This is a genomic window from Bradyrhizobium erythrophlei (assembly GCF_042430365.1).
GTDB lineage: Bacteria > Pseudomonadota > Alphaproteobacteria > Rhizobiales > Xanthobacteraceae > Bradyrhizobium > Bradyrhizobium erythrophlei.
This window is the reverse complement of record NZ_JBHMET010000075.1, coordinates 1-54,811: the sequence shown is the minus strand read 5'-3', so window position 1 is coordinate 54,811 and position 54,811 is coordinate 1. Positions and strand designations below refer to the sequence as shown.

At 64.2% G+C, this 54,811-nt stretch carries 56 protein-coding genes, 1 tRNA gene and 2 pseudogenes (1 of these 59 cut by a window edge); 25 read left to right on the top strand and 34 right to left on the bottom strand.

Annotation, left to right across the window (positions count from 1 at the left end):
- The 6 genes from ACFFWD_RS14210 to ACFFWD_RS14185 form a co-directional block, all read right to left on the bottom strand.
- Positions 1-373, bottom strand: partial view of a hypothetical protein gene (locus ACFFWD_RS14210; protein WP_376966030.1) — the 5' portion only. 245 nt of this gene lie to the left of the window's left edge; 373 of the gene's 618 nt are visible here — the first part of the coding sequence; the start codon lies at positions 371-373; its stop codon lies off the left edge, out of view.
- A 106-nt stretch (positions 374-479) separates the two neighbouring features.
- A complete protein-coding gene (locus ACFFWD_RS14205; protein ID WP_376966028.1) occupies positions 480-1,412 on the bottom strand; it encodes a MerR family transcriptional regulator in 933 nt (310 codons plus the stop codon).
- A gap of 73 nt (positions 1,413-1,485) precedes the next feature.
- Positions 1,486-2,253, bottom strand: a complete 768-nt coding sequence (pgeF, locus tag ACFFWD_RS14200) for a peptidoglycan editing factor PgeF (RefSeq protein ID WP_376966026.1) — start codon at positions 2,251-2,253, stop codon at positions 1,486-1,488.
- The gene (locus ACFFWD_RS14195; RefSeq protein WP_376966054.1) at positions 2,250-3,311 is read right to left on the bottom strand and encodes a class I SAM-dependent methyltransferase; all 1,062 of its coding nucleotides are present in this window, start codon (positions 3,309-3,311) and stop codon (positions 2,250-2,252) included. Before ACFFWD_RS14195 ends, pgeF begins: the two co-directional genes overlap by 4 nt.
- 68 nt (positions 3,312-3,379) lie before the next feature.
- The gene (gene lgt, locus ACFFWD_RS14190) at positions 3,380-4,222 is read right to left on the bottom strand and encodes a prolipoprotein diacylglyceryl transferase (RefSeq protein ID WP_376966024.1); all 843 of its coding nucleotides are present in this window, start codon (positions 4,220-4,222) and stop codon (positions 3,380-3,382) included.
- Between the two features lie 15 nt (positions 4,223-4,237).
- A complete protein-coding gene (locus ACFFWD_RS14185) occupies positions 4,238-4,972 on the bottom strand; it encodes a dienelactone hydrolase family protein (RefSeq protein WP_376966022.1) in 735 nt (244 codons plus the stop codon).
- A gap of 185 nt (positions 4,973-5,157) precedes the next feature.
- Here ACFFWD_RS14185 and ACFFWD_RS14180 point away from each other — a divergent pair, with 185 nt between their 5' ends.
- From ACFFWD_RS14180 to ychF, 4 genes are all read left to right on the top strand, one after another.
- Positions 5,158-5,418, top strand: a complete 261-nt coding sequence (locus ACFFWD_RS14180) for an accessory factor UbiK family protein (protein WP_376966020.1) — start codon at positions 5,158-5,160, stop codon at positions 5,416-5,418.
- Positions 5,419-5,694: 276 nt separating this feature from the next.
- Positions 5,695-6,423: a 50S ribosomal protein L25/general stress protein Ctc gene (locus ACFFWD_RS14175; RefSeq protein ID WP_376966018.1), complete on the top strand. Its 729-nt coding sequence runs from the start codon at positions 5,695-5,697 to the stop codon at positions 6,421-6,423.
- Positions 6,424-6,478: 55 nt separating this feature from the next.
- Positions 6,479-7,093, top strand: coding sequence for an aminoacyl-tRNA hydrolase (gene pth / locus ACFFWD_RS14170; RefSeq protein WP_376966016.1), 615 nt, complete (start codon positions 6,479-6,481; stop codon positions 7,091-7,093).
- A 59-nt stretch (positions 7,094-7,152) separates the two neighbouring features.
- On the top strand, positions 7,153-8,250 hold the full coding sequence (ychF, locus tag ACFFWD_RS14165) for a redox-regulated ATPase YchF (protein ID WP_376966014.1): 1,098 nt from the start codon (positions 7,153-7,155) through the stop codon (positions 8,248-8,250).
- 201 nt (positions 8,251-8,451) lie between these two features.
- Here the strand turns inward: ychF and ACFFWD_RS14160 are convergent, their stop codons facing one another.
- Positions 8,452-8,727: a metal-sensitive transcriptional regulator gene (locus tag ACFFWD_RS14160; protein ID WP_376966052.1), complete on the bottom strand. Its 276-nt coding sequence runs from the start codon at positions 8,725-8,727 to the stop codon at positions 8,452-8,454.
- Positions 8,728-8,792: 65 nt separating this feature from the next.
- Here ACFFWD_RS14160 and ACFFWD_RS14155 point away from each other — a divergent pair, with 65 nt between their 5' ends.
- A complete protein-coding gene (locus ACFFWD_RS14155) occupies positions 8,793-11,186 on the top strand; it encodes a heavy metal translocating P-type ATPase (RefSeq protein WP_376966012.1) in 2,394 nt (797 codons plus the stop codon).
- Between the two features lie 112 nt (positions 11,187-11,298).
- Here ACFFWD_RS14155 and ACFFWD_RS14150 read toward each other — a convergent pair whose 3' ends face one another.
- From ACFFWD_RS14150 to trxB, 3 genes are all read right to left on the bottom strand, one after another.
- A complete protein-coding gene (locus ACFFWD_RS14150; RefSeq protein ID WP_376966010.1) occupies positions 11,299-12,216 on the bottom strand; it encodes a 4-hydroxy-tetrahydrodipicolinate synthase family protein in 918 nt (305 codons plus the stop codon).
- A 520-nt stretch (positions 12,217-12,736) separates the two neighbouring features.
- The gene (locus ACFFWD_RS14145; RefSeq protein ID WP_376966008.1) at positions 12,737-13,660 is read right to left on the bottom strand and encodes a LysR family transcriptional regulator; all 924 of its coding nucleotides are present in this window, start codon (positions 13,658-13,660) and stop codon (positions 12,737-12,739) included.
- A gap of 3 nt (positions 13,661-13,663) precedes the next feature.
- Positions 13,664-14,629, bottom strand: coding sequence for a thioredoxin-disulfide reductase (gene trxB, locus ACFFWD_RS14140; protein WP_376966006.1), 966 nt, complete (start codon positions 14,627-14,629; stop codon positions 13,664-13,666).
- A gap of 280 nt (positions 14,630-14,909) precedes the next feature.
- Between trxB and ACFFWD_RS14135 the strand changes: the two genes are divergently transcribed.
- The gene (locus ACFFWD_RS14135) at positions 14,910-15,389 is read left to right on the top strand and encodes an Lrp/AsnC family transcriptional regulator (protein WP_376966004.1); all 480 of its coding nucleotides are present in this window, start codon (positions 14,910-14,912) and stop codon (positions 15,387-15,389) included.
- Positions 15,390-15,397: 8 nt separating this feature from the next.
- On the opposite strand, the gene ACFFWD_RS14130 is transcribed toward ACFFWD_RS14135, so the two are convergent.
- The 11 genes and pseudogenes from ACFFWD_RS14130 to carA form a co-directional block, all read right to left on the bottom strand.
- Entirely contained in the window at positions 15,398-15,853 is a 456-nt protein-coding gene (locus tag ACFFWD_RS14130) for a DoxX family protein (protein ID WP_376966002.1), read from the bottom strand.
- Positions 15,854-16,134: 281 nt separating this feature from the next.
- Positions 16,135-16,518 carry a DoxX family protein gene (locus tag ACFFWD_RS14125; RefSeq protein ID WP_376966000.1) on the bottom strand — a complete coding sequence of 128 codons (384 nt, stop codon included), beginning with the start codon at positions 16,516-16,518 and terminating at the stop codon, positions 16,135-16,137.
- 330 nt (positions 16,519-16,848) lie between these two features.
- Positions 16,849-17,241 (bottom strand): DoxX family protein, encoded by a 393-nt coding sequence (locus ACFFWD_RS14120; protein WP_376965998.1) that lies wholly within the window; start codon positions 17,239-17,241, stop codon positions 16,849-16,851.
- A 259-nt stretch (positions 17,242-17,500) separates the two neighbouring features.
- Positions 17,501-17,902, bottom strand: a complete 402-nt coding sequence (locus ACFFWD_RS14115; RefSeq protein ID WP_376965996.1) for a DoxX family protein — start codon at positions 17,900-17,902, stop codon at positions 17,501-17,503.
- A 413-nt stretch (positions 17,903-18,315) separates the two neighbouring features.
- The gene (gene greA, locus ACFFWD_RS14110; protein WP_376966050.1) at positions 18,316-18,789 is read right to left on the bottom strand and encodes a transcription elongation factor GreA; all 474 of its coding nucleotides are present in this window, start codon (positions 18,787-18,789) and stop codon (positions 18,316-18,318) included.
- Positions 18,790-18,988: 199 nt separating this feature from the next.
- Positions 18,989-22,453 carry a carbamoyl-phosphate synthase large subunit gene (gene carB, locus ACFFWD_RS14105; RefSeq protein ID WP_376965994.1) on the bottom strand — a complete coding sequence of 1,155 codons (3,465 nt, stop codon included), beginning with the start codon at positions 22,451-22,453 and terminating at the stop codon, positions 18,989-18,991.
- Between the two features lie 269 nt (positions 22,454-22,722).
- Positions 22,723-22,798: transfer RNA gene (locus tag ACFFWD_RS14100), tRNA-Ala, on the bottom strand.
- A 77-nt stretch (positions 22,799-22,875) separates the two neighbouring features.
- The gene (locus tag ACFFWD_RS14095; RefSeq protein ID WP_376965992.1) at positions 22,876-23,565 is read right to left on the bottom strand and encodes a class I SAM-dependent methyltransferase; all 690 of its coding nucleotides are present in this window, start codon (positions 23,563-23,565) and stop codon (positions 22,876-22,878) included.
- Between the two features lie 226 nt (positions 23,566-23,791).
- Positions 23,792-24,313 carry a cupin domain-containing protein gene (locus ACFFWD_RS14090; RefSeq protein WP_376965990.1) on the bottom strand — a complete coding sequence of 174 codons (522 nt, stop codon included), beginning with the start codon at positions 24,311-24,313 and terminating at the stop codon, positions 23,792-23,794.
- A 71-nt stretch (positions 24,314-24,384) separates the two neighbouring features.
- Positions 24,385-24,552 (bottom strand): annotated as a pseudogene (locus tag ACFFWD_RS14085) (hotdog family protein); the annotation flags it as partial.
- A gap of 82 nt (positions 24,553-24,634) precedes the next feature.
- Positions 24,635-25,828, bottom strand: a complete 1,194-nt coding sequence (gene carA, locus ACFFWD_RS14080; RefSeq protein WP_376965988.1) for a glutamine-hydrolyzing carbamoyl-phosphate synthase small subunit — start codon at positions 25,826-25,828, stop codon at positions 24,635-24,637.
- Positions 25,829-25,989: 161 nt separating this feature from the next.
- On the opposite strand from carA, the gene ACFFWD_RS14075 reads away from it, so the two are divergent.
- The 6 genes from ACFFWD_RS14075 (at position 25,990) to ACFFWD_RS14050 (ending at position 32,770) form a co-directional block, all read left to right on the top strand.
- A complete protein-coding gene (locus tag ACFFWD_RS14075; protein ID WP_376965986.1) occupies positions 25,990-26,691 on the top strand; it encodes an alpha/beta fold hydrolase in 702 nt (233 codons plus the stop codon).
- Positions 26,692-26,795: 104 nt separating this feature from the next.
- Positions 26,796-28,112: a serine hydrolase domain-containing protein gene (locus ACFFWD_RS14070; protein WP_376965984.1), complete on the top strand. Its 1,317-nt coding sequence runs from the start codon at positions 26,796-26,798 to the stop codon at positions 28,110-28,112.
- Positions 28,113-28,265: 153 nt separating this feature from the next.
- The gene (locus ACFFWD_RS14065; RefSeq protein WP_376966048.1) at positions 28,266-28,721 is read left to right on the top strand and encodes a GatB/YqeY domain-containing protein; all 456 of its coding nucleotides are present in this window, start codon (positions 28,266-28,268) and stop codon (positions 28,719-28,721) included.
- A 119-nt stretch (positions 28,722-28,840) separates the two neighbouring features.
- Positions 28,841-29,458: a GTP cyclohydrolase I FolE gene (folE, locus tag ACFFWD_RS14060; protein ID WP_376965982.1), complete on the top strand. Its 618-nt coding sequence runs from the start codon at positions 28,841-28,843 to the stop codon at positions 29,456-29,458.
- A 27-nt stretch (positions 29,459-29,485) separates the two neighbouring features.
- Positions 29,486-31,018 (top strand): FAD-dependent oxidoreductase, encoded by a 1,533-nt coding sequence (locus tag ACFFWD_RS14055; protein WP_376965980.1) that lies wholly within the window; start codon positions 29,486-29,488, stop codon positions 31,016-31,018.
- A 141-nt stretch (positions 31,019-31,159) separates the two neighbouring features.
- A complete protein-coding gene (locus tag ACFFWD_RS14050; protein ID WP_376965978.1) occupies positions 31,160-32,770 on the top strand; it encodes an acyl-CoA synthetase in 1,611 nt (536 codons plus the stop codon).
- Between the two features lie 42 nt (positions 32,771-32,812).
- Here the strand turns inward: ACFFWD_RS14050 and ACFFWD_RS14045 are convergent.
- The 4 genes and pseudogenes from ACFFWD_RS14045 to ACFFWD_RS14030 form a co-directional block, all read right to left on the bottom strand.
- Positions 32,813-33,330: pseudogene (locus ACFFWD_RS14045) on the bottom strand (SRPBCC family protein).
- 48 nt (positions 33,331-33,378) lie between these two features.
- Positions 33,379-33,846, bottom strand: coding sequence for an SRPBCC family protein (locus ACFFWD_RS14040; protein WP_376965976.1), 468 nt, complete (start codon positions 33,844-33,846; stop codon positions 33,379-33,381).
- A complete protein-coding gene (locus ACFFWD_RS14035; RefSeq protein ID WP_376965974.1) occupies positions 33,839-34,303 on the bottom strand; it encodes an SRPBCC family protein in 465 nt (154 codons plus the stop codon). The genes ACFFWD_RS14040 and ACFFWD_RS14035 overlap by 8 nt, the downstream gene beginning before the upstream one ends.
- Positions 34,296-34,610 carry an ArsR/SmtB family transcription factor gene (locus ACFFWD_RS14030; RefSeq protein WP_376965972.1) on the bottom strand — a complete coding sequence of 105 codons (315 nt, stop codon included), beginning with the start codon at positions 34,608-34,610 and terminating at the stop codon, positions 34,296-34,298. Before ACFFWD_RS14030 ends, ACFFWD_RS14035 begins: the two co-directional genes overlap by 8 nt.
- A 119-nt stretch (positions 34,611-34,729) precedes the next feature.
- Between ACFFWD_RS14030 and ACFFWD_RS14025 the strand changes: the two genes are divergently transcribed.
- The 3 genes from ACFFWD_RS14025 (at position 34,730) to ACFFWD_RS14015 (ending at position 37,442) form a co-directional block, all read left to right on the top strand.
- Positions 34,730-36,172 carry an LVIVD repeat-containing protein gene (locus tag ACFFWD_RS14025; protein WP_376965970.1) on the top strand — a complete coding sequence of 481 codons (1,443 nt, stop codon included), beginning with the start codon at positions 34,730-34,732 and terminating at the stop codon, positions 36,170-36,172.
- Between the two features lie 7 nt (positions 36,173-36,179).
- Positions 36,180-36,716, top strand: a complete 537-nt coding sequence (locus tag ACFFWD_RS14020) for a hypothetical protein (RefSeq protein ID WP_376965968.1) — start codon at positions 36,180-36,182, stop codon at positions 36,714-36,716.
- Positions 36,717-36,824: 108 nt separating this feature from the next.
- Entirely contained in the window at positions 36,825-37,442 is a 618-nt protein-coding gene (locus ACFFWD_RS14015) for a LysE family translocator (protein WP_376965966.1), read from the top strand.
- 23 nt (positions 37,443-37,465) lie between these two features.
- Here ACFFWD_RS14015 and ACFFWD_RS14010 read toward each other — a convergent pair whose 3' ends face one another.
- From ACFFWD_RS14010 to ACFFWD_RS14000, 3 genes are all read right to left on the bottom strand, one after another.
- Complete coding sequence (locus ACFFWD_RS14010; protein ID WP_376965964.1) at positions 37,466-38,677, bottom strand: OpgC domain-containing protein; 1,212 nt, start codon at positions 38,675-38,677, stop codon at positions 37,466-37,468.
- Positions 38,678-38,817: 140 nt separating this feature from the next.
- Positions 38,818-39,015 carry a hypothetical protein gene (locus ACFFWD_RS14005; RefSeq protein WP_376965962.1) on the bottom strand — a complete coding sequence of 66 codons (198 nt, stop codon included), beginning with the start codon at positions 39,013-39,015 and terminating at the stop codon, positions 38,818-38,820.
- 110 nt (positions 39,016-39,125) lie between these two features.
- A complete protein-coding gene (locus tag ACFFWD_RS14000) occupies positions 39,126-39,326 on the bottom strand; it encodes a hypothetical protein (RefSeq protein ID WP_376965960.1) in 201 nt (66 codons plus the stop codon).
- 173 nt (positions 39,327-39,499) lie between these two features.
- Between ACFFWD_RS14000 and ACFFWD_RS13995 the strand changes: the two genes are divergently transcribed.
- Entirely contained in the window at positions 39,500-40,555 is a 1,056-nt protein-coding gene (locus ACFFWD_RS13995) for a helix-turn-helix transcriptional regulator (protein WP_376965958.1), read from the top strand.
- A gap of 156 nt (positions 40,556-40,711) precedes the next feature.
- Here ACFFWD_RS13995 and ACFFWD_RS13990 read toward each other — a convergent pair whose 3' ends face one another.
- On the bottom strand, positions 40,712-41,509 hold the full coding sequence (locus tag ACFFWD_RS13990; RefSeq protein WP_376965956.1) for an N-formylglutamate amidohydrolase: 798 nt from the start codon (positions 41,507-41,509) through the stop codon (positions 40,712-40,714).
- Between the two features lie 103 nt (positions 41,510-41,612).
- Between ACFFWD_RS13990 and ACFFWD_RS13985 the strand changes: the two genes are divergently transcribed.
- The 3 genes from ACFFWD_RS13985 to ACFFWD_RS13975 all read left to right on the top strand — a co-directional run bounded on the left by ACFFWD_RS13985 (position 41,613) and on the right by ACFFWD_RS13975 (position 43,825).
- Positions 41,613-42,512, top strand: coding sequence for a transglutaminase family protein (locus ACFFWD_RS13985; protein ID WP_376966046.1), 900 nt, complete (start codon positions 41,613-41,615; stop codon positions 42,510-42,512).
- A gap of 2 nt (positions 42,513-42,514) precedes the next feature.
- Positions 42,515-43,324, top strand: coding sequence for a transglutaminase-like domain-containing protein (locus ACFFWD_RS13980; RefSeq protein WP_376965954.1), 810 nt, complete (start codon positions 42,515-42,517; stop codon positions 43,322-43,324).
- A 102-nt stretch (positions 43,325-43,426) separates the two neighbouring features.
- The gene (locus tag ACFFWD_RS13975; RefSeq protein ID WP_376965952.1) at positions 43,427-43,825 is read left to right on the top strand and encodes a gamma-glutamylcyclotransferase family protein; all 399 of its coding nucleotides are present in this window, start codon (positions 43,427-43,429) and stop codon (positions 43,823-43,825) included.
- A 126-nt stretch (positions 43,826-43,951) separates the two neighbouring features.
- Here ACFFWD_RS13975 and ACFFWD_RS13970 read toward each other — a convergent pair whose 3' ends face one another.
- Positions 43,952-44,506 (bottom strand): chlorite dismutase family protein, encoded by a 555-nt coding sequence (locus ACFFWD_RS13970; RefSeq protein ID WP_376965951.1) that lies wholly within the window; start codon positions 44,504-44,506, stop codon positions 43,952-43,954.
- Between the two features lie 212 nt (positions 44,507-44,718).
- On the opposite strand from ACFFWD_RS13970, the gene dnaG reads away from it, so the two are divergent.
- The gene (dnaG, locus tag ACFFWD_RS13965; protein ID WP_376965949.1) at positions 44,719-46,710 is read left to right on the top strand and encodes a DNA primase; all 1,992 of its coding nucleotides are present in this window, start codon (positions 44,719-44,721) and stop codon (positions 46,708-46,710) included.
- 362 nt (positions 46,711-47,072) lie between these two features.
- Positions 47,073-49,205, top strand: coding sequence for an RNA polymerase sigma factor RpoD (rpoD, locus tag ACFFWD_RS13960; RefSeq protein WP_376965948.1), 2,133 nt, complete (start codon positions 47,073-47,075; stop codon positions 49,203-49,205).
- Positions 49,206-49,567: 362 nt separating this feature from the next.
- Here rpoD and ACFFWD_RS13955 read toward each other — a convergent pair whose 3' ends face one another.
- A complete protein-coding gene (locus ACFFWD_RS13955) occupies positions 49,568-49,801 on the bottom strand; it encodes a hypothetical protein (RefSeq protein WP_376965946.1) in 234 nt (77 codons plus the stop codon).
- A 271-nt stretch (positions 49,802-50,072) separates the two neighbouring features.
- On the opposite strand from ACFFWD_RS13955, the gene ACFFWD_RS13950 reads away from it, so the two are divergent.
- Positions 50,073-50,552: a hypothetical protein gene (locus tag ACFFWD_RS13950; protein WP_376965945.1), complete on the top strand. Its 480-nt coding sequence runs from the start codon at positions 50,073-50,075 to the stop codon at positions 50,550-50,552.
- An 84-nt stretch (positions 50,553-50,636) separates the two neighbouring features.
- On the opposite strand, the gene ACFFWD_RS13945 is transcribed toward ACFFWD_RS13950, so the two are convergent.
- The gene (locus ACFFWD_RS13945; RefSeq protein ID WP_376965943.1) at positions 50,637-51,125 is read right to left on the bottom strand and encodes a hypothetical protein; all 489 of its coding nucleotides are present in this window, start codon (positions 51,123-51,125) and stop codon (positions 50,637-50,639) included.
- Between the two features lie 234 nt (positions 51,126-51,359).
- Here ACFFWD_RS13945 and ACFFWD_RS13940 point away from each other — a divergent pair, with 234 nt between their 5' ends.
- A complete protein-coding gene (locus ACFFWD_RS13940; protein ID WP_376965941.1) occupies positions 51,360-51,740 on the top strand; it encodes a thiol-disulfide oxidoreductase DCC family protein in 381 nt (126 codons plus the stop codon).
- Positions 51,741-51,919: 179 nt separating this feature from the next.
- The gene (locus ACFFWD_RS13935) at positions 51,920-52,330 is read left to right on the top strand and encodes an ester cyclase (protein WP_376965939.1); all 411 of its coding nucleotides are present in this window, start codon (positions 51,920-51,922) and stop codon (positions 52,328-52,330) included.
- 11 nt (positions 52,331-52,341) lie between these two features.
- On the opposite strand, the gene ACFFWD_RS13930 is transcribed toward ACFFWD_RS13935, so the two are convergent.
- A complete protein-coding gene (locus tag ACFFWD_RS13930; protein ID WP_376965937.1) occupies positions 52,342-53,316 on the bottom strand; it encodes a helix-turn-helix transcriptional regulator in 975 nt (324 codons plus the stop codon).
- A gap of 221 nt (positions 53,317-53,537) precedes the next feature.
- Between ACFFWD_RS13930 and ACFFWD_RS13925 the strand changes: the two genes are divergently transcribed.
- A complete protein-coding gene (locus ACFFWD_RS13925; protein WP_376965935.1) occupies positions 53,538-53,687 on the top strand; it encodes an ester cyclase in 150 nt (49 codons plus the stop codon).
- Between the two features lie 139 nt (positions 53,688-53,826).
- Here the strand turns inward: ACFFWD_RS13925 and ACFFWD_RS13920 are convergent, their stop codons facing one another.
- On the bottom strand, positions 53,827-54,387 hold the full coding sequence (locus ACFFWD_RS13920; protein WP_376965933.1) for a reverse transcriptase domain-containing protein: 561 nt from the start codon (positions 54,385-54,387) through the stop codon (positions 53,827-53,829).
- Positions 54,388-54,811: the final 424 nt, after the last annotated feature.

Genomic DNA, 54,811 nt, shown 5'->3' with positions numbered 1-54,811 from the left:
CACGCTGCTGGTTGCTGTCGTAGACGTCCCACACCCAGGAGATCACGGTGCGGCCGCGCACCACCTGCGCCGAGAGATAGCTGCGCACGCGATAGGCGGCGCCGCCCTCGCGCGACACGATCGCGAGGCTGCGCAGCTTGGACTCGCTGTCGAGCACGCCGACCATGCGGTCGAACACTTGCGGCGGCGGACCGTCGATCGACTCGAAGGCAATGGTGGCGCCGCCGCTGGGCGCGGCCATCGCATAGGAATCGGCCACGCCACCGCCGCTGGCGCAGCCGCCGAGCGCGCAGGCGATCGCAAGCCACGTCGCCGCGATCGTGGCACGCACCACTGTCCCAGTTTGGAACGGGCTTTTTGACGCTTCCCTCATTGCGTCCTGCGATATCGTTAAAAGGCCTTAACGTCTAGGGCAGGACGGCCACAGCGCTTAACCGATCGAGCCGGTCAAGCGCAGGGCGAGGGACGGAATTCCTTCCTCAGTCGGCCAGGTGATGCTGCATGGCCTCGGTGATCCAGGCCCATTCCCGGTTCGGGCTACTGTCGGGCGGCAGGCCGCGCATGATGGCGACCAGCTCCCAGTAACGGGCTGCGCGGGCGTCGTGCAGCGCATATCTGCCGCGAAGCCAGATACGGAATTCCAGGTTGGGTTCCCGCCCCAACAGCCGGGCCGACGTCTCCAGCCAGTCGCGCGCCAGCGCCTGGCCCGTGTCCGACGTCGGCGCGAGGCCGTGCGCGATCGCCTCCTTGGCTCGCGCGAGCACGGCTTGGTTGGCCTTTTGCCAGGCAGGGAGGTCCAGCGCGTGACGATCCCAGACGTCCTTGGCATTGTTGCGCATGTTGGCGATGAGGGAGGGGTCGTTGAGCATCTCCGACAGTTCGATCCAGGCGTCGCATTGCTCCGGTGTCGGCTCGTCCGGCAGTTCGGGCACGCTCGTCTCGATCATCTGCCGTATCCATTTCTGATCGATGTTGATGCCGTCGGACACCTTTTCGTAGAAGCGTTCGACGACGTTGCGGCGCTCGGCGCGGGATAGCTGCGTCATGGTCCAGAATCTCCTCAGATCTGCTTCGGTGAGTTGCGGTGAACGCAACGCAGCCCGCAGTGTCGAGGCGACGCGGCGCTGCGCCGCGATCTCGGCCTCCAGCGCCTCGAGGCGCAGTCGCAGCGCCTCGGTCAGCGACAGTTCCTGCGACAGGACCTCACGGATGACGTCGAGACCGAGACCCGCATCGCGCAGGCAACGGATCAGGTCGAGGCGAACCAGCTCGGCGTCGGTGAAGACGCGGTAGCCGCTCGCGGTCCGGCCGGCCGGTGGCAGCAAGCCCTGGTCCGAATAGAAGCGGAGCTTGCGGACGGAAATCCCGCTGAGCCGCGCCGCCTCGCCGATACTGTAGGTGCGTTGTGTCATGCGTGCGTTGTCCGGTCTCCACCAAGTGGAGAGTCAAGGTCGTTGTCGCACGACGCTAGTGAGGGCGCCGGACTCAGCCTTCCAGCGCGATGGCGTGGACCAGCCGGCCGTAATCGGCTTCCTTGCGGTGCACGGAACGGCGGTAGCTGAAGAAGCGCTCGTCGGCATAGGTGTCGATGCCGAGGTCGTCGATCATCAAGACGCCGGCGGTCTCCAGCCGCATGCGGATGTAGCCGGCGAGATCGAACATCGCATGTCCATCGCGCTCGCCGGGCACAAAGAACATGCCGTTCTCGGCATCGGCCTCGATGAAGCGCTCGACGAACTCGTTGCCGACCTCGTAGGACTCCTGGCGGATCAGCGGGCCGATCGCCGCCACAATGCCGCTGCGCTCGGCGCCGAGCTTTTCCATCGCAGCGATGGTCGATTCCAGGATGCCGGTCAGCGCGCCCTTCCAGCCGGCATGCGCTGCGCCGATCACGCGTGCGTTGGGATCGACGAACAGGATCGGGCCGCAGTCGGCGGTCGTGACCGAGATCGCGAGACCTTCGGTGCGGGTCACCAGTGCATCCGCCTTTGGACGCGCAGCTCCATCCCATGGCCCGGTCGCCACCGCGACGTCGGGCGAATGGACCTGGTGCACGCTTAGGAGATTGGCGAGCGGTACGCCGAGCTGTTCCGCCATCCGCCGTCGGTTCTCGATCACCTTCGCAGGATCGTCGCGCGATCCGAGGCCGCCATTGAGGCTGCCGTAGACGCCGTCGGAGACGCCGCCCTCGCGCGAGAAAAAGGCATGTCGCAGGCCCGGAATGGCCGACAGCAACGCTGATCCCATGGTCATGATTGGCTTGCCTCGTCAGGCTGATCGCTCAGACCGGCGATCGAAGTGATGCGCGGATCGGAGACCGCCATCGCCTTGAACATCGAGCCCATGCCGCCGCGGCCGGAATCGGTCAGGCGCTTCAGCGCGCCGGCGATGCCGGCCGAGACCTCCGGGGTTGCCTTGGCCATCAGGCCGGCGGCGCGGGCCTCGACGCCGAGGCGCTTCAGGAAGTCGCCCTGCGTCACCGGTCCGTGCACGCGTGCGCCGATGTCCTCGGCGGCGCGCGTCAACGCCTGGAAATCGACATGCGCGGTGATGTCGGCCTCTCCCGGATGCTTCAGGGGGTCGGCGAAGCTGTGGCGTGCGATCGCCTGGAAGGTGTCGCCGGCGTCGCTGCGCAGATGGCCGTAGTCGACAATGAGTGCCGCGCCGTCCTGGTCGCGGACGCGCGTGGCGAGCTTCATGATTTCGGTGTCGGGCCGCCATTCGAACACGGCGCCGAGCGGGGCGGCGCGCACCAGCGCCGGCAGCAGCACCTCGAAGCGTGGGGTGGGCTCCGCCGCCGTGCCGAAATACAAATTGCCGTTGGCATCCATCCCGACCGTGCGTTCGTGCCAGCCGGTTTCGCGCCGAACCATCTGGTGGATCGGCAGCACGTCGAAATATTCGTTGGCGAGAATGACCGCAGGGCCCTCCGGCACGTCGTCGATGCTCCTGTGCCAGGTGATGTTGCGCACGCCCGACAGTGTCGCGCGCTGCCTCTCCCGCAGCACCGGATTGACCTCGACGAGGTGGATGCTCAGCGACTGGTAGAGCGGCGGCAGCACGCGGAGCGCGCGCAGCGCGTCCGCCATCATGGTGCCGCGGCCGGGACCAAGCTCGACGAGCCGCAGCATGGCGGGCGAGCCGATCGCCTTCCAGATCGACGCGCTCCACAGCCCGAGCAACTCGCCGAACATCTGGCTGACTTCCGGCGACGTGGTGAAATCGCCTTCGCGCCCGAGCGGATCGCGCGACACGTAGTAGCCGTACTGCGGATGCATCAGGCACAATTCCATGTAGCGCCAGACCGGCATCGGCCCCGACGATTTGATCAGCTTCCTGATCTCGTCCAGGAGTGGGGAAGTTTCGCTCACGGCTTTCCTTAAGATGACCTTGGCTGCGGTCCGGTCGCCTTGCGGCGGACGGCAGCCAAAATAATGATAGCGCCGACAATAATCATCGGCACCGACAGCAACATACCCATGGTTAATCCGCCCCACAGGAATCCGAGCTGCGGGTCGGGCTCCCTGAAAAACTCGCTCGCGATCCGGGCGAAGCCGTAGATCGTGATGAAGCTGCCGAGGATCAGGCCGGGGCGCTTGAGCGCCCCCATCCGGATCATCACGGCCAGCACCACAAACAGCAGGATGCCTTCGAGGCCGGCCTCGTAAAGCTGGCTCGGATGGCGCGGCAACGGCCCGCCATTGGGGAAGATCATCGCCCAGGGCAGGCTCGCCTCCGCGTGGCGGCCCCACAATTCGCTGTTGATGAAATTGGCGAGCCGGCCGAGGAACAGGCCGATTGGGCCGACCGCGGTGGTGATGTCGCCGAGCGACAGGATCGAGATGTTGTTGCGGCGGGCAAACCACATCACCGCGATGACGCAGCCCATGAAGCCGCCATGGAACGACATGCCGCCCTTCCACAGCTCGAAAATCTCGGCCGGATGCTGGATGAAGAAGGGCAGGTTGTAGAACAGCACATAGCCGGTGCGGCCCCCGACGATGATGCCGAGCGTAACCCAGAGGATGAAGTCGTCGAGCTGCGGCAGCGTGATCGGCCCGGGACCGCCCCACAGCCGCTCCTTCCTGACCAGCGAGCGGGCGTAGATCCAGCCCAGCACGATGCCGCCGATATAGGCCAGCGCATACCAGCGGATCGCGACGGGCCCGAGCGAGATCGCAACGGGATCGAACACCGGAAAATCGATCAGCAGGAACGGCATCGTGTGCTTTACGGATCAGGCCAGGAGGTTGCGGCGATAGAGTGCGAGCAGCCGCTCCCAGTGCCGCTCGGCGGCAGTGCGGTCATAGACCGGACGCTTGGGGAAGGCAAAGCCGTGATGCGTGCCGGGGTAGATCTCGACCTCGTTGCGCGATCCCTTCATCCCCGCCTTCACCTCCTCGATGATCTCGGCCGGCGCGTAGATATCGGTCTCGGCGCAGGCGAAATAGAGTTCGGCCTTGGTCTTGCCTGCGGCGAGATGCGGGCTGTCGGGCTGGTCGGTCGCCAGATGCGTGCCGTAGACCGAGGCGGCGGCCTTGACGCGATCGGGGAAGTGCGTCGCGGCGTTCACCGCGTAGCGGCCGCTCATGCAGTAGCCGACGGTGCCGATGATCTTGGTGTTCGCGGCCTTCTGCGTCCCGGCATAGGCGAGCAGGGCCTTGGTGTCTTCCATCACCAGCGGGATGTTGATCGAGTTCATGTATCCGAACATGCGCTTGCGCTCCGGCGCGTCCGGGTCGGGCGGTATCGGCCCGAGCTCCATGACGCCCGAGCGGTAGTAAAGGTTCGGCAGAATCACGTAGTAGCCGGAGGTGCCGAGCCGGCGCGCCATGTCGCGCAGCTCCTCGCGGATCGCCGGCGCGTCCATATAGAAGATGACGACCGGGAACGGTCCGCCGCGCTCGGGATGGGTGACGAAGGTCGTGGTCTTGCCGTCCTTGGTCTCGATGTCGACGGTGTGTTCGATCATGACGTTTCTGCTCGCGTTGTGATTTGCGATTTCTGTTGTGTGTTCAATACGATTACAAGGAAACCGTGGCATGACAAGGCGAACCGCCGATGGCCTGCCATTCGGTACGGACTTGAACCGCATCGCTGGGATCGCCATTGTCTTTGCGGGCGGCCTGTCGCCGTGAACGCGGAGAGTTTTGAGAGATGACCCAGACCACCAACCGGTTTTTCGACGAGATTGGCCGTCTGATGAACGATGCCGCGGGCGCCGCCCAGGGCGTCAAGCGCGAGGTCGATCAGGTTATGCGCAACCAGGCCGAGCGCATTCTGCGCGACCTCGACGTGGTCAAGCGTGAGGAGTTCGAGGCGGTCAAGGACATGGCCCGCCTGGCGCGCGAGGAGAACGAGGCGCTGAAGGCGCGGATCGCCGCGCTGGAGGCCAAGCTCGGCGGTGCGGCGGGCTAAGGGGCGGCCTGTAGCCCGGATGAAGCGAAGCGCAATCCGGGATTGGTCCCGCGGAGGCCATGGCCCCGGATTTCGCTACGCTTCATCCGGGCTACGGTTTGCCTTCCCGCCGGGGCAGCCAACCCAAGAAAAATCCCTTCATTTCCTTGTCATTTCGCCCCTTTGGGGCTAAAAGCCCGCCACGTCCGCAGCCCCCGCACCCCTGGAGGCTTGCTGTGGACCTGAGCATGGGCCGCGCTGCGGCCTTTAACTTTTTAAATACAAGGACTTAACGCCATGGCGACCGTCAAGGAATTGAAGGCGACCGCGCGTCCGAAGAGCGGCAAGGGGGCCGCCCGGGCAGAGCGTCGCGCCGGGAGAGTTCCCGGAGTGATCTACGGAGACAACCAGCCCCCCGTCACCATCTCGGTCGAGGATCGTGAACTGCGCCAGCGCATCCTCGCCGGCCGCTTCCTGACCACGATCTATGACATCGATCTCGAGGGCAAGAAGCACCGCGTGATCCCGCGCGACTTCCACCTCGATCCGGTGAAGGACTTCCCGATCCATGTCGATTTCATGCGGCTCGGCGAAGGCGCCACCATCCGCGTCAGCGTGCCGCTGCACATCGTGAACGCGGAAACCGCCCCCGGCGTCAAGCGAGGCGGCACCGTCAACATCGTCACCCACGCGCTCGAGCTCGAATGCTCGGTCGAAAACATTCCGCAGTACATCGACGCCGATGTCGGCAGCCTCGAGATCAACTACTCGCTGCATCTGAGCGATATCAAGCTGCCCACCGGCGTGAAGTCGCTTGCGCGCGAAGATGCGACGCTGGTTACCATCGTGCCGCCGTCCGGCTACGCCGAAGAGCAGAGAGCCGCGGCTGCGGCGGCTGCCGGCGGTGCTGCCGCTCCAGCTGCGGGTGCTGCGGCGGCTCCGGCCGCTGCGGCGGCTCCGGCCGCGGGTGCTGCCGCTCCGGCCGCGGGTGCCAAGGCGCCTGCCGGTGGCGACAAGAAGAAGTAACTGATCAGGTCCGCGCGCGACCCACGGGACGCGCGCGGACATGGGATGCCGCGCCATGCGCCTCTTTGTTGGTCTCGGTAATCCCGGCGCGAAATACGCCAGCAACCGGCACAATATCGGGTTCCTGGCGGTCGACGAAATTGCACGGCGTCATGGTTTCGCACCATGGCGCCGTCGCTTTCAGGGCGAGACCGCCGAAGGCGTGCTCGACCATCAGAAGGTCGTGCTGTTGAAGCCGACCACCTACATGAACGAGTCCGGGCGCGCGGTGCAGGAGGCGGCGAACTTCTTCAAGCTCGCGGCCTCGGATGTCACCGTGTTCCAGGACGAGCTCGAACTGCCGCCGGCGAAGGTGCGCGTGAAGGTCGGCGGCGGGATCGCCGGCCATAACGGGTTGCGTTCGATCTCGGCGCATATCGGCAACGAGTACCGCCGGGTGCGGCTCGGCATCGGTCATCCCGGCGTCAAGGAGCTGGTTCACAGCCACGTGCTGTCGGACTTCGCCAAGAGCGACCGGGCGTGGGTGGAGGCCCTGTGCCAGGCCGTCGCCGACAATGCCGGCCTTCTGGCCACGGGGCACGACGCCTCGTTCGCCAACAAGGTGCATCTGGCGATGCAGGCCAAGGGATTTTTCGACAAGGGTGAGAACGGCGGAGAGAAGCCGGCCTAATCCCCTTGCCGTCATGTCAGGCACAAGGCCGGGCATGACGAAGACGAATAGAGGAAGATATGGGATTCAAATGCGGAATCGTCGGACTGCCTAATGTCGGCAAGTCGACGCTGTTCAATGCGCTGACTGAGACCGCCGCGGCGCAGGCGGCGAACTATCCGTTCTGCACCATCGAGCCGAATGTCGGCGAGGTCGCGGTGCCCGATCCGCGGCTGGACAAGCTGTCGGCGGTTGCAAAGTCGGCGCAGATCATCCCGACCCGGCTGACCTTCGTCGACATCGCGGGACTTGTCCGCGGCGCCTCCAAGGGCGAAGGTCTCGGCAACCAGTTCCTCGCCAATATCCGCGAGGTCGACGCGATCGCCCATGTCGTGCGCTGCTTCGAGGATTCCGACATCACCCATGTCGAGGGCAAGATCGCCCCGCTCGCCGACATCGAGACCATCGAGACCGAGCTGATGCTGTCCGATCTCGACAGCCTGGAAAAGCGCGTCGACAACCTCTCGAAGAAAGCCAAGGGCAACGACAAGGACGCCAAGGAGCAGCTCGAGCTCGTCAACCGCGCGCTGGTGCTGCTGCGCGACGGCAAGCCGGCCCGCGCGCTGGAGCGCAAGCCGGAAGAGGAGCGCGCGTTCCGCATGCTCGGCCTGTTGACGTCGAAGCCGGTGCTCTACGTCTGCAACGTCGAGGAAGGCTCCGCCAAGGACGGCAACAATTTCTCCAAGGCGGTGTTCGAGCGCGCCAAGGAGGAGGGTGCGGTCGCGGTCGTCATCTCCGCCAAGATCGAATCCGAGATCGCGACGCTGTCGCGCGAGGAGCGCGCCGACTTCCTGGAGACGCTCGGCCTGGAAGAGGCCGGGCTCGATCGCCTGATCCGCGCCGGCTACCAGCTGCTCGATCTCATCACCTATTTCACCGTCGGCCCGAAGGAAGCGCGGGCCTGGACTATCGACCGCGGCACCAAGGCTCCGGCCGCGGCCGGCGTGATCCATACCGATTTCGAGAAGGGTTTCATCCGCGCCGAGACCATCGCCTACGACGATTTCGTCACGCTGAACGGCGAGGCCGGCGCGCGCGACGCCGGCAAGCTCAGGCTCGAAGGCAAGGACTATGTCGTCGCCGACGGCGACGTCATGCATTTCCGGTTCAATACCTGATCGCGATTTCGTTCGGCTGAGACGTATCTTCTCCCTCTCCCGCTTGCGGGGGAGGGCAGGGGTGGGGGCTCTCTCCACGAGTCACTCTGTGGAGGAAGCCCCCACCCGCATCGCATCTTCGATGCAATGCGACCTCCCCCGCAAGCGGGAGAGGTGCACCGTGTATGCCGCCAGGCCGATCCGACGCGGCTTCATTCCGCATTACCGATCCGCGCGGCCGATCACATCCATCAGCTCGGCGATCTTGCGCCGCTGGTCGGCCTTGTCGCCGGACGAGATCGCATGCTCCACACAATGCGCGACATGATCGCGCAGGACCTCCTCCTCGACGCGGCGTAGCGCCGCGCGCGCAGCGGCGATCTGCGTCACCACGTCGATGCAGTAGCGGTCGTCCTCGACCATGGCGGCCAACCCGCGGATCTGACCCTCGATCCGTTTGAGCCGTTTTAAACAGGATGTCTTGACCTCTTCTCTCATAAGCCTCATATACCCCCCTAGGGTATACAAATCAAGAGGCCGGAATACCGGCCGGGAAGAGTTTCGTGGCACACGCAGAGCACGACCATTCGCACACACATCATCACCATAGCGCAGCCGCGCATTCCTGCTGCGCGGGCAAGCATGATCACGGCCCTGTGGCAGCTGACCCTACGCTGGCGACGGATCCGGTCTGCGGCATGAAGGTCGATCCGGCGAACGCGAAGCATCGCTTCAACCACAGGGGCGAGGACTATTTCTTCTGCAGCGGCCGCTGCCGCGAGCGCTTTGAGGCCGAGCCGGACAAGTACCTGACGCCGCGCGAGGCGGAGCCGCCGATGCCGGCGGGCACGATCTACACCTGCCCGATGCACCCGGAGATACGGCAGGTCGGCCCCGGCTCCTGCCCGATCTGCGGCATGGCGCTCGAGCCCGAGCAGATATCGCTCGACGACGGGCCGGATCCCGAATTGATCGACATGACCAGGCGGTTCTGGGTCGCGCTGGCGCTGACGCTGCCGGTGTTCGTGCTGGAGATGGGCGGCCATCTCGGGCTGGGGCATCTCGTGCCGCAGGACTTGTCGAACTGGATCTCCTTCGTGCTCGCGACCCCCGTCGTGCTGTGGGCCGGCGCGCCGTTCTTCGTGCGCGGCTGGCAGTCGCTCCTCACACGCAATCTCAACATGTTCACGCTGATCGCGATGGGCGTCGGCGTCGCCTATCTCTACAGCGTCGTCGCGACGCTTGCGCCGCAGCTCTTCCCGCCCGCCTTCCGCGACATGCATGGCGCGGTCGGGGTGTATTTCGAGGCGGCCGCCGTCATCACCGTGCTGGTGCTGCTCGGCCAAGTGCTCGAGCTCAGGGCGCGCGCGCAGACCTCGGGTGCGATCCGCGCACTGTTGGGTCTGGCGCCGAAGACCGCGCGCCGTATTACCGACCATGGTGACGAGGACGTTGAGATCGACGCCATCAAGGTCGGCGATCGCCTGCGCGTGCGTCCCGGCGAGAAGATCCCGGTCGACGGCGTCGTGATCGAGGGGCGTGCCGTGCTCGACGAATCCATGGTCACCGGCGAGTCGATGCCGGTGTCGAAGGCCGAGGGCGATCACGTGATCGGCGGCACCGTCAACCAGAGCGGCGGCCTCGTGATGCGCGCCGACAAGATCGGCCGCGACACCATGCTGGCGCGCATCGTCGACATGGTGGCAAAGGCGCAGCGTTCGCGCGCGCCGATCCAGCGGCTGGCCGACCGCGTCGCCGGCTGGTTCGTGCCGGCGGTGATTGCCGCCGCCGTGCTCGCCTTCGTCGCCTGGGCGACGTTCGGGCCCGAACCGCGCCTGACCTTTGCGCTGGTTTCCGCCGTCACGGTGCTGATCATCGCCTGCCCCTGCGCGCTCGGCCTCGCAACGCCGATGTCGATCATGGTCGGCGTCGGCCGCGGCGCGCATTCCGGCATCCTGATCCGCGATGCGCAGGCGCTGGAGCGGATGGAGGCGATCGATACGCTCGTGCTCGACAAGACCGGTACGCTGACCGAGGGCAAGCCGACGGTGACCGCGGTGATACCGGCCCACGGCTTCACCGAGAACGACGTGTTGCGGCTCGCCGCCAGCGTCGAGCAGGGCAGCGAGCATCCGCTGGCGCTGGCGATTCTCAATGCCGCGAAGGCGCGCAAGCTGACACAAGCTGCGGTCAGCGACTTTGCCTCGCCGGCCGGCAAGGGCGCGACCGGCATCGTCGAAGGCCGCCCGGTCGCGCTCGGCAATGCCATGCTGATGGATGAGCTGAAGATCGCGACCAGCGTGCTCGAGACGCCGGCCGAGGCCGCGCGGCGGGATGGCGCGACCGCGATCCTGGTCGCGATCGATCATCGCCCCGCCGGCGTCATTTCGATCGCCGATCCGATCAAGCCGTCGGCAACAAGCGCGCTGCAGGCGTTGCGCGCCGATGGCCTGCGCATCGTGATGCTGACCGGCGACAATGTGACGACTGCGCGCGCGGTGGCGGGCAGGCTCGGCATCGACGAGGTCGAGGCCGGCGTGCTGCCGGAGCGCAAGAGCGAGGTGGTGCAGCGGCTGCGCGGCGAGGGCCGCACGGTTGCGATGGTCGGCGACGGCGTCAATGACGCGCCGGCGCTGGCCGCGGCCGATGTCGGCGTCGCCATGGGCGGCGGCACCGATGTCGCGATCGAGAGCGCCGGGATCACGCTGTTGACCGGCGACCTGATGGGCCTCGTGCGCGCGCGGCGCCTGTCGGTCGCGACCATGCGCAACATCCGTCAGAACCTGGCCTTCGCCTTCGTCTACAACGCCGCCGGCGTGCCGATCGCAGCGGGTGTGCTCTATCCGCTGTTCGGCATCCTGCTGTCGCCAATGGTCGGCGCCGCCGCGATGGCGCTGTCCTCGGTCAGCGTCATCGGCAACGCGCTGCGGCTGGCAAGGACGAAGCTGGATTCGTGATCTGTAGCCCGGATGGAGCGTAAGCGAAATCCGGGACCGGTCCCTCGATCGGGGCGCGATCCCGGATCGCTCGCGATCCCGGATTGCGCTTCGCTCCATCCGGGCTACGAGGCTACGCGCTTTGCAGCACCTTTTGCGCGCGGCGCTCGATCTCGGCGTCGAGCCAGGTGGCGAGGTCCGTGCTGACCTCGACCATCGGCAGCCGCACCTCCGCGCTGTCGATCAGGCCCTGCCGCCACAGCCAATGCTTGGCGGGTGCCGGGCTCGGCTCGGCGAACAACAGCTTGGTCAATCCGGCGACGCTCTGCCAGGCCGCCTGCGCGGCTTCGCGATTGCCCTCACGCAACAGTGTCCGGATCGACGCGAAGGTCGCGGTCTCCAGATGCGCCGACAAGAGGATCGCGCCATCGGCGCCGTCGGACAGCGCGTCGAAGGTCTGCGCATCCTCGCCGGTGAGCACGCGGAAGCCATCCGGCCGCCGGTGCAGGAAATCGAGCGTCTGTGCGCGGTCCGCGCAGCAATCCTTCATGCCGACGATGTTGGGATGGGCGGCGAGCGCGAGCAGCGTCTCGTTGGTCAGGTTCACCGCGGTACGGTAGGGGATGTTGTAGAGCACGATCGGCCAGGCGGCGTGATCGGCAAGTGCGGTGAAGTGCTGCAACAGACCGCGCTGCGATGGCCTGATGTAATAGGGGCTTGCGATCAGGTAGCCGTTGATCGGCCAGTCGGCCGTCTCGTCCAGCAGGTCCTGCATGCGCGCGGTGCTGGCGCCTGACAGCCCGAGGCAGAGCGGCAGATGGCGGGAGCTGGCAGCAAGTTCGCTGCGCACGATGCCCACCAGTTGCTCGAGCTCGCTGAGGCCGAGCGACATGCCCTCACCGGAGGTTGCACCGAGGATGAAGCCGTCGACAGGGCCGCCGGCGTAGTGCCGCACGAGGCGGCGCAGCGAAGGCTCGTCGAGCTCGCCGCTTCGAAACGGCGTGATCAGCGGCAGCCAGAGGCCGTGCAATTGGTGTCGTAGGTCGGTCATGGTCCATCTCCTGAGGGGACAAAGCCGGAGACGGGACCAACAAAAAACCCCGTCCAGGCGGCGGGATTTCGGGATCGTCAAACTGCGAAATGATCTTATCGCGCGCGACCTCGTGCCCCCAGAAAGGGAGCTTTTTTCGACGACAGGGCTGCGCACGAATTCGTGATCATGATGCAATGATGCTGCGGCACGCTGTTGTTGTCAATGTGCGCACGGGCCATGACGGAGCGCGAGCGCTGACATGACGCAGCGCGTATCGATGTGACATGCGGACGAAAAAAAAGCCGGGCTCGAAAGAGCCCGGCTTAAGGTATTGGCCACGTGAGGCCGACACAATCACCTTCCAAGAGGGATTACTGAACTTCCGCGCCACTGGAGGAGGGGGACATATGCGCGACGCGACCGATCAGCGTGCCAACACTATGATCCCCATCGGCGCCATGCAGCAACCATTCAGTCCGCATGTCTGACATGCGGAGACCGGGGGCGGAGTATAAGCGGCGCTAATCGCGATCGCTTATCACGACGGCCAGCGCTGTGCCTTGCTGACGACGAAGTCGCGGAACACCTGCACCCGCGCGACCGTCTTCAACTCTTCCGGATAGACGAAGTAGGTGTCGAGCGCGATCGAGTCGGACTCGCCGAACAGCTGCACCAGGCGGTTGTTCTCTTCCACCAGGTAGTCCGGCAGCGCAGCGATGCCGAGCCCCTGCTGACAGGCGCGCACCAAGCCTAAGATGTTGTTCACCTTGAAGTAGGGTTCGCGTGGGCCGGAGCCGTTGCGGCCGGCATCGATCAGCCAGCTGCGGTTCTGCAGATGCGTCGGCACCTGGGAATCGCCGAGCATGATGATGCGGTGCGAGTCGAGATCATCCAGCGTCCGCGGCGTGCCGAAGCGCTTGATGTATTCCGGCGAGCAGTAGGCGTGGAAGCCGATCGAGAACAGCTTGCGCTGGATCAGGTCGGGCTGCGTCGGCTTGCGCGTGCGGATCGCCACATCGGCCTCGCGCATCGACAGGTCGAGATCCTCGTCGGTGACGATCAGCGAGATCCGGATGTCCGGATAGAGCGCGGTGAACTCGTCGAGCCGCGGGATCAGCCAGTTGATGCCGAGCGCCGGCGGCGTCGTGATCTTGAGGTCGCCGCTCGGCCGCTCGCGGCTGTCGGTGAGCTTGGCGCGGGCCGCCTGCAGCTGCATGAACACGTCATGCGCGGTGCGGAACAGGAGGTCGCCCTGTTCGGTGAGGATGAGGCCGCGGGCGTGGCGATGGAACAGCGAGACCGAGAGCTCCTGCTCCAGCGCGCTGACCTGGCGGGAGACCGCCGATTGCGAAAGCCCAAGCTGCTCGCCGGCATGCGTGAAGCTGCCCGCTTCCGCCGCTGCGTGGAAGACCTTCAGCTTGTCCCAATCCATATCCGTAAATCCGTCGCGAGATCGTGCCATGACTTATTCCGCCGCTGCGCGATCGCTCGCGCGAAGAGCAAGGAAACGTTCCGCCTCGAGTGCCGCCATGCATCCGAGACCGGCGGCTGTCACCGCCTGCCGATAGGTTTCGTCCGCCACGTCGCCGGCGGCGAACAGGCCGGGGACCGAGGTTGCGGTCGAATTCGGCGCCACCTCGACATAGCCCGACGGTTTCAGCCTGATCTGGCCTTTGACCAGATCGGTCGCCGGCGCGTGGCCGATCGCGATGAAGACGCCGTCGGCCGCGACGTCCGTCAGCTTGCCGGTCTTGACGTTCTTCAGCCGCACATGGGTCACCTTGCCGGGGTTCTCGGCGCCGCAGATTTCGTCGATCGCGGAGTCCCAGATCACCCTGATCTTGGGGTGCTTGAACAGGCGGTCCTGCAGGATGCGCTCGGCGCGGAAGTGACCGCGGCGATGCACGATGGTGACCTGAGAAGCGAAGTTGGTGAGGAAGAGGGCTTCCTCGACCGCGGTGTTGCCGCCGCCGACCACCACGACCTCCTTGTTGCGGTAGAAGAAGCCGTCGCAGGTCGCGCAGGCCGACACGCCGAAGCCCTTGAACTTCTCCTCCGACGGCAGCCCGAGCCAGCGCGCCTGCGCGCCGGTGGCGAGCACCACGGTCTCGGCGAGATAGACGTCGCCGCTATCGCAGGTCAGGCGGAACGGCCGCTGCCCGAGTTCGAGCTTGTTGACGAAGTCGGTGACGATCTTGGTGCCGACATGGGCGGCCTGCTTCTCCATCTGCTCCATCAGCCAGGGGCCCTGGATCACGTCGGCGAAGCCCGGATAGTTCTCGACGTCGGTGGTGATGGTGAGCTGTCCGCCCGGCTGGATGCCCTGGATCAGCACCGGCTCGAGCATCGCGCGCGCTGCGTAGATCGCCGCGGTGTAGCCGGCGGGGCCGGACCCGATGATGACGACCTTGGCATGGACAGGCGCGGACATTGGCAGATCCCTCTGTGTTGGGGACTTTGATCAGGACTGTGCGGGAAGCGCCCGGAAACGCGTCACGGCGGCGCTAAAAGTGTCAAATCCAAGAATATGATATCTGGGTAGCTATGCAAGAATTGCAATCCAAGGCAGCGATTTTTCCCCGGAACTGAAATCAAAATCGCGAAATCGTGCGCTGCACGCGCAATAAAATTGCGCAGTGCGCGTTGGCTGCGCTAAGACAGTTGCCAACAGACTTGCCAAGCTTTCCAAGCCCTTGGGGAACCAGACTCCCGTGTCGAAGAACCTTGACGAAATCGACCTCAAAATCCTCGCCGAAATCCAGGCCGACGGCCGAATCACCAACGTGGAACTGGCCAAACGCGTCGGAATCTCCCCACCGCCCTGCCTGCGCCGGGTCAGGACGCTGGAGGAGGAAGGCTACATCCAGGGATACCGCGGACTGCTCGATCCGCGCCGCCTCGGCTTCGATGTGACCGTGTTCGCAGCGGTGCATCTGTCGAGCCAGGCCGACGCAGACCTGCGCGCGTTCGAGAATTTCGTCCGGGCCGAGCCGTTGGTGCGCGAATGCTGGATGCTGTCGGGCGAAGTCGATTTCATCCTCAAATGCGTCGCGCCCGACATGGCGACGTTCCAGGACTTCGTCACGCATCTCACCGCGGCGCCGCATGTGCGCAACGTCAGGACGTCGCTGGTGCTGCACAATTCGAAATATGAAGCCGCAGTGCCGCTCGATCTCAAGGCGGCCGGGTAAGGCTTGCGCTATTCCGCAGCTTGCCTGAAGCGCGATTGCTTCTCTTCGCGCGGCTCGCGCTGCTTCCCGACCACCGCATCGACGCTTACCGGCCCGCCGCCCGCCGTTGCGAGAAGAAGGCAGGCGAAGCAGAACAGGATCGCAGCTGTCCCGCCATTATTGAGCGGCAGAAATACTGGCTCGCCCGTCTTGAACATGTGGCCGATGAAGTAGGCGAAGGCCATCTCACCCGACAGGATAAAGGCCGTGATCCGCGTGAATAGGCCGATCATCACAAGAGTCCCCAGCACGAGTTCAAGTGCGCCGGCGGTCATGATCAGGGGAGGTGGATTGGCGAAATAAGCGAGTGCTGGAAACTTGAAGATTTTCGCCACGCCGTACTGGAACAGAAGCAGGCCGGTAATGAACCGGAACAGGCTCAACGCATAAGGCTGATAAGCCGCCGGAAAACGATCCGCGTTCATTGCGCTCTCCACCCGTAGTCCCCAACCGTCAACAACAGCGGCGACGTTTGGTTCAAATATTGACAGGTGGTAAACTGCAGGAATCACAACCTGCTCACAAAATTGTGGTGTTCCGTGATGCAACCGTGACAGTGCTCATCGGAATCGATTCGGATTCGACGGAATGGAACCGGTTCCCGCCGCGCTTCGAATGCGAGACGATCAGCGAGAGCTACGGCTCGCCCCGCAGCAACGCCTCAAGGCGAAACCGTCCGGCCGTCGGCGGAGGCCACGACTCCAGCCTAGAACTCGCGTCCAATCATTCGGTCGACCGAACACCGGCCGCCGCCACGGACAAGGAAGACCACGGCGATCACGAGCCAAAGAACCGCAAGTTCGTTCGAGTCGAACCAGCCCCGTTTGATGGTCACTGCGGTGGCGAAGATCAGCTCAATCGTGATTGCGGCGGCAGCAGGCCTTGTAAGCAATCCTATAGCCAACAAGATTCCGCCAAACAGCTCCGTGCATCCCACCACGACGGCCCACAGCATTCCCGGCGAATAGCCGGACTTTTCCATGAATACCGCCGTCTTCGCCAAACCGCCGCCGCCAAACATGGCGAACAGCTTCTGACATCCGTGCGGGACCAGCATGGCGCCCGCAACGAAGCGCAGCAGCGGCTCCATATATGGGGATAGTCTTTCATAGATGCCGCCGAGGGCGGGAATGATAGGACGGGGTTGTGTGTTAGGGGACATGAGAATCTCTCCGTTGATGAGACCCGGACCCGCTCACGCCTGCGTATGCAGCATTGTTGCGGCCTCCAACTCATCCGTCCAGACCGATATCGGTTTTCCCCTGCGGAATAGCGGCGCTACCGACGGGGTTTATGAACGCACGCGTGCGGGGCCGGGTGCGGCTTTGAACCGCCTTCGGTGTCGTGTTGAGCTGACGCTATTGAAAGTTCACACCTGGCTGCGTGACTTGCCCCGCAAGCGCGCCTGGTGCTTGGCTCGCTATTCCTTGCGCATCGCCGCGTCGAGCGACCATGGGCCACCGCCCGCAAAGGAAAGATAGAGAAAGGTGAAGCAGAGGCTGACTGCCAGGTCGCCGTCGCTCAGGACCGGAAAAATGCTCACCGGAAAATGCTCGATGAAATAGGCGGCCGCCATTTCGCCGGAGAGGATGAAGGCTGCCGGTCGGGTGAAAAGGCCAAGGATCAACAGCGTGCCGCCGACCAGCTCGAACATGCCGGCGATGCTCCAGAGCGAGAGCAACTTCAAGTCCTCGAACATTTTGACGGCGGGCCAGCCAAACAGCTTGGCAAGGCCGTATTGCAGGAGGATCAGCCCGAGGACGACCCGCAGGATGCTGAGGATACGAGGTGCCCAAATCGCGTCGGGGATCATCGCTCCCTCCGAGTACACACGACAGCATACACCAGAGACCGGATCGCGGATATCGTTCACACGACCTTTTCGTCACGCGCCGTGCCGCTTGAACTGAAAGCGCCAGGGTGACGCTGCATGCCATTCCGAGGCGCATCGAAAGATGCGACCCCGGAATCTTGACATTTCAGGTGCACAATTGCGCACCTGTGGTCTGGTCCTGCGGACCATCCCGGAATGATGATGTTGGTGGGAGCGAATTTGCTTTTAGGTCAGCGCTCTACTTCTTCCGCATCTCGTCGACGCTGATCGGCCCGCCGCCCGAGGTCGCAATATAAAGGCAGGCGAAGCAGAACAGGATTGCAGCGGTGCCGCCATTGTTGAGCGGATGAAGCACCGGCTCCGCGGGATTTTTGAACATGTGCCCGAGGAAGTAAGCGAAAGCCATTTCACCCGCCAGGATGAACGCGACCGGTCGCGTGAACAGGCCGATGATCAGCAGCGCGCCCAGGACCAGTTCAAGCGCGCCCGCGGTCATGATCAGCGGCGGCGGGTTGGCGAAATAGGCGAGCGCCGGAATTTTGAAGATCTTGGCGACGCCGTACTGAAGCAGCAATAGGCCGGTAATGAACCGAAACAGGCTGAGTGCCGTCGGCTGCCATCTAGTGAGGACTTGGTCCATGTCGTATTCCCCTGTTGGACACGCTGAAGTTTCGCGGGATGGCATTACACGGTGTTCGCCCCCGCAGCCAACACCCCGTACTGAATTTCATTCCCGGCGCGGCGCCTTCGTAGTGCAGCAGAACGCCCTTGGATCGGGAGGCGCACGCACATTGCGGTTGCAGCTCGCTTCGAACGCTGCGCCCGTCGGCGGGCATCGCAATCACGCGCCCACGCAACCCTGGGAAGTGCCGTTCCCATCAGCGAACGGCCATTTTAGTTATGTTTGATAATCAATTCCGGGAGCATCCATTAACAAGTTAATCATTTTTGGCAACTCACAATCTCGTCAGCGCCCGTGATGAGGCCTGCCCGCCGGCAACAAAAAAGCCGCGTGCAATACGCGGCTTTTTCGCATCAGTCACTTGCAGGTAACTAGCGCCACTCGACTTTGGTGATCTCGTAGGCCTTGGCGCCGCCCGGCGCCATCACCTCGACGGTCGTGCCCTTCCGCTTGCCGATCAGCGCGCGCGCCAGCGGCGAGGTGATGGAGATGCGGCCCTTCTTGGCGTCGGCCTCGACCTCGCCGACGATCTGCCACACCGCCTTCTTCTCGGTGTCCTCGTCGATCAGCGTCACGGTCGCGCCGAACTTGATGGTGTCGCCGGAGAGCTTTGAGATATCGATGATGTCGGCGCGCGCGAGCTTGTCCTCGAGCTCGGCGATGCGGCCCTCATTATGCGACTGCTCTTCCTTCGCGGCGTGATACTCGGCATTCTCCGAGAGATCGCCATGCGAGCGCGCCTCCGCGATATGTTCGATGATGCGCGGACGATCCACCGACTGCCGATGCTTCAACTCATCCGTCAGCGCGGCATATCCGCCCGCAGTCATCGGAACCTTTTCCATCATCTTCGTCCTTCACCCGTGCATGAATCCATGATGCACGAGACATCGAGTTCAGCTAACGCAGGATCGGGGCCTGAAAGTGCCCGGAAACCCAGTGATTTTCGGCCCCGATAGGGGGCCGAGACAACATCCAGTCGCGCGGTGAGTTCCAGCCGTACGGCAAATTGCTGACCGACTCGGACTATGGTCCGAGCAGCGGTCAGCTCTCGGAAAAGTAACTCTGAAGCGTGCGGACCTCAAGGTCCCCGGCCCGATAGGCCCGGATCCCCTGCGCGGCCGCCACCGCGCCGGAAAGAGTGGTGTAATACGGCACTTTATGCAAGAGGGCAGCCCGCCGCAGCGAGCGGCTGTCGGCCAGCGCCTGCGGGCCTTCGGTGGTGTTGAACACAAGTTGAACATCGCCGTTGGTGATGGCGTCGACGATATGCGGCCGGCCCTCCAGCACCTTGTTCACCTTTTCTGTCGGCACGCCATGATCCGCGAGGTAGCGCTGGGTGCCCGACGTCGCCATCACCTTGAAGCCGAGCGAGTGCAACAGCCGCACCGCGTCGGCGATGCGCATCTTGTCGTCGCCGCGCACCGAGACGAACACGGTGCCCTGGCGCGGCACGCGCGTGCCGCCGCCGAGCTGGCTCTTGGCGAACGCGACCTCGAACGAGCGGTCGATGCCCATCACTTCGCCGGTCGAGCGCATCTCCGGACCAAGCACGGTGTCGACGCCCGGGAAGCGCGCGAACGGGAATACCGATTCCTTGACGCCGACATGGCCGAGCTCGCGCTTCTTCAGGCCGAAGTCGGCGAGCTTCTCGCCGGCCATGATGCGGGCTGCGATCTTGGCGACCGGCGTGCCGATCACCTTGGCGACGAACGGCACGGTGCGCGAGGCGCGCGGATTGACCTCGAGCACATAGATCTCGCCGTCCTTGATCGCGTATTGCACGTTCATCAGGCCGACCACGTCGAGGCCAAGCGCCAGCTCGCGCGTCTGCCGCTCCAGCTCCTCGAGCGTCTTGGCATCGAGCGAGCGCGGCGGCAGCGAGCAGGCGGAGTCGCCGGAGTGGATGCCGGCTTCCTCGATGTGCTCCATGATCCCGACGACGAAGGTGTTCTTGCCGTCGGAGAGGCAGTCGACGTCGATCTCGGTAGCGTCGGACAAATAGCGGTCGAACAGCAGCGGGTTCTTGCCGAGCACGGTGTTGATCTGCCCGGTCTTGTCGTTCGGGTAGCGTGCCTTGACGTCGGCGGGCACGAGCTCGGGCAGGGTGCCCAGCAGATAGTCGGAGAGCTGGTTCTCCTCGCGGATGATCTGCATTGCGCGGCCGCCGAGCACATAGGACGGACGCACCACCAGCGGCAGGCCGAGATCGGCGGCCACCAGGCGTGCCTGTTCCACCGAATAGGCGATGCCGTTCTTCGGCTGCTTCAGGTGCAGCTTGTCGAGGATGCGCTTGAAGCGGTCGCGGTCTTCCGCGAGGTCGATGGCATCGGGCGAGGTGCCGAGGATCGGCACGTCGGCGGCTTCCAGCGCTCGCGCGAGCTTCAGCGGGGTCTGGCCGCCGAACTGCACGATCACGCCGTGCAGCGTGCCGTTCTTGCGTTCGGTGGCGATGATCTCCAGCACGTCCTCGGCGGTGAGCGGTTCGAAGTAGAGCCGATCGGCGGTGTCGTAGTCGGTCGACACCGTCTCCGGATTGCAGTTGACCATGATGGTTTCGAAGCCGACCTCGTCCAGCGCGAAGCAGGCATGGCAGCAGCAATAGTCGAATTCGATGCCCTGGCCGATGCGGTTCGGGCCGCCGCCGAGGATCACCACCTTCTTCTTGTCCGAGGGGGCGCTCTCGTCGGCGAGCTGGCCGGCGAACGGCGCTTCATAGGTCGAATACATGTACGCGGTGGGGGAAGCGAATTCGGCCGCGCAGGTGTCGATGCGCTTGAACACGGGACGGACACCGAGCGCGTGGCGCTTGGCGGTGACTTCGGCTTCGGTGGTTTCGGTGAGGACCGCGAGCCGCGCGTCGGAGAAGCCCATCGCCTTCAGCATGCGCATGCCGGTACCGTTCGGTGGCAGGCCGTTGGCGCGTACCTTGGCTTCCATCCCGACGATGCCGCGCATCTCGGCGAGGAACCAGGGATCGATCTTGCAGGAGTTGAAGATCTCATCGTTCGACCAGCCGAGCCGCATCGCCTGCGCGACCTGCAGCAGGCGGTTCGGCGTCGGCGTGCCGAGCGCGGCGCGGATCGCGTTCTTGTCGTCGCCGCGGCCGAGCCCCTCGATCTCGATCTCGTCGAGGCCGGTCAGCCCGGTCTCGAGCCCGCGCAGCGCCTTCTGCAGGCTTTCCTGGAAGGTGCGGCCGATCGCCATCACCTCGCCGACCGACTTCATCGAGGTCGTCAGCGTGGAGGAGGCGCCGGGGAATTTTTCGAATGCGAAGCGCGGGATCTTGGTGACGACATAGTCGATCGTCGGCTCGAACGAGGCCGGCGTCGCGCCGCCGGTGATGTCGTTGGCGATCTCGTCCAGCGTATAGCCGATCGCGAGCTTGGCCGCGACCTTGGCGATCGGGAAGCCGGTTGCCTTCGAGGCCAGCGCCGAGGAACGCGACACGCGCGGGTTCATCTCGATCACGACCATGCGGCCGTCGACCGGGTTGATGCCGAACTGGACGTTGGATCCGCCGGTCTCGACCCCGATCTCGCGCAGCACCGCGATCGAGGCGTCGCGCATGATCTGGTATTCCTTGTCGGTCAGCGTCAGCGCCGGCGCCACCGTGATCGAGTCGCCGGTGTGCACGCCCATCGGATCGACGTTCTCGATCGAGCAGATGATGATGCAATTGTCCTTCTTGTCGCGCACCACCTCCATCTCGAACTCTTTCCAGCCGAGAACGGATTCTTCGATCAGCACCTCGTTGGTCGGCGAGGCGTCGAGGCCGCGCTCGATGATGTCGAGGAACTCTTCCTTGTTGTAGGCGATGCCGCCGCCGGTGCCGCCGAGCGTGAAGGAGGGGCGGATGATCGCGGGCAGGCCGACCTCGGAGAGCGCCATCAGCGCTTCGGCGAGGGCCTGCTGCTGGTAGCGCTTGCGGCGCTCGTTCTCGCCGGCCGCCCATTGCCGCTCGAACTCCTCGAGCGCAGCCCCCGACAGCTTGGCGTGATCGGCAAGGTATTTGTCGCGGTCGGCCTTCTTCAGCGCCGAGGCGTTGGCAAGGCGCGACTTCGGCGTCTGTAGCCCGATCTTCTCCATCGCGTTGCGGAACAGCTGGCGGTCCTCGGCCTTGTCGATGGCGTCGGCCGTGGCGCCGATCATCTCGACGTCGAATTTCTCCAGCGTGCCCTGCTTGCGCAGCGACAGCGCGCAGTTCAGCGCGGTCTGGCCGCCCATGGTCGGCAGCAGCGCGAAGCCGCCCGGAATGACGTAGCGTTCCTTCTCGATGATCTTGGCGACGATCTCAGGCGTGATCGGCTCGACATAGGTCGCATCCGCCAGATCGGGGTCGGTCATGATCGTGGCAGGATTGGAGTTGACGAGGACGACCCGATAGCCCTCCTCCTTCAGCGCCTTCACCGACTGCGTGCCGGAATAGTCGAACTCGCAGGCCTGGCCGATCACGATGGGACCGGCGCCGATGATCAGGATGGTGGAGATGTCGGTTCTTTTGGGCATCAGCTCTCGCGGACTGGAATTTGGGCACAAAAAAAGGGCGCGCGTCCCGCGCGTCCCTCGAGCCTAGAAGCGCGATCCCTCGCGCGCGGGTGGTCTTTAGACCAGTTTTTGCACCCGCGAAACCCCCAAAACAGCCCAATCAACCGCGATTTTCCCGCCTTCGCCCGGCGGGCTACGCGGGGCAAGCCCGCCATGGGCGGGCTGGGGCAGGGGATTGGAACTGGGGGTGGCTGGCTTGCCTAGCCGAAGCTGGCGCAGCCAGTGAAGGCTGGAGGCCCGGCCTGGATTTGAACCAGGATAAAGAGCAATGCACTGCTCCCGCGTCGACGCTTCCGCCACCGGGCCGGGCGGAGTGTTGCTGAATATTTCAGCGTCCGCCACGCATCTTTACGATTAACCCTAACGTTCGCTGCAACCTGTGGTCAGTGGTGGGCCACAAAGGTGATTCGCCACGGATTGTGCCCGATGTTGCGTGGCGCGCGCGTGGCGCTGAAGCCGGCCGCGCCGAGCTTTGCGATCATCTCGTCTTCGCCGTAGCGCTGCAGGCCGACCTTGTTGCGCAGTTGCCGGTAATCGGAGAGCGCCGTGCTGATCAGGCCGATCAGCGCGTCGCGCAGGAAGCCGTGCCTCGCGGCGAAACGCAGCAGCGCAAGCACGTCTCTGGTCATGCCGACCTCGGGCCGCAGGATATCGCCGAGCACGAAGCGGCCCGACGGTTTCAGGAGCCGGTGGACCACGTCAAAGGCGGAATCAAGCTCCTGCGGCGTCATGTATTGCGCGACCGAATTCATCACGACGAGGTCGACCGTATCCTCGTCCATCTTCCTGAGATCATCGAGCGAGCGCACGCGGATCTTGGTGTTGGGCGCAAACCGCGCGATCAGCCGGCCGCGCACGCCGGGCGCGGGCTCGGCCAGATAAAGCTTTGCGCAGGCGTCGGCGACCTTCTCCGCCGACAGCGCCTCGCCGCAGGCATAGTCGAGCACCACGGCGTCGGGCGAGGAGATGTAGCCGATGATGTCGCGCGCGATGACCTCAAAATGCAGGTCGCGGTGCAGCCTGCTCGCATAGATCGTATGCGTGGAATCGTAGTAATCGATCCATTCATCCATCGCGTTGGGTGTCCGGCAGGCGGTTCCTGATCCCCAGGAACGGGTGGGTCGGTGCGGGTTACCGTGATGCGTTAGCGGTCCGGCGGCCATTGTTCAATGTGCCGAACTGCGGTTCCTTACAGGAAGGTCCCACACGAACAAAGCCGCACCCTTGTGGGGACTGGCAAGACTTCCCGATATCCGTGCACCAAGCGGTGTGCAAGCCCCGGCGGCTCCGCGGAAAGGTTCAGCGCTTCCACAGCTGCACGAGCGGCCCATCCTTGCCCATCACCGGATCGGTCGCGGGCACCGCGACCAGCGGGATCGTCTTCAGCGCGCGCGCATGGTTCTCCGGCGTCGGCCGTTGCAAATCCATCGGCGGGCCTGGCGGATAGGCGCCGACCACGCAGAAGTCGTCGCTGGTTGACAGGCATTGATGCCCGGTTCCGGCCGGCAGGATCGCGACGTCGCCGGCTGCGATTACGAGCACACGCCCGTGCGCGCCGCCGAACTGCACCCGCGCGTGGCCTGAGGCGACACCCAGCACCTCATGTACCGTCGCGTGGTAATGCGCATAGTCGTAGACGCCGTTGCGCCACATCGCGCCCCAGCCGTTATCGCTGAATAACCGCTCGATCGTGGCCTCAGGATTTTTGCTGACGTCAACGGCGCCCTTGTAGACGAGGAACGGCATCGGGTTGTTCGGCACGAGGCCGTCGTCTTCGAAGACGATGGCAAGCGGCGCGATCCCGGCTTTGACTGCGGACATGGTGGTGTTTCCGCGTGTGGCGATGAGACTACGCGCTGATCAACCCGCTGTCAGGGGCCGATGTTGCCCGATCAAGCCTGCTTCGGTAGCTCGAACACCATGCAGGTCGTTGTCGCATGCGCGAGCAGCAGGCCCTTGTCGTCGGTAATGCGGGCCTCGGCGGTTGCGGCGCGGCGGCCGACGCTGAGCGTGCGGCCCTCGGTGCGGATCTTGCCGGTGTCCTGGCTCATGCCGTCTACGCCAAGGCTTCGACGAGGCCAACGGTCTGGGCGCGCCGAAGCCTTGGCGAAGGCGGCAAGCCCGGCAATGACAAGTCGCGGTCTACGCCGCGCGCTTCTTCGCCCGCATCAGATCCGCAAAGCGCTGGAACAGATAGTGCGAGTCGCGCGGGCCGGGCGAGGCCTCAGGATGGTACTGCACCGAGAACACTGGCTTGCCGTCGAGCGCGATACCGCAGTTCGAGCCGTCGAACAGCGAGATATGGGTCTGGGTCGCGCCCTTGGGCAGCGTTGCCTGGTCGACGGCGAAGCCGTGGTTCATCGAGGTGACCTCGACCTTGCCGGTGGTCTCGTCCTTGACCGGATGATTGGCGCCGTGGTGGCCCTGATGCATCTTCTTGGTCTTGGCGCCGACCGCGAGCCCCAGCATCTGGTGCCCGAGGCAGATGCCGAAGGTCGGCGTGCCCGACTCGATCACCTGCTTGATGACCGGCACGGCATATTTGCCGGTCGCGGCCGGGTCGCCGGGGCCGTTCGACAGGAACACGCCGTCCGGCTTCATCGCCAGGATATCCTCGGCCGCCGTCGTCGCCGGCACCACCGTGATCTTGCAGCCGACGCCGGCGAGCAGGCGCAGGATGTTGCGCTTGATGCCGTAGTCGATCGCGACCACGTTGAACTCGGGCGCGGTCTGCCGGCCGAAGCCTTCGTTCCAGACCCAGGGCGTCTCATCCCAGGTGAAGCGCTGGCCCGAGGTGACCATCGGCACCAGGTCCATGCCCTCGAGGCCCGGCCATTCGCGCGCCTCTTCCTTCAGCCCGTGCAGGTCGAATTCGCCATGCTTCGAATGCGCGATCACGGCATTCGGCATGCCCTTCGAGCGGATCAGCGCGGTCAATGCGCGGGTGTCGATACCGGAGAGGCCGATGATGCCGCGCGCCTTCAGCCACTGGTCGAGGTGGCGGGTGGCGCGGAAGTTCGACGGATCGGTGATCGCGGTGCGCAGGATCACGCCGCGCGCGCCGGGCGTTGCCGCCATGTTCACCGTCTCGATGTCTTCCTCGTTGGTGCCGACATTGCCGATATGCGGGAAGGTGAAGGTGATGATCTGCCCGGCATAGGAGGGATCGGTCAGGATCTCCTCATAGCCGGTCATCGCGGTGTTGAAGCAGACCTCGCCAACGGCGTGGCCTTCCGCGCCAAGACCGAAGCCTTCCAGCACGGTGCCATCGGCGAGCACAAGGAGCGCGGTCGGTTTGTGGTCCGGCCAGGCGGGAGCGTTTTCGGATGTTGTCATGAGCGCCTTAAATAATCGCCGCATCCTGCGGCGTCAAAGCGAAAGGGCGCCGATTCACACGGCTCTACCGGCCGAATTGACAGGCCGGAACGGCCTTTTAATCTAAAGTTCCCTTTGCAGGCCGTTTGCTTGGCGAAAATGACCCGGTTCGGAGCCCGCGCATGGACAACACGATGCCGATTCTGCTCGTTCCGGGCCTGGTCTCCTCGCCCCGGATCTATGCCCCAGTCATCCCGGCGCTGTGGCGGTTCGGGCCGGTCACGGTCGCCAACCACATCCGCGACGACAATATGGGCGCGATCGCGCGGCGGATCCTGGCCGAGGCGCCGCCGCGCTTCGCGCTCGCCGGCCATTCGATGGGCGGCTACATCGCCTTCGAGATCATGCGCCAGGCGCCGGAGCGGGTCGCAAAGCTCGCGCTGATCAACACCCAGGCCCGGCCCGACACCCCCGAAGCGACCGCGCGCCGCCGCGGCATGATCGAGCGCGCGAAAGCCGGCGACTATCGCGGCGTGCTCGACGACCTCTTCCCGGGCTTCGTGCATCCGTCGCGGCGCGAGGACGCGAGCCTGCGCCAGCTCGTCCACGACATGGGCGAGGACGTCGGCGCCGAGGCCTTCATCCGTCAGCTCACCGCCGTGATCGGCCGGCCGGACTCGCGGCCGGCGCTCGCCTGGATCAAGTGTCCGACGCTGGTGCTGACCGGCGACGAGGACAACACCATCCCCAATTCGCTGTCGTCGGAGATGGCCAACGGCATTCCCGGCGCCAAGCTCGTCGTCCTGCCGAACTGCGGACACTTGCCGCAGCCGGAGCAGCCGCAGGCCTGCGCGGACGCGCTGGTCGCGTGGCTGCGGGATTGAGGTCGTTGGAGACGGAGCGGATGTCGCCGGCGCGCACGGGCAAGCGCGTCAAGCCGACAGCCTTGAGGCCGCGGGAGAATAATCAATCCAGGGAGGAGGCTTCGATGATCGGTCGTTCGACAATGGTCGGTGTGATGCTGGCTGCAACGATGGGGCTCGGCGCGGAGGCCGCGCTGGCGCAGCAACAGCCGCCGCTGAGTGCCGCGGACTCCGACCCCGTGAAGATGGGCTGGATGGTGGGCTCGCCGCCACCCGCGGACAGACTGATCCAGTTCTCCAACGGCTCGCACTTCACCTTTCCGCAGACACGCTGGTCGTTTGCAAACTTTCGCCGCTTCCTGCCGACGAGCACCATCTGGCGCGGCGATCACGCCGCGTCGCCGCTGCCGCGCGCGGAGCGCAAAGACATCGACGCCGTCAGCTTCCAGCCGCTCGGCCAGACCGGGACCATGACGTGGGCGGATTCGCTCGCGGCCAACTACACCGACGCGATCATCGTCCTGCACAGGGGCAAGGTCGTGTACGAGCGCTATCTCGGCGTGATGGACCCGCACGCCACGCACATCGCGATGTCGGTGACGAAGTCCTTCTTCGGCACGCTTGGCGCCGTCCTGGTCGCTGAGGGCAAGCTCGATGAAAAGGCCCCGGTTTCGAAATACATTCGCGAGCTCAAGGACACGGCTTACGGCGATGCCACCGTGCGGCAGGTGCTGGATATGACGGTCGGCGTCAAATATTCCGAGAACTACGCCGATCCGAAGGCGGAGATCTTCGATCACATAAGATCAGGTGGCCTCGTGCCGCGCCCGCCCGGCTATGCCGGGCCGACGAGCTTCTACGGCTTCCTCAAGACGTTGCAGAAGGAAGGCCAGCACGGCGAGGCGTTCGCCTACAAGACCGTCAACAGCGACGTGCTCGGCTGGCTGATCCGCCGCGCGTCCGGGCAGACCGTCGGCCAGCTGTTGTCCGAACGCATCTGGCAGAAGCTCGGAATGGAGCAGGATGCCTACATGCTGATCGACAGCGAGGGAACGGAATTTGCGGGTGGTGGCTTGAACGCGGCCGTCCGGGACCTGGCGCGGTTCGGCGAAATGATGCGGCTCGGCGGAACGTATCACGGGCAGCAGATCGTGCCGAAGACCGTCGTCGACGACATCCGCAATGGCGGCCGGAAATCCGATTTCGAGAAGGCCGGCTACAAGACGCTTCCGGGCTGGAGCTACCGCGACATGTGGTGGGTCACCCACAACAAGCACGGTGCGTTCATGGCGCGCGGCGTCAACGGCCAGTCGATCTATATCGATCCCAAGGCCGAGATGGTGATCGCACGGTTCGGCTCGCACCCGATGGCGGCCAACGCCTACAACGACCCGACGACGCTGCCGGCGTTCCATGCGCTCGCCAAGCATCTGATGCGGTGACATTGCCAGCGCCGGCTGGCCGCCGGTGCGAACGCCGGGCGACGTGAGACCTGCCTGCCTCGGTTCTGGGATCCCCGGGACCGAGGCATAAGTGTTGTTCTGGCCGCGCGAAGGGCTTAAGTGAGCATCCGTGTCAGACGAGAGGACATCAGGATGCTGCGCGACGACATCAACAATGCGGTCAAGGAGGCCATGAAGGCGAAGGACGAGCGCAAGCTCTCCACGCTGCGCATGGTAAATTCGACCATCAAGAACGCCGACATCGACGCGCGCGGGCAGGGCAAGCCGCCGCTCTCGGACGCGGACCTGCTGGGCCTCTTGCAGAAGATGATCAAGCAGCGCCAGGAATCGGTCGAGCTCTATGACAAGGGCGGCCGCGCCGAGCTCGCCGCGCAGGAGCGCGAGGAGATCGCGGTGATCTCCGCCTATTTGCCGAAGCAGATGTCCGACGACGAGGTGAAGGCTGCGATCTCGGCCATCATCGCCGAGACCGGCGCCGCCGGCATCAAGGACATGGGCAAGGTGATCGGTGCGCTGAAGGCGAAATATGCCGGCCAGATGGATTTCGGCAAGGCCAGCGGCCTGGTGAAGGCCGCGCTGTCGGGCTAGCCGCTCGTCCCTGCGGCTTGCGGCGCAAGGTGCCGCGGGCCGGACTGCGGGAACCTTTCCGCTTACGGCGCATCTGACGGGCATAACCTCGTGATGACACCGTAGTGGAAAGGCCCCCCATGAGCCCGATTGTGCATACCCTGGATCGTGCAAGAGCTGTCCAGACCGAGTCCGAGAAGCCCACCCGCGCCGAAGTCGAAGCCGCAGTCCGCACGATCATCCGCTGGACAGGGGACGATCCCGGGCGCGACGGATTGCTTGAAACTCCTGCGCGCGTGACGCGTTCGTTCGAGGAGTTCTTCGCGGGTTACGATCAGCGCCCGGCGGAGATCCTGGAAAAGACCTTCGAGGAGATCGAAGGCTACGACGAAATGATCGCCTTGCGAGGCATCCGCTTCGAGAGCCACTGCGAGCATCATATGGCGCCGATCATCGGTCAGGCCTGGGTGGCCTACATCCCGAACGGCCGCGTGGTCGGCATCAGCAAGCTTGCGCGGGTGGTCGACGTCTATGCCCGGCGCTTGCAGATCCAGGAAAAGATGACGGCGCAGATCGCCAACACCGTCAACGACGTCTTGAAGCCCCAGGGTGTCGGCGTCATCATCAAGGCGTCGCATCACTGCATGACCACCCGCGGCGTGCACAAACCGGGCACCGATCTTGTCACCAGCCGCATGCTGGGTTGCTTTCGCGACAATGCATTGACCCGCCAGGAATTCCTCGGAATGGCGGTTTGAGGCAGCACAGGGCAGTGGAGGAATGACATGTCCGATCAACAAGCCCCGCCAGCCGGCCCCGATCTCTCCCAAGGCGTCGCTCTGAGCGAATTCTCGGGCGCGGTCCTGTTGGGCCATGTCGGCGATGAGCAGGTGCTTCTGGTGCGTTCGGGGGTGGAGATCTTCGCCATCGACGCCCATTGCACCCATTATCATGGACCGCTCGCCGAGGGCCTTGTCGACGGCGAGATCATCCGCTGCCCGTGGCATCACGCGTGTTTTGATGTGCGGACTGGTGAAGCGAGCGGGGCGCCCGCCTTCAATCCGGTCGCGGTCTGGAAGGTCGAGCTGCAGGGTGACCGCATTTTTGTGCGCGAAAAGCGCGAGCAGCCCAAACCCCGCGTCAAGGGCGCGCTCGATGCGCCCGGCAGGATCGTGATTGTCGGCGGCGGTGCGGCAGGCTTTGCCGCCGCCGAGATGCTGCGGCGGCAGGACTATCGCGGCAGCATCGTCATGCTGAGCAGCGAGGCCGCGCCGCCGGTGGATCGGCCGAACCTGTCAAAGGACTATCTCGCCGGCAGCGCGCCGGAAGATTGGGTGCCGCTGCGGCCGGATGATTATTACACCGAAGCCAAGATCGACCTGCGGCTCAACACGGAAGTCGCATCGATCGACGTGAAGGCGAAGGCCGTCGTGCTGAGCGATGGCAAGACTGTTCCCTACGATCGCCTGCTGCTGGCGACCGGCGCCGAACCGCTGCGACTGCCGATTCCCGGCGCGGACCAGCCGCATGTTCATACCCTGCGTTCGCTGGCCGATAGCCGGGCGATCATTGCCACCGCCGACGGCGCGCGCCGCGCCGTCGTGATTGGCGCCAGCTTCATCGGGCTTGAGGTCGCGGCCAGCCTGCGCGCCCGGAACATCGAGGTTCATGTCGTCGGCCTCGAGGCGCGGCCGATGGAACGCGTGCTCGGACCTGAAATGGGCGACTTCGTCCGCGCCCTGCACGAGGAGCACGGCGTCGTCTTTCATCTGGGCGATACTGTCGCCGCGATCGACGGCAGGCATGCGACGCTCAAAAGCGGTGCTGTGATCGACCCCGATCTCGTGGTGGTCGGTGTTGGCGTGCGGCCACGGCTTGCGCTCGCCGAGAAGTGCGGGCTTGTTATCGATCGCGGCGTGGCGGTCAACGCCTATCTCGAAACCAGCGTCCCCGACATCTTTGCTGCGGGCGATATCGCGCGGTGGCCCGACCCGCATTCCCGTCAAAATATCCGTGTCGAGCACTGGGTGGTGGCGGAGCGCCAGGGCCAGGCCGCCGCCCGCAACATGCTGGGTCAGCGCGAGGTCTTCGATGACGTGCCGTTCTTCTGGAGCCAGCACTATGATGTGCCGATCAACTATGTCGGTCACGCCGAAAAGTGGGATGAAATCGCCATCGACGGCGATATCGCCGCGAAAGATTGCTTGCTGAAATACAAGGGCGGCGGCCGCGTGCTTGCGGTTGCCTCGATCTATCGCAATCTCGCCAGCCTTGAGGCTGAGCTGGCGATGGAGCGGGGAGAGCACCTTGATCGATAGAGGCACTGGTGAGCCAAAAAGCCTCCTCGTCGTCATGCCCGGGCTTGTCCCGGGCATCCACGTCTTTACAATCGGCGTAAACAAAAACATCGATGGCCGGGGCAAGCCCGGTCATGACGAGGGACGGAAACGACACGCATCATGCTTCAGGAAGCCGCAACCTACGACGAGCTCTACCGCAACTTCCGCTGGGAGATTCCGGCGCGCTTCAATATCGCGACCGCCTGCTGCGACCGCCATGCCGACGGCTCGGGGCGGCTCGCGCTGGTCGATGTCGATGAGGACGGCGGCACCACGCGCACCACCTTCGACGAGGTCGCGGACGCCTCGCGCCGCTTCGCCAATGTGCTGAAGGCCGACGGGACCGAGCGCGGCGACCGCGTCGCGGTGTTCCTGTCGCAATCGCTCGAACTGCCGGTCGCGCATCTCGCCGCGTTCCGTTCGGCTGTCATCTCGATCCCGCTGTTTGCGCTGTTCGGCGAGGACGCGCTCGAATTCCGCCTGTCGAACTCCGCCGCCAAGGCCGTCATCACCGACGAGGCCGGCTGGGAGAAGATCGCCAAGATCCGCGATCGCCTGCCCGACCTGAAGACGGTCTATGTCGTCGGCGAGCGCACGCCGGAGGGCGCAAAATCGTTCTGGTCTGCGATCAGGCAGGCCTCGCCCGACTTTGCGACCGTCGATACCGCGGCCGACGATCCCGGCCTGATCATCTACACGTCAGGCACGACGGGAAATCCAAAGGGCGCGCTGCATGCGCACCGCGTCGTGCTCGGCCATCTGCCCAATGTCGAGATGTGCCACAACTTCCTGCCCCGGCCCGGCGACCTGATGTGGACGCCGGCGGACTGGGCCTGGATCGGCGGGCTGATCAACGGCCTGTTCGCGTTCTGGTATCACGGCATTCCGCTGGTTGGTCACCGCGCCCGCAAGTTCGAGCCGCAGGCGGCGATGCAGATGATGGCCGAGCTTGGCATCCGCAACGTGTTCCTGCCGCCGACCGCGCTGAAGCTGATGCGGCAGGCCAATGTGAAGAACCCGGGCGTCAAGCTGCGCAGCATCTTCACCGGTGGCGAGTCGCTCGGTGGCGAACTGCTCGGCTGGGTGCGCGAGACGTTCGACATCGATGCGCATGAGGTGTTCGGCCAGACTGAATGTAATCTCGTGATCGGCTCCAATTCCAACCTGTTTCCGATCCGCCACGGCGCGATGGGCCGCGCCACGCCCGGCTTCGACGTTCGCATCGTCAACGACAAGGGCGAGGAACTGCCGCGCGGACAGCGCGGCATCATCGGTGTGCGGCAGCCGTGCCCCTGCACCATGATCGAGTACTGGCGCAATCCGGAGGCGACCGCGAAGAAATATGCCGGCGAGTTCCTGCTTACCGGCGATCTCGGCGTCCAGGACGAGGATGGTTACTTCTGGTACGTCAGCCGCGAGGATGACGTCATCACCACCGCCGGCTACCGCGTCGGCCCGTCCGAGATCGAGCATACGTTGATGAAGCATCCGGCGGTCGCGATGTCCGCCGTGGTCGGCATCCCCGATCCGATCCGCACCGAGTCAATCAAGGCCTGGATCGTGCTGCGCCCGGGCTACGCCCCGAGCGACGCGCTGGCGCGCGAGATCCAGGAATTCGTCAAGATCCAGCTCGCCGCGCACGAATACCCGCGCTTCGTGCAGTTCGCCGACAGCCTGCCGATGACGGCGACGGGAAAGGTGCTGCGGCGCGAGCTGCGCGCGCTGGGGTAACGACAACTCCGACCGTCGTCCCGGCCTTCGCCGGGACGACGCCTACATCGGCATCGGGATCCCGAGCTCCTTCAGCGCCGCCAGCATGCGTTGCGGCGGCTGCATCGGGATCACCATGGCCTTGCCGCTCTCCAAGAGGCTCTTGAGACTGGAAAGGATCGCGGGCCAGCCGGCGCGGCCGCCGGAGAGGATGTCGTCGCTGATCGGGCGGTCATGCGACTGCAAGAGCGTCAGCTTCACGCCATCGCCGGCCGGCTCGATCTCGTAGGTGACGAGCGTTGGCCCGAGCTTCTCGACGAGCTCAGGCCAGTTGACGTTGAAGGTAACGGTCAGTCGCGCCTCAAGGGATCGCATTCGATCACCTCCCCGGAGATATGCAGCGCGCCGGCCGGCGTGCGCACGATGAAGGCGCCGCCGACCTTCAGCTCGACCTCGACCGCATGGCCGGAAAAATATTGCCGGCTGAATTCGGCCTGGGTCAGCGCCTGCCACACCTTCTCCGGCGTTGACGCAATGTAGATGGTGTAGACGATCGCCGGCTTGAATTTCTCGATGTTCATGTCCGAACGCACCCTTCGATAGATTTTCATGGTCATTCGAAGCCTTCGTCACTCGATGCCCTCGATCCCGAGCGCAGCGAGCGGAATCGCGACCGCCTTGCCGGTCTCGAGCAGGCTCTTCAGTCCCGACAGGATCGCGGGCCAGCCCTTGGAGATGCCGTCGAGCAGTTTGCTGCCGACACCGAAGCCTTCATGCGTCACGGTCAGCTTGACGAGATTGCCGTAGGGTTCGAGCGTGAAGACGACCTTCGTCGCCGGCTCCTTGCGCATCTCTTCGTCAAGCTCGTGCTTGAACGTGTAGGCGAGGCGTCGCGGCCGGTCGATCTCGAGGATCCTGCCGGTGTCGGTGGTTTGGCCGCCCATCACGAGCGCAACGGGCGAGCCGACCTTCCAGTCGGACCGGACCTCGGTGTCGAACCAGTACTGCCGCGTGAACTCGCTCTTGGTCAGCGCGTCCCACAGTTTTTCCGGCGTGGTCTCGATATAGGTGACGTAGATGAATTCGGGCTTAGGCATTGGAGGCCTCCTTTGCGCCGCTCGAAGGCAGCTCGGCCGGCAGCTCGCGTCCGGTCTCGAGGAAGCTCTTCAGGCTTGCGATCACCATCGGCCAGCCGCTGGAGATGTCGCGCAGCGTCTTGGGACCGAGATCATCGTGCGTCACGGTCAGCTTGACGACCCGACCGCGCGGCTCGATGTCGAAGGTCACGCGCGAAACCTGCTCGCGCTCGACGCCTTCCTTCACCACGTCCCAGCTGTAGGCGAGCTTCTTCGGCGGGTCTGCGACCAGCACCTCGCCCTGAACGGCGCGGCTGCCGTCCTTGGAGAAATGGTAGGGCGAACCGACCTTCCAGTCGGACGTGATGCGATAACCGAACCAGTAGCGCTCGGTGAAATCGCTTGATGTCAGCGCGTGCCACAGCTGTTCCGCGGTGGTCTCGACATAGGTGACGTAGACGAATTCCGGCTTACTCATCACGCTTCTCCAATTGCCGTTTCAACTCACTGAGCGCGGCAAGTTTCCCGCGCTCGAATTTCTTGATCCACCGCTCGCCGATCTGATGGATCGGAACCGGGTTGAGGTAATGCAGCTTCTCGCGGCCGTGCTTGTAGGTGGTGACGAGGTCGGCCTCTTCGAGAATGACAAGGTGCTTGGTCACGGCCTGACGCGTCATGTCGAGGCCGTCGCAGAGCTCGTTGAGCGTCTGTCCATTCCTGGCGTGAAGCCGGTCGAGCAGCGTTCGCCGTGAGGCGTCCGCGAGCGCTTTGAAGACTTCATCCATGGTCGGAATAATAGGCAACCAAATGGTTGCATGTCAAGAGCGTGTGTTTGGACGTGTGGTCCGGCGTGCTATCGTCCTGTCAGCCAACGCAGATTGGTCTGGAACAAGGGGTGGTACGCATGGGTGGTCGCGTCACGGCGGTTTGCTGCATGTTTGCGTTCGGCCTGCTCGCGTGCGGCGTCAGTGCAGAGCCACAAACCATCGGCGCGCCGCCGGAAGTCTCCAACATGAGGCTGGTCGGAACCAATGATCTGCAGGCGCGTAGCGCCTACCAGCCGACCATCCATCACCAGGGCAACCGCTGGGTCGCCTATATCGGCCATCACGGCGGCACCGACGACATTCCCGACCCCGTCAATCCGATGACTGGCAAGGCCGAGCCCAACGGCACCTCGATCGTCGACGTCACCGATCCCGCGCACCCGAAATATCTGCGGCACATTCCCGGGCAGGAAGGCAAATACGAATCCGGTGGCGCGCAGATGGTGCGCGTGTGCGACGGCAAGGACCTGCCGAAGGGTGATCGCAATGCGGTCTACATGCTGCGCACCTTCGGCAGCGAGGCGCATGAGATCTGGAACGTCGCAGATCCCGATAATCCGGTGCTCGTCACGCGGATCGGCGGCCTGAAGGACACCCACAAGAGCTGGTGGGAATGCGACACCGGAATCGCCTTCCTGGTGTCGGGCGCGCCGGACTGGCGCACGCGGCGCATGACCCAGGTCTACGATCTCTCCGATCCGGCGCATCCCGTGAAGATCAGGGATTTCGGCCTGCCCGGGCAGGAGCCGGGGTCGACCGGCGCAGTTCCGACCGAGCTGCACGGGCCGATCTCGACCGGGCCGAGGGGCAATCGCGTCTATTTTGGCTATGGCACCAACAAGGGCGGCTTCCTGCAGATCGTCGATCGCGACAAGCTGTTGAACGGGCCGAAGGACCCGACACCGGCGAATCTGACATTCCCGGAGATCGCGCAGATGCCGATGTCGGCGCTCAACGGCGCGCACACCACGTTCCCGATGCCGGGCATGCCGGTCGCGGAATTCGCGCGCGACAAGGACGGCAAGACGCGCGACATCGTCATGATCGTCGACGAGGCGATACTGAACGAATGCGGCGAGGCGCGGCAGATGGTGTGGTTCGCCGACGTCACGACCGAGGCGCGCCCGATGGTGATCTCGAGCTACACCGTGCCGGAAGCCTCCGGTGCGTTCTGCGAGCGCGGCGGCCGCTTCGGCTCGCATTCGTCGAACGAGAGCATGGCGCCGGTCTACTACAAGAAGATGGCGTTCATCGCCTTCTTCAACGCCGGCGTCCGCGCGCTCGATATCCGCGATCCCTATCATCCGAAGGAAGTCGGTTCCTTCATCCCGTCGATCACGCAGGCGACCGACAAGCGCTGCGTGACCGTCGACGGCAAGGAGCGCTGCAAGGTGGCGATCCAGACCAACAATGTCGAGACCGACGAACGCGGCTACATCTATGCGGTCGACCGCGCCAACACCGGCCTGCATATCCTCGAACTGACTGGCGATGCGCGGGCCGTCGCCGGCCTGCCGTGAGGACTATATGATGCGCCAATGGCCGATCTTCGTGGCGGCGCTTCTCGCACTCAGCGGCCTCTCCGCCGTTGCAGCCTATGAGCTAACGACGCTGCGCACGGGCGATTGGCAGGAGATCGCCTGGCCATTCCCGCGCGACGGCTGGCCCGCCGGCCGCGCCTTCCGCTGCGGCGCCGCGGAGTGCGGCGGCGTCGAGGTCTATGTCCGGCCCAAGTTCGGCTTCTGCAACTGCACCACCGGTGTCGCCGATGACGATGAGGTCGATCGCGTCGCCGATGTCGACATGATCAGCGCGCGATTTGCGCCGCTGAAGACGGGCGACGTCGTGCGTGTCGTTGATATGTCCGGACGGATCAGGGCCTACGATCTCGACATGCCCGACGGGCGCCGCTCCGCAATCGGCATCGCGGTGTCGCGCCGCTGCGATCTGCTGGTGGCGGCGGCGCAGGGCAGGGGTGATGCGGCACAGGTGCAGCGGGCAGCGTTGAGGTTCTTGGAATCCGGTGAGCTGAAACAATGGTTAGCTGACGCAATGGGCCGTTGAGCAGTTTATCTTCCTACCTCTCCCCGCAAGAGCGGGGCGAGGTAGCGGAGCGGCTTCCATCTCGTCCACTCACATGCATAATGTTAGGAAAGAACGAAAGAGCCCCCCATGTCCCTGCAAGCCTATCTCGCCTTTGTCGCCGCCTGCATTGCGCTGGCGCTGTTGCCCGGTCCGATCGTCACGCTGGTCATCGCCAATGGCCTGCGTCACGGCACGCGCGCCGCGCTTACCAATGTGCTCGGCGCGCAGGCTGGGCTCGCGATCGTGATCGGCGTCGTCGCGATCGGCCTGACCTCGCTGATGGCGACGATGGGGTACTGGTTCGACTGGGTGCGCTTTGCCGGCGCCGCCTATCTGGTGTGGCTCGGCATCAAGCTGATCCGCTCGCCGGTCGAGGGCGTCAACACCGACGAGCCGCCTCCGCCGCCGCGCGGCGGCTTCTTCCTGCAGGGTTTTCTGGTGCTGCTCTCGAACCCAAAGGTGCTGGTGTTCTTCGGCGCCTTCATTCCGCAGTTCATGGACATGAGCAAGCCGCACTTTCCGCAGGTGGCGCTGCTCGGTGTCACCTTCATGGTGACCGCCGTCATGACCGACGCGCTCTATGCCCTGCTGGCCGGGCGGGCCCGCAAATTCTTCTCCAAGCAGCGGACCCGCCTGATGTCGCGCATCTCCGGCGGCTTCATGATCGGCGGCGGCATCTGGCTGGCGCTGACGCGGGCGCGATAGATTTCATCGCGCTTTGCGCGGGCTCATTGTCGCGAAGCGGGTAAGCCGTTCGCCACTGTCGCGGTCGCGGGCTCGGTTGGCTGCATCAGGCGCGACTGCCGGGCAGGCTTGACGCCGATCGAGTTCAGCAACGTCGCAGCGACGATCATCACCAGAATGCCGCCGGCGCTGAGGGCGATCTGCATCGCAGCGCCATTCGAGATCTTGAGCAGCGCCATATGGCTGCCGCAGGCCAGCAGCACGCCAAGGCAATAGATCGGCAGCGAGTTCTGGCCGCAGCGGATCATGCTGCGCAGCAGCGGCGTCTTCAACGCCGGCCAGTCAGGCGGCACCAGCCGTACCGCAAGAACCGCGATGGCCAGAAAATGCAGCAGCCGCATCGGATCGAGATTCGATTTGTCCGATGAGTGAACCAGCTTTGCCAGCGCCACCGGGACCACGGCCTCCAGCGGCTTGATGTGCCCGCTCAGGGCAATGAAAAGGCTAACGAGCAGATACAGCACGGCAACGACCAGCGCCGTGCGTGAAATTATCCATGGCCGGACACGCTCGCCCGCGATCATCCACCACGCGCCGAGCACGACCAGGAGCTGCCAGGCCATCGGATTGAAGGCCCAATGACTGCTCGGCCATGCCGGCACCGTCCAGCCGAAGACATACACCAGCACATAGAGTGCGAAGGAGGCGCCCAGCGTCGCGTTCGGCCGGCGCAGCAACAGCCACAACAGCGGCGCGAACAACAGGTGAAGCAGCACGAAGATAGGCAAGACGTCGGCATTCACGGGACGGTATTGCAGGATCACCGCGTGCGCGAGCGTCGCGCCCGGATGCTCCAGCAGGACGCGCGTATTGCTCGCATCGGCAAGATCGTCGCCGCCCGCGAGGTAGATCATGATGACGCAAGCGAGCGTGAGCAGCAGAAACGCGGCATAAATGTCCCATCCACGCCGCAGCGAGCGGCTGATCACGCCGTTCCAGCCCTCGTGCTGACGCGCCCGGCCGTAGGCCAGCGCACAGGTGACGCCGGACATGAACATGAAGACCTCAGCGGCATCGCTGAAGCCGTAATTCCGTAGCGTCAGCCAGCTTCCGATGTTGTTGGGGACGTGGTCAAGGAAGATGCACCACAGCGCGATGCCGCGGCAGGCATCGATGCGCAGGTCGCGGCCAGATCCTGTGAGCTCCGGCGGTAGCTCGCCGACCAACGGCTTCGAGGTGTGTATTCGATCGTGCATTTGGCTGCCCTGACCGGCGTGCGATCACGCTTTCGGTCGAACGCTGATCGATGGGGCACGCTCCGGGACGACTTTGCAATTCGGGTTGCTCGCGATGCTCCGGAGGGTGCGGGCGCCGACCGAGCCGATGTGGTTGCCGGCTACCGGGTGGTTGAGGCTTCGCTTGTCGTGGCGCCGTCGCCCATGCCATTGCCGCGATCCTCCGGGCTGGCAGGATTGGTGGCATCCCAATTCATTTCCAGGATCTCATCGCCGACAACCGGGACGAGGAGCTGCTTGCGCATTTCAGCGAGGCGGGCACGGCAATATTCCCGGTAAAGCAGGTCGAGTATGGACATGGTCGAATCCTCACTTGATCAGCACTATTGACGCCCCATGCAATGTTTTCGGTCATTTCGCCCGCGGCTGAGGACGGCAGAGCCGGCGGATATTGTTCTGACGAAGATTGCTATCCCGCGCCGCCCAGGGCGCGGTACGACGTCACGATCGGGAAATCGGACATCCAGGATGGAGCAAGCCGATCATAGCCCGGATCATTGAATTCGATTGGTTGCGAACAACGGTGCGAGGCTGCAGCTGTGCTTGCAGCCGCTGCGCCGGTGATGTCCAAAACGGACGTGATAACGGCAACCAGAAATAGCTTCATCATGGCTATCTCCTCTTAAGAGAGATATTTTCACCACGACTTTCGGAAATTACTTTAGTCCGGATTTTCCTGCTTCGACGTGAACCAGCTCACATGCAGTGTCGGTCACGATGAGTGACAGTAGCAGACGGACGGCTTAGTTTCTTGGACTTCCGCGCACCCGTATTGGAAGGCCAGTGCGCGAAGCGCAAATTGCAGGTATCAGCGGTAGTCTATCGGAATACCTTCTCCCGTTGTTGTGTGAGGCTGGGAGAGTCCGGATGTCCGAAGCCGATTTCGAATCGATTCAATTTTCCGCGCGCGAGCTCCCGAAGCGGGTGCGCATCCCGATGTGGCGCGAAGAGTTCGGACGGCGCATCGTCCACGTCGACATCGAACCCGCGTCGGACGTTCCATTTCAAGCCGAAGCAACGTTGCAAGCGCTTCAGGGGCTGCGCGTGATCGCATTGAAGGGATCGGCCATGCGCTTCACGCGTTCGCAAGCGAACATCGTTGACGGCGATGACTCGATCGGCCTCATTGTCAACTATCCGAGTGTGTGTCGGCTGTCGCAGCGCGGCCAGGAGATCGAATTCCGCGCTGGCGACGCTGTCGCGATTCTGCACTCGGAGCCGGTCATTGTCTCCTACGTCGAAGGACTTCAACTTGGTCTGGCCGTGCCGCGCGACGCGCTGGTGCCGCGCGTGACCGATGTCGACAGCCTTGCCATGCGGCCGATCTCGCGAAGAACCGAAGCGCTTCGGCTTCTCATGACCTATCTGAAGTCGGCATTGAAGCAGGGTGCTCTCGCCGCCCCCAAGCTGCGCGATACGATCGTGACCCACATCCACGACCTCGTGGCGCTCGCAATCGACGACTGCGCGCCATTGGGCGAGAGCAGCGCGAGCGCGGTGATGGCGGCGCGTCACAGCGCCGCCCTCGACCACATCACCGCGCACTTTCAGGACCCGGAGCTCAGCCTGGAGATCGTGGCCCGTGGCCAGGGCATCTCTCCGCGCTACCTGCAGCGCCTGATGGCGTCATCGGGAACGTCGTTTACGGAGCGCGTGAATGAGTTGCGGCTGCAAAAGGCGTTCACGCTGTTGACCGCGCCTCACGACGGTGCGCGGCGAATTTCCGACATCGCGCTGGAGGCCGGCTTTTCCGACATCTCGCATTTCAACCGGCTGTTCCGCGCCCGCTTCGGCGATTCGCCGCGCGGTGTGCGTAGCGCCGGAAGCCCTGCCGCATGACCTCGCGATGAATCGCGGAAACCGCAAAAGCGCGTCGCCGCCCTTCGCCGACGCCTAAAGCGCGATGAGATTTGGATGAATCGTCATCGCGCCTTAGGTTTTTGTTTGAGCATGGTCTCTCTCGGAAAACCGCTACACACTTTTCCGGATCATGCTCTAGATCAGCGCTGCGACGCGCAGCGTCGTCTCGATCTCGGCGAGGATCCGCGCCAACCGGTCGGCCCACGCCGTCTCGCCGGCCTGGTCGGAGATCAGGTCCTGGCGGATTTCGATGCCCGAATTCATCAGGCCGCGCATCTCGCCATGCACGGGAATGGTGTAGTCGGTCTCGTCGCCGACCGCATAGGGCTCGTTGTCGCCGACAACGAGATCGCCTTCGCGGCGCAGATGCTGCAACAAAAGCGGCGGCAGCACCCTGTCGCGGTGATAGAGCGTGCCGATGTGCCAGGGCCGCGCGATGCCGGCATAGACCGGCGTGAAGCTGTGCAGCGCCACCAGCACGGTCGGCAGGCCACTATGCGTACGCTCGTCGATGATCTCGTCGATGCGCCGGTGATAGGGATCGAAGATGTCCGCGCGGCGCGTCTCGGCTTCCTCGCGCGACAGGCCCTCATTGCCGGGAATCGTGGTGGCCTCGCTGATCAGCGGGATCGCGCTTGCGACATGCGGAGGGCGATTGCAGTCGATCACGAGCCGCGAGTAGCGCTGCGCGACCAGATGCGCATCGAGCTGCCTGGCGAGCCGCGTCGCGACGCCGGCGATGCCGATGTCCCATGCGATGTGCCGCGCGAGTTCGCCTTCGGGCAGGCCGAGATCGCCGAGCGCTGCGGGAATCAGCCTGCCGTAATGATCGCAGGTGAAGAGGAACGGCGAGCGGCCGGCGGGATTTTGTTCGAGAACCGGAGAAACGTCGGCATTTGCGAGCAGGAATGAGGCATTACCGACGCGATTCAAGGGTCTTTTCCTCAACTTTGCCTATTCAGGCAGCATCCGGTCTGGAATTGAGCAGCTTTCTCTATAGATTAAGCCGCCCAAAATCACGATGATTGTTTCGACGATGCCGCTGCTCACCATCCATCACAAGACTGTTTATCGCTACACGCACCCGGTGGCGTTTGGCGAGCACCGCATCATGCTGCGCCCGCGCGACGGCCATGATCTGCGCGTGCTGGGCAGCGAGCTCGTGATCGATCCGCAGCCGATGTCGCTGCGCTGGATCCACGACGTGTTCGGCAACAGCGTCGCGATCGCGGCCTTCGACGAGCGCGCCGACACGCTGTCGTTCGTCTCGACGGCAACCGTCGAGCATAATCCGGCGCACGAGTTCGCGCTGACGCCGGACGATCCCGCCTATTTCTATCCGTTCCTCTACGACGACGAGGAATTCCCCGACCTGCAGCAGTTCATCACGCCGCAATATGGCGATCCGCATGGCGAGCTGTCGGCGTGGGCGCGGCGCTTCCTCGACATCGAGGCGCCGACGCCGACGTTCAATATCCTGAGCGGTATGACCCACGGCATCCGCGAGACCTTCAGCTATCGCAAGCGGCATGAGCAGGGCACGCAGCATCCGCTCGACACGCTGAAGACGAAGTCTGGTACCTGCCGCGACTATGCGCTGTTCATGATCGAGGCGCTGCGGCGGCTCGGCATCGCCGCGCGCTTCGTCTCCGGCTATCTCGCGATGCCCGCCGACAGCGCGCACGGCTATGTCGGCGGCGGCTCGACCCATGCCTGGGTGCAGGTCTACCTGCCGAGCGCGGGCTGGATCGAGTTCGATCCGACCAACGGCATCGTCGGCACGCGCGACCTGATCCGCGTCGCGGTGGCGCGCGATCCGCGCCAGGCGATCCCGCTGCACGGCGTCTATCTCGGTGCGGCGGAGGCGTTCGAGCGCATGGATGTCGATATCAATGTCGTTTCGGTCGGCGAGGATGCGGAGCGGGAGACCGCCTGAGGATGGAGATCAAGGTCGGCTTCGAGATCACCTACACGGCCGCACAGGCGACGCCGATGGTGATCATGCTGTCGATCCACCCCTCGCGCTATTCCGACATCGTCGGCACCGAGCAGATCGTCGCCGAGCCCAATGTGCCGATCGGCTTCTATCGCGACAGCTTCGGCAATGTCTGCGGACGCCTGATCGCGCCCGCCGGCGGCGTCACCTTCCGCGGCCATGCGCTGGTGCGCGATTCCGGGCTGCCCGACGTGATCAATCCGGCCGCGCAGCAGGTCCCGATCGAGCAGTTGCCGGACGACCTGCTGCTCTATCTGATGCCAAGCCGCTATTGCGAGACCGACAAGCTGACCGACATCGCCTGGTCGCTGTTCGGAACGACGCCGACCGGCTGGGCGCGGGTGCAGGCGATCACGGACTTCGTGCATGGCCACGTGACCTTCGGCTACCAGCACGCCCACCACATGAAGTCGGCGCATGACGTCTACGAGAGCCGCGCCGGTGTCTGCCGCGACTTTGCGCATCTCGCGCTCACCTTCTGTCGCTGCATGGGCATCCCGGCGCGCTACTGCACCGGCTATCTCGGCGACATCGGCGTACCGCCGGATCCCGCGCCGATGGACTTCTCCGGCTGGTTCGAGGTTTATCTTTCCGGCCAGTGGTACACGTGCGATGCCCGCCACAACGTCCCGCGGATCGGCCGCATCCTGATGGGCACCGGCCGCGACGCCGCCGACGTCGCGCTCACCACGAGCTTCGGCCGCATGACACTCGCGAAATTCGTGGTGGTCACCGATGAGGTGGTGGCTTGAGGGAGGTCTCCGTCATTGCGAGGAGCGCAAGCGACGACGCGATCCATTCTTTGTGGAGCCCGATGGATTGCTTCGCGTCGCTCGCAATGACATAGAGGGCTCATGATCTCCGACCAGCTCTTCGTCTATGGCACGCTGATGCGCGGCTTCGACCATCCGATGGCGCGGCTGCTCGCGGCCAATGCCGACTTCCTGGGCGAGGCGCAGTGCCGCGGCCGGCTCTATCTCGTGAAGCATTATCCGGGGCTCGTGAAGTCCAACGATCCCGCCGACATCGTCCATGGCGAGTTGTTTCGCCTGCGCGCGCGCGAGGCGATGCTGCGCGAGTTCGACATGTATGAAGCTTGCGGCGAAGGGTTTCCGCTGCCGACCGAATATGTCCGCGAAATGCTGTCGGTCACGCGCGCCGACGGAAGTGCCGGCGAGGCGTGGACCTATATCTACAACTGGCCGGTGACGTCGCTGCCGCGGATTGCGTCGGGCAATTTCCTCGAACAGTAGCGATCGCGCGTAACCACATGCGCCGTCATGCCCGGGCTTGTCCCGGGCATCCACGTCTTTCTAGGTTGCTTGCGACTAAGACGTGGATGGCCGGGTCAAGCCCGGCCATGACGAAAAGGGAGTATTTTAGTCCTCGCGCACCACACGGACGTCGACCTCGCGCTCGACATAGGTCCACTCCTCTGACGCGCGGAGCATGCCGACCAGCTCGTCGAACAGCGCCGCATGTTCGGGGGCGAATTCGAACCAGGTCAGGAAATCGAAGGGAACGCCGAGGTCGCGCGAGTGATAGAGCTGGCGCGCGATCGCCGGCAGATATTTCAGCGTGCCGGCGATATGGTGCGACTTGTCCTCGAAGATCTTGCGCCGCTCTTCCTGGGTCAGCTCCCACCACGCCGCGTTCTTCCTGATCGGGATCAGCGCCGCATGCGTCGCCTCGGGACGGCCGAGCCCGGCCTGGACGGCGGCAAGCTGCTCCCTCTCGGCTTTCTCCGTGTAGCGCAGATTGCTGATGACGCCGGCGAGCCGCCACGAGGTTTGCGACGGCAGCAGCGGCAGCGCGATCGCCTCGCTGGCAATCACCGACAGCGCCGCCACTTTCGGCAGCGTCTCGCCCTTCACCCGCGCAACCGAGGTGACCTTCCAGCCGCCGCTCTGTCCGCCCCTGAACGTCGTGAACATGGTCCTATCCAAGCGCGGAACCGGGGAGGGTTCAAGTTGGCTGAAACGTCTCTCCACTATGGATTCCGAGGTAGCCCGGCGGACCGTGCCGTGACATGACGGGGGCTGTGAATAGCCCGGAAAAATCCCACATTCTTCGTCCCTCCGGCCGCAGCCCCTATATGGCTAGCCGGTTCACCCGCGACTCATGGACTTCGCGCTAAAATCCGCTCATGCGCTTCACGCCCCAATTCCTCGACGAGCTGCGCGCCCGGCTTCCGGTCTCGGAAGTCGTGGGCAAGCGCGTCAAGCTCAAGAGGGCGGGGCGCGAATGGAAGGGGCTGTCGCCGTTCCAGCAGGAGAAGACGCCGTCCTTCACGGTCAACGACCAGAAGGGGTTTTACCACGACTTCTCCTCCGGCCGGCACGGCAACATCTTCGATTTCGTGATGGAGACCGAGGGCGTCACCTTCCCGGAGGCGGTCGAGCGGCTGGCGGCGATGGCGGGCATGGCGGTGCCGGCGGCAACCCCGGACGCCGCGCGCCACGAGCAGCGCCGCCGTACGCTGCACGACGTGATGGAACTCGCCACGAAATTCTTCGCCGACACGCTCGCCTCGCGCAACGGCGCCAAGGCGCGCGGCTATCTCGGCGACCGCGGCATCTCGCCGGCGACGCAGCTCCAGTTCCGCATGGGCTACGCGCCGCCGGATCGTTTCGCGTTGAAGGAGCATCTCGGCGCGCAAGGCATCTCCACCGAGGACATGGTGGAGGCGGGGTTACTCGTTGCCGGCGAGGACAAGCCGGTGCCGTTCGATCGCTTCCGCGACCGCGTGATGTTCCCGATCAGGGATGCCCGCGGCCGCGTTATCGCCTTCGGCGGCCGCGCGCTCGAGAAGGACGTGCCGGCAAAATACCTGAACTCGCCGGAAACCACGCTGTTTCACAAGGGCGACAACCTCTACAACCTGTTCACGGCGCGCCAGGCCGCGCATGACGGCGCGCAGCTCATCGTGGTCGAGGGCTATGTCGACGTCATCGCGATGGTCACCGCGGGCTTTCCCGGCGCCGTCGCACCGCTCGGCACCGCGCTCACCGAGAACCAGCTCGCGCTGCTCTGGAAGATGGCCGACGAGCCGATCCTCTGCTTCGACGGCGACCGCGCCGGGCAGAAGGCGGCCTACCGTGCTGCGGACCTCGCATTGCCGCAGCTCAAGCCCGGAAAGAGCCTGCGGTTCGCGCTTTTGCCGGAAGGGCAGGACCCCGACGATCTCGCGCGCTCCGGCGGGCGCGGCGCGATCGAGGAGGTGATCTCGGCCGCGCGCCCGCTCGCCGACATGGTCTGGTCGCGCGAGATCGAGGGCGGCAGCTTTGACACTCCCGAACGGCGGGCGGCGCTCGAAGCGCGCATCGGCGAACTCACCAACGGTATCCGCGACGAGGTGCTGCGGCGCTATTACCGCCAGGATATGCAGGAGCGCCTGCAGCGCACCTTCGCCCCCGAGGGCGGGCGGGGCGGCTATGCCAGGGGCAATTTCCGGGGCGGCCGGGGCGGCGAATCACCCCGTCCGTTTACCCCCCGCGGCCCGAACCAGGGCGGCCGGTTCGCCCAAAGGGGCGCCGCCCCCGGTCTCGCCCGCGGCCCGTACCAGGCCGCCAGCCCCCAGCTCGCTAACAGCCCGATCATGCGCGGCCAGCGCAGCGCGATCTCCCGCCGTGAGGCCTTGATCCTGCAATCCCTGATCAACCACCCCTGGCTGCTGCACGACCATCTGGAGGAGGTGGCGGCCCTCGAACTGGCCCATCCGGAGGCCCACAAGCTGCGCGCCGGCATCATCGCCGCCTTCGCCAACGATCACCACCATTCCCCCGATGAGGAGGAGCAGGCCGAGAAGATGCGGTCCGACCTCGACCGGGCCGGATTTTCGCAAATCCTTCAAAGGGTTGAGCGGGCGGTCACGACCGGGGCGGTGTGGGGCGTCGGGGTCGGCGCGGCGCGTGAGGATGTTTTATCGACCTGGCGCCAACTTGTTGCCTTGCATCAGAAAACCCACGCCCTACTTAGGGAAATGAAAGACGCCGAGCAGGCTTTGGCTCAGGATTCCAGCGAAGCCAATCTGGCGTGGTTGCAGGATATTCAGGCCCGGATGGCAGAAGCTGACGGGACCGAGGCCCTGATCGAGGGTTTTGGGGAATTATCGGGCCGGTTCCAGCGTAGTGTCTGATGAAAAAATGCTGCGGACGGCGCTGGGCGTGCTAGCAAAAAGACTCGCCAAATCCATGGTTTGGCTGCAAAAACAGGGTTAAGCGAAACTTAATAGCTACGAAGCATTTTCAGGCGAAGTGGTGTCCGGTTCGCCGTCAGAAAATGCGTCAGATTCAAATCTGTCGCGTCTTCCGATCGTAAAACCGGGGTCCACTTTTACGGAAGACGCGACGGGCTATTGCAGATGGAAACCGTCGAGACGGATGGCAGGGGTGGCGACAATTTGCGCCGCCCTTTGTGCGTCGAGAGTTGATCAGGTGAAATTGTGCGAGATGCGCGCGCGACGCCATCTCGCATGAGCGCGTTTCGGGAGCTTAGTGAATGGCCACCAAGGCAAAGACGCTGCAGGTTAAGGACAAGGAAAAAGACGACAAGGCAGCGGATGCTCCTGAGAAGGATTCCGCCGACGCGCCGTCGCCGTTGCTCGACCTGTCGGATGCCGCGGTGAAGAAGATGATCAAGCAGGCCAAGAAGCGCGGCTTCGTGACCTTCGATCAGCTCAACGAAGTGCTTCCCTCCGACACCACCTCGCCCGAACAGATCGAAGACATCATGTCGATGCTCTCGGACATGGGCATCAACGTCACCGAGGCCGAGGACACCGAGGGCGAGGACGAGGACAAGGACACCGACGACGATACCGACAACGAGCTCGTCGAGGTCACGCAGAAGGCCGTCACCGAGGTCAAGAAGAGCGAACCCGGCGAGCGCACCGACGATCCCGTGCGCATGTATCTGCGCGAGATGGGCACCGTCGAGCTGCTCTCCCGCGAAGGCGAAATCGCCATCGCCAAGCGCATCGAGGCCGGCCGCGAGGCGATGATCGCAGGTCTCTGCGAAAGCCCGCTGACCTTCCAGGCCATCATCATCTGGCGCGATGAATTGAACGAAGGAAAGATTTTCCTTCGCGACATCATCGATCTCGAAGCTACCTATGCCGGTCCGGAATCCAAGGGTGGCATCAATCCGAACATGATCGCCGGCGCCGGTGCCGAGGGTGCCGCCGCGGAAGCCAATGGCAACGGCGCTGACGCGGGCGCGCCCGCGCATGTCGCGCCGCCCGCAGCTCCGCCGTCGCCGACCCCGTTCCGCGCCGCGCCCGCCGGTGGCGAAGCCGAAGGCGAGGAGAAGGACCCGGGCGAGGCCGCGGCCGAAGCCGACATGGACGACGACGAGTTCGAGAACCAGATGTCGCTTGCCGCCATCGAGGCCGAGCTGAAGCCGAAGGTGGTCGAGACCTTCGACAAGATCGCCTCCGAGTACAAGAAGCTGCGCCGCCTGCAGGAGCAGGACATTGCGAACCAGCTGCAGAGCGAATCGCTCTCGCCCTCGCAGGAGCGCAAGTACAAGAAGCTGAAGGACGAGATCATCGTCGAGGTGAAGTCGCTGCGCCTGAACCAGGCCCGCATCGATTCACTCGTCGAGCAGCTTTACGACATCAACAAGAAGCTGGTCTCCTTCGAGGGCCGCCTGCTTCGCCTCGGCGACAGCCACGGCGTCGCGCGCGACGACTTCCTGCGCAACTACCAGGGCTCCGAGCTCGATCCGCGCTGGCTCAACCGCGTCTCCAAGCTGTCGGCCAAGGGCTGGAAGAACTTCGTCCATCACGAGAAGGACCGCATCAAGGAGCTGCGCCACGAGATCCAGTCGCTGGCCGCGCTGACCGGGCTTGAGATCGGCGAATTCCGCAAGATCGTGCACGGCGTGCAGAAGGGCGAGCGCGAGGCCCGTCAGGCCAAGAAGGAGATGGTGGAAGCCAACCTCCGTCTCGTGATCTCGATCGCCAAGAAGTACACCAACCGCGGCCTGCAGTTCCTCGACCTGATCCAGGAAGGCAATATCGGCCTGATGAAGGCGGTCGATAAGTTCGAATACCGCCGCGGCTACAAGTTCTCGACCTACGCCACCTGGTGGATCCGGCAGGCGATCACCCGCTCGATCGCCGACCAGGCCCGCACCATCCGCATCCCCGTGCACATGATCGAGACGATCAACAAGATCGTCCGCACCTCGCGCCAGATGCTGAACGAGATCGGTCGCGAGCCGACCCCGGAAGAGCTCGCCGAGAAGCTCGGCATGCCCCTGGAGAAGGTCCGCAAGGTCCTCAAGATCGCGAAAGAGCCGCTCTCGCTCGAGACGCCCGTCGGCGACGAGGAGGATTCACACCTCGGCGATTTCATCGAGGACAAGAACGCGATCCTGCCGATCGACGCGGCGATCCAGTCCAATTTGCGCGAGACCACCACGCGCGTCTTGGCCTCGCTGACCCCGCGCGAAGAACGCGTGCTGCGCATGCGCTTCGGCATCGGCATGAACACCGACCACACGCTGGAAGAAGTCGGCCAGCAGTTCTCGGTCACCCGCGAACGCATCCGCCAGATCGAAGCCAAGGCGCTGCGCAAGCTGAAGCATCCGTCAAGGTCGCGGAAGCTGCGGAGCTTCCTGGATAACTAACCGACGGACATCAATCCAAATGAAAACGGCGGGCCGAGGCCCGCCTTTTTTGTTTAGCCAGAGCGCGTCACATTTCTCACGCCAGCGCCCGCGGCCACCCCTCTCCCCAACCTCGACTCACATTTGTGACTAACGCCGGGAGGAGTTGTGACGCGACGTACAAAGGCCATGGCACGATGTGAGGTGAGCACACCCGTCAGGCTCCCTCTCCCGCGTGCGGGGGAGGGCGGGGTGGGGGTGTTGCTGCGAGTCGTATCTCGCGTGTGGAAAAAGCCCCCACCCAAATCGCATCTTCGATGCGATTTGACCTCCCCCGCAAGCGAGAGAGGTAAGCCGCCGCGCGGCGCAATCAGGGTCTACTTCTACTTCTTCGCCCCGACCCGGCTGACGCTCTTGATCTCGAGCTGCGGCTTGCCGGATTTCTCGGCGATCTCGCGATCCTGCTCGCGGATGAAGGCACGCGCCGGTTCGTCGCCGTCGAGCCCGCCGAGCAGTTCGGCCGGGACGCGGCGGTTGGAGCGTTGGCTGTTGTCCTCGTAGACGACGTTGAAGAAGGCGAATTCGCCTTTGGGATTGGTTCCGGGTTTCTTGGCCATGGGCGGCTTGTGGTCGATCAGCGCGTGCCTGTCAAAGCAAATAGCGCCTTCTCCGGCGATTGCCTGCCCTGCGCCAAGAACGGGGCCTCTGTCGCTTTCATCGCAGGGGTAAGCCAGCTCATGGGCGAGCCTTGCGAAGGTTTGCGGGTTCCAGAGCGGGATTCAGCGGTAACCACGTTGCAGGATTGTCCGGGAAAGCGGGCCGCGGTTACGAACTGTCAGGGATTACGGCATTTGCTTCTCGTCAGATCGTATCGCGACGAGAATGGTCATGCCTATCGGTCGGTACATAGCCTGGGTTGGCGCATCGCTGTTGGCGTTGCTCTTCATCGCCGGCTGGTGCCTGCCTGACCCGTCGCCCGAGCCGGGCGGCGGCCCGATCGAGAGGCCGGTTATTCGGATCGCGTCGGTTCAGCAACCGCCCGAACTTGTCGTCATTGACACCAGTCTGCCCACCATCGTCCCGCCGCCAACGCCAGTCGAACCGATAGCGACAAGCGAACCGGCGACAAGCGAACCGACGCCGGCGCGCTCGCTGGCATTCGCACCTCCGCCTCAGACGGCGGTCGACACCGATCGAAAAACCAGGAAGGCCAATAAGCGCCAGGCACCCAAGGTCGCGACCATCCAACCTCGGTTGGAGCCCGCTCCCGCGCCCGTCGGCCCGGCGGCATCAGCTCCGCGCACCAAACTATCATTCGCGGATATCCTGTCCGGACAGCTGGTGAAAAACCTGTTCAACCTGCGTTGAAGCCTGGGCTTGTCGGCCGGCTGCGCGTGGTCAGGCCCACCGCGCATCGATCGCGGCAGGACTAAGAAGAGGTTGATAAGCCACCTATGTGGCGCATTCCGGCGCGAGCTTCAACGCCTGCAACAGCGCGGCAAAGCCTTCCGGGCGCCGACAGGTTCGAGGCTCGACGGCAACCTTCCCACGGTCGGGATTTCTGATCTTCTTCGGCGCCTTGTCCTTGATCCCTCCGCCGGCAAGTACGGACGCGGGCTTTCTGGCCTTGGTATCCGGTGCGCGCTTGCTCTCAATCTTTGGAGGGCGTGTTGGGGCAGGAGGCTGCGGTGGCATTTCATCCGGCGCCTTCGCCGCCGGCGCAGTTGGCTCCATGGCGACGACGTTGCCATGATAAGCGATGTCCAGCCTGTCCGCCGCGGTCAACGTATCCGCAGAGAATGCTCTGCCGACGGTCGTGGTTTGCTCCGGACGAGCTTCCGCGGTCGGTGGCGACGCCGACGTGCCGGCGTCGAGAGCGACGATGGCGACCAGGCCGCTCGCGCAAAGAACCGCAACGCTGACTGCCTTGATCACGGTCAACCCCGCGCATTCAGAGGGTGCGAATTCGCAACTAGCGTAGGGCTGAATCAGGCGCTTGAGCGGCAGCCGGGCAAGAGGGCGATGGCGCTGCGGATTAGTTTCGCAGCAGAGTTAACGGCGGTTGCGGGCGCGAACCGGCGCCCACCCCGCGTCAAGTGCGGGGCAGGCTTTCGCTCGAAAACGCTGTCACGGCCGGCTCGACGCGGCAGCGGCCGGCGACTACGCTTCGGAACCATGTCCGGCTCAGAGCTCACCGTCTGGTACAACACGCGCTGCCCGGTCTGCGATGCCGGCATCGACTGGCAACGCAGCAAGCTCGTCGCCGCGATGCGCGAAGGCTACATCGCCTTCAAGGACATCAACCAAGCGCCCGATGCGCTCGCCGCTTACGGCGCGTCGCTCGACGACGTGCGCCGCCGCCTGCATGCGACCGACGAGGCTGGACGCCTGATCGTCGGCGCCGACGTCGCGATCGCGCTCTGGCGGCTGACAAAGGGCGAGGCTTGGCTCGCGACCTTGTTCGGTAACCGCGTCATGTTGCCACTGACGCGGTTCGCCTATGACCGGTTCGCCGACCTGCTGTTCGCCTGGAATAGGCGGAAGGGGCGGTGGTGAGCGCAGACTGTGCGCGTCGGCCGTTAGGATTCCCGGGGTCTCGGATCGCGCGCCAAATGAACAGCGCGTGAACGCCGGCGATTTTCTGACGATCGTCACTTGCGCTGTTGCGGCCGATTCGCGTATGAGGCGCATCCTGCTGTTTCTGCAACCAATCTTTTGAGAAGCGATATTCGGACATGCCCCACGCTACCTACGACGCCAACAAGGCGCTCGTGCTCGCGCATTATGATGCCGTGACCAATCGCCACGATCCGGATGCGATCCGCGCGCAGCTCACGCCCGATTTCTTCGACCACGCCGCGGGCAAGATGATGAGCGCCGACGACGTGATCGCGCATTCGGCACAACTGCACGAGACCTTCGCCAACTTCTCGGCGGTGGCCGAATGCCTGGTCGCCGAACGCGACATCGTCGCCGGCCGCGTCGTCTGGCGCGGCGTCCACCGCGGCCCGTGGCGCGGCATCGCCCCGACCGGCCGCCACGTCGAATTCCGCGGCATGACGTTCTGGCGGATCAGGGAAGGGAAGATCTCGGAGCGCTGGGCCGAGGTCGATTTCGCGGATTTGGAGCGGCAGTTGAAGGGGTGAGCGGAACGTGTTCAGCCCACGCTCGCCGGCGCGAGACACGGAAGAGATCCGTCAGGTTTCTCGGTCACCCGCCTGGCGCGCACGCCTGATGGCGTCTCGCCGAAATGCCGGCGGAACATGCGATTGAAATGAGAAACATCACCAAAGCCGACCGCAAACGCGATATCGACGATCGCCAAATGCAGATGGTCCGGGTCAGTCAACATCGCGAAGGCACGCTCAAGCCGGCATCCTACAAGATGCTCGGTGAACGACTTTCCGGTCCCCTCGAGCAGTTTTTGTACGTATCGCCGCGACATACCGAGTGCCCCGGCGACATTGTCCAGATCGAAATTGGGATCGCTGAAGCGTCGCGCAACCTCCGCCAGGATCGCCTGCAGCTTGGCTGCCTTCACGCCACGCTCCGTAACGATGTTTGCAGCCTCGGCGGTCGGCCCGAGCGTCGCGGCCACGAGATCGAGCAGATGTACGCCGACCGTGGAGGCGAGTTTTGATGACGGAGGTTCTTTGAAGGATGCGAGCGACCGCAGGTAGCGGTCGAGGAGTCTAAGCGCCGGTCCGGGACGCACCGGCCGACCTGATAGATCTTCCGGCTGCGCAACCAGAGACTTAAGGGCGGCAGCCGGCACGGTCACGAATCTGACGCTGCCGCCACGCGGCCCAAATACTCGCAGCGGCCTTCCCCGGTCAACCAAACAAGCGGAGCCGGCATCATGGACATGTTCCTGGCCAGCATTTGCAAACTGGACCGGTCCAGCCTCGACGATGTTCAGTCCGAATTGGTCACGGCTATCCTTGAGGTGGTGGTTGTGGCGGATAAACTCCACCGGCGTGGCGACAAGGCGACAAACGCCAACCGCGCCGAGCGGCAAGCAGGTGACGTCGATGCGCGGGCGGCCGCCGCTGTGATCTATCACGTCCAATGCAAGGTTCAGCCGCTCAAACTCCTCACGGAACGTGGAGAACCGCGCGCGCTCCGGCAGCATATCGGTCGACAATCGCAAAAGGTGAGATGACGTTGGCATCTCGACCTCCCGTTTCGAGGCCCCGCAAGAGATCATATCGGACCGCGCCTCGCTGCATTTGTGAAATGGATTACATGGGGAAGATAGGCTGCGCGACGTGACCGAGCGCCGGGCGTTGCGCGCTGCACGGGATCAGTTTGCTCATACTCCGCGCAGGTTGTGGCGGCCAATGAGATCGCGGCTTGGTCGCCGAACGCGACGTCGTCGCCGGCCGCGTCGTCTGGCGCGGCGTGCACCGCGGCCCGTGGCGCGGCATCGCCCCGACCGGCCGCCACGTCGAATTCCGCGGCATGACGTTCTGGCGGATAAGCGGAGCGCTGGGCGGAGGTTGATTTCGCGGATTTGGAGAGGCAGTTGAAGGGGTGAGCGGAACTTGTCTCACTTGATCACGGTCATCCAAAAAATCGCGCTCGGACCGGACCAGTTTGGCGGCGTCGGATCGAACCGCGGCGCTGTGGGCCAAGCGTTGTTCTAGCCAGCTTGAACCATTTCGCTTCGTTTGGGCGCATGAAACCGTAGCGCAGAATCGACGACTTGATCGCCATACTTTGCTCGCATCCTCCCAAGGAACGCCGGTTCGTTGGCTACACAAAAGCCAAGCAATCCCTTTAGTCGGCTGCGTTCCACCTGATTCAGCAGTTCCTTAGATGACCTGTGGAGCATTGAAGAGATTAATCGTTTCCTCTGTCTGCCTACCGAGATCGCTCCGACTGGTGTCACGACGAGGCCGGTGACGAGCCGACGTTGGCCTTTCTTAAAGAGGCCACGCTTCTCCTCGTTGAAGGTAAGCTTGGGATACTTCAAGGCCTTGACTGTGCGTCGGGCAACCTTCTCGAAAGCTAGGATGACGTCGACAGTTGAACCAGATACAGTAATATCGTCGGCATACCGGGTGTAAATGACACCAATTCGCTCAGCCTCCGCGCTAAGGGCGACATCCAGCTCATAGAGCAGAACATTGGAGAGAGCAGGGGAGGTTGGGGCTCCAATGGAAAGACACTTCGGGGTTATGATCTCTTTTGCTGTCCCCAAAACATGATTTGAGAATAAAGCCTAACATCGCTCTGCAGCACCTCGGCATTAGGCGTAAGTTTCGCAAACCGTTCCCAGTCAGAAACTTTAATCGACGGGAAGAATTGCTGAAAATCCAGCTTCAGAATTGAGTTCATCTCTTTACCCTTAAAGGTAGGAACAAGTTTGGCGTGCTTATCGTCCCGAAGGGCGAGGAGCGAAGGCGACGAGAGATAAGCTCGCCGGACTTGTTCCTACCGATAAGCCTTAACAATACCGCATTGTCTGGCGAAGCGCCCGACACAAGCTCAGCTAGCATGCTAGAGAACTTGAACGCGTAAAGAGTGGGCTGGAAACTGAATTACTAATCTGGGGCGGTCAAGATCGCTCTAGCAGTCTGCTGAAAAACCTCTCGCCGTAGCGAGAATTTGCTGATTCAATTTTT

Excerpts from the sequence above, each read along its gene's own strand:
- carA (WP_376965988.1), bottom strand. The coding sequence starts at position 25,828 with ATGACAACATCCGAAAACGCTCCCGCCTGGCCGGACCACAAACCGACC.
- dnaG (WP_376965949.1), top strand. The coding sequence starts at position 44,719 with ATGCGCTTCACGCCCCAATTCCTCGACGAGCTGCGCGCCCGGCTTCCG.
- ACFFWD_RS14015 (WP_376965966.1), top strand. The coding sequence starts at position 36,825 with ATGTCCCTGCAAGCCTATCTCGCCTTTGTCGCCGCCTGCATTGCGCTG.
- ACFFWD_RS14035 (WP_376965974.1), bottom strand. The coding sequence starts at position 34,303 with ATGAGTAAGCCGGAATTCGTCTACGTCACCTATGTCGAGACCACCGCG.
- ACFFWD_RS13985 (WP_376966046.1), top strand. The coding sequence starts at position 41,613 with ATGCCGCTGCTCACCATCCATCACAAGACTGTTTATCGCTACACGCAC.
- ACFFWD_RS14120 (WP_376965998.1), bottom strand. The coding sequence starts at position 17,241 with ATGATCCCCGACGCGATTTGGGCACCTCGTATCCTCAGCATCCTGCGG.
- ACFFWD_RS14185 (WP_376966022.1), bottom strand. The coding sequence starts at position 4,972 with ATGATCGAACACACCGTCGACATCGAGACCAAGGACGGCAAGACCACG.
- greA (WP_376966050.1), bottom strand. The coding sequence starts at position 18,789 with ATGGAAAAGGTTCCGATGACTGCGGGCGGATATGCCGCGCTGACGGAT.
- pth (WP_376966016.1), top strand. The coding sequence starts at position 6,479 with ATGCGCCTCTTTGTTGGTCTCGGTAATCCCGGCGCGAAATACGCCAGC.
- carB (WP_376965994.1), bottom strand. The coding sequence starts at position 22,453 with ATGCCCAAAAGAACCGACATCTCCACCATCCTGATCATCGGCGCCGGT.
- ACFFWD_RS14025 (WP_376965970.1), top strand. The coding sequence starts at position 34,730 with ATGGGTGGTCGCGTCACGGCGGTTTGCTGCATGTTTGCGTTCGGCCTG.
- ACFFWD_RS13980 (WP_376965954.1), top strand. The coding sequence starts at position 42,515 with ATGGAGATCAAGGTCGGCTTCGAGATCACCTACACGGCCGCACAGGCG.
- ychF (WP_376966014.1), top strand. The coding sequence starts at position 7,153 with ATGGGATTCAAATGCGGAATCGTCGGACTGCCTAATGTCGGCAAGTCG.
- ACFFWD_RS14070 (WP_376965984.1), top strand. The coding sequence starts at position 26,796 with ATGATCGGTCGTTCGACAATGGTCGGTGTGATGCTGGCTGCAACGATG.
- folE (WP_376965982.1), top strand. The coding sequence starts at position 28,841 with ATGAGCCCGATTGTGCATACCCTGGATCGTGCAAGAGCTGTCCAGACC.
- ACFFWD_RS14055 (WP_376965980.1), top strand. The coding sequence starts at position 29,486 with ATGTCCGATCAACAAGCCCCGCCAGCCGGCCCCGATCTCTCCCAAGGC.
- ACFFWD_RS13930 (WP_376965937.1), bottom strand. The coding sequence starts at position 53,316 with ATGCTGCCGGAGCGCGCGCGGTTCTCCACGTTCCGTGAGGAGTTTGAG.
- ACFFWD_RS14005 (WP_376965962.1), bottom strand. The coding sequence starts at position 39,015 with ATGTCCATACTCGACCTGCTTTACCGGGAATATTGCCGTGCCCGCCTC.
- ACFFWD_RS14145 (WP_376966008.1), bottom strand. The coding sequence starts at position 13,660 with ATGGCACGATCTCGCGACGGATTTACGGATATGGATTGGGACAAGCTG.
- ACFFWD_RS13935 (WP_376965939.1), top strand. The coding sequence starts at position 51,920 with ATGCCCCACGCTACCTACGACGCCAACAAGGCGCTCGTGCTCGCGCAT.
- ACFFWD_RS14130 (WP_376966002.1), bottom strand. The coding sequence starts at position 15,853 with ATGAACGCGGATCGTTTTCCGGCGGCTTATCAGCCTTATGCGTTGAGC.
- ACFFWD_RS13975 (WP_376965952.1), top strand. The coding sequence starts at position 43,427 with ATGATCTCCGACCAGCTCTTCGTCTATGGCACGCTGATGCGCGGCTTC.
- ACFFWD_RS14095 (WP_376965992.1), bottom strand. The coding sequence starts at position 23,565 with ATGGATGAATGGATCGATTACTACGATTCCACGCATACGATCTATGCG.
- ACFFWD_RS14205 (WP_376966028.1), bottom strand. The coding sequence starts at position 1,412 with ATGACACAACGCACCTACAGTATCGGCGAGGCGGCGCGGCTCAGCGGG.
- trxB (WP_376966006.1), bottom strand. The coding sequence starts at position 14,629 with ATGTCCGCGCCTGTCCATGCCAAGGTCGTCATCATCGGGTCCGGCCCC.
- ACFFWD_RS14000 (WP_376965960.1), bottom strand. The coding sequence starts at position 39,326 with ATGATGAAGCTATTTCTGGTTGCCGTTATCACGTCCGTTTTGGACATC.
- ACFFWD_RS14020 (WP_376965968.1), top strand. The coding sequence starts at position 36,180 with ATGATGCGCCAATGGCCGATCTTCGTGGCGGCGCTTCTCGCACTCAGC.
- ACFFWD_RS13940 (WP_376965941.1), top strand. The coding sequence starts at position 51,360 with ATGTCCGGCTCAGAGCTCACCGTCTGGTACAACACGCGCTGCCCGGTC.
- rpoD (WP_376965948.1), top strand. The coding sequence starts at position 47,073 with ATGGCCACCAAGGCAAAGACGCTGCAGGTTAAGGACAAGGAAAAAGAC.
- ACFFWD_RS14050 (WP_376965978.1), top strand. The coding sequence starts at position 31,160 with ATGCTTCAGGAAGCCGCAACCTACGACGAGCTCTACCGCAACTTCCGC.
- ACFFWD_RS14075 (WP_376965986.1), top strand. The coding sequence starts at position 25,990 with ATGGACAACACGATGCCGATTCTGCTCGTTCCGGGCCTGGTCTCCTCG.
- pgeF (WP_376966026.1), bottom strand. The coding sequence starts at position 2,253 with ATGACCATGGGATCAGCGTTGCTGTCGGCCATTCCGGGCCTGCGACAT.
- ACFFWD_RS14195 (WP_376966054.1), bottom strand. The coding sequence starts at position 3,311 with ATGCCGGTCTGGCGCTACATGGAATTGTGCCTGATGCATCCGCAGTAC.
- ACFFWD_RS14125 (WP_376966000.1), bottom strand. The coding sequence starts at position 16,518 with ATGGAGCCGCTGCTGCGCTTCGTTGCGGGCGCCATGCTGGTCCCGCAC.
- ACFFWD_RS14180 (WP_376966020.1), top strand. The coding sequence starts at position 5,158 with ATGACCCAGACCACCAACCGGTTTTTCGACGAGATTGGCCGTCTGATG.
- ACFFWD_RS14150 (WP_376966010.1), bottom strand. The coding sequence starts at position 12,216 with ATGACCGACCTACGACACCAATTGCACGGCCTCTGGCTGCCGCTGATC.
- ACFFWD_RS14040 (WP_376965976.1), bottom strand. The coding sequence starts at position 33,846 with ATGCCTAAGCCCGAATTCATCTACGTCACCTATATCGAGACCACGCCG.
- ACFFWD_RS14090 (WP_376965990.1), bottom strand. The coding sequence starts at position 24,313 with ATGTCCGCAGTCAAAGCCGGGATCGCGCCGCTTGCCATCGTCTTCGAA.
- ACFFWD_RS13970 (WP_376965951.1), bottom strand. The coding sequence starts at position 44,506 with ATGTTCACGACGTTCAGGGGCGGACAGAGCGGCGGCTGGAAGGTCACC.
- ACFFWD_RS14030 (WP_376965972.1), bottom strand. The coding sequence starts at position 34,610 with ATGGATGAAGTCTTCAAAGCGCTCGCGGACGCCTCACGGCGAACGCTG.
- lgt (WP_376966024.1), bottom strand. The coding sequence starts at position 4,222 with ATGCCGTTCCTGCTGATCGATTTTCCGGTGTTCGATCCCGTTGCGATC.
- ACFFWD_RS13950 (WP_376965945.1), top strand. The coding sequence starts at position 50,073 with ATGCCTATCGGTCGGTACATAGCCTGGGTTGGCGCATCGCTGTTGGCG.
- ACFFWD_RS14160 (WP_376966052.1), bottom strand. The coding sequence starts at position 8,727 with ATGAGAGAAGAGGTCAAGACATCCTGTTTAAAACGGCTCAAACGGATC.
- ACFFWD_RS14065 (WP_376966048.1), top strand. The coding sequence starts at position 28,266 with ATGCTGCGCGACGACATCAACAATGCGGTCAAGGAGGCCATGAAGGCG.
- ACFFWD_RS14010 (WP_376965964.1), bottom strand. The coding sequence starts at position 38,677 with ATGCACGATCGAATACACACCTCGAAGCCGTTGGTCGGCGAGCTACCG.
- ACFFWD_RS14115 (WP_376965996.1), bottom strand. The coding sequence starts at position 17,902 with ATGGACCAAGTCCTCACTAGATGGCAGCCGACGGCACTCAGCCTGTTT.
- ACFFWD_RS13955 (WP_376965946.1), bottom strand. The coding sequence starts at position 49,801 with ATGGCCAAGAAACCCGGAACCAATCCCAAAGGCGAATTCGCCTTCTTC.
- ACFFWD_RS14175 (WP_376966018.1), top strand. The coding sequence starts at position 5,695 with ATGGCGACCGTCAAGGAATTGAAGGCGACCGCGCGTCCGAAGAGCGGC.